At 20.5% G+C, this 57,671-nt stretch carries 45 protein-coding genes, 3 tRNA genes and 1 rRNA gene (1 of these 49 cut by a window edge); 29 read left to right on the forward strand and 20 right to left on the reverse strand.

Features of this window, described 5'->3' with window-relative positions; all coding sequences use genetic code 11:
• Positions 1-312 precede the first annotated feature (312 nt).
• The 3 genes from RJT25_RS00760 to dnaE all read left to right on the forward strand — a co-directional run bounded on the left by RJT25_RS00760 (position 313) and on the right by dnaE (position 7,087).
• Positions 313-2,829 (forward strand): POTRA domain-containing protein, encoded by a 2,517-nt coding sequence (locus RJT25_RS00760; protein ID WP_343128848.1) that lies wholly within the window; start codon positions 313-315, stop codon positions 2,827-2,829.
• Between the two features lie 185 nt (positions 2,830-3,014).
• Positions 3,015-3,449, forward strand: coding sequence for a 3-hydroxyacyl-ACP dehydratase FabZ family protein (locus tag RJT25_RS00765; protein ID WP_343126685.1), 435 nt, complete (start codon positions 3,015-3,017; stop codon positions 3,447-3,449).
• A 128-nt stretch (positions 3,450-3,577) separates the two neighbouring features.
• A complete protein-coding gene (gene dnaE / locus RJT25_RS00770) occupies positions 3,578-7,087 on the forward strand; it encodes a DNA polymerase III subunit alpha (protein ID WP_343126686.1) in 3,510 nt (1,169 codons plus the stop codon).
• A 27-nt stretch (positions 7,088-7,114) separates the two neighbouring features.
• Here dnaE and proS read toward each other — a convergent pair whose 3' ends face one another.
• Positions 7,115-8,773, reverse strand: a complete 1,659-nt coding sequence (proS, locus tag RJT25_RS00775) for a proline--tRNA ligase (RefSeq protein WP_343126687.1) — start codon at positions 8,771-8,773, stop codon at positions 7,115-7,117.
• 131 nt (positions 8,774-8,904) lie between these two features.
• Between proS and RJT25_RS00780 the strand changes: the two genes are divergently transcribed.
• Entirely contained in the window at positions 8,905-10,020 is a 1,116-nt protein-coding gene (locus RJT25_RS00780; protein WP_343126688.1) for an EscU/YscU/HrcU family type III secretion system export apparatus switch protein, read from the forward strand.
• A gap of 23 nt (positions 10,021-10,043) precedes the next feature.
• On the forward strand, positions 10,044-12,128 hold the full coding sequence (gene flhA, locus RJT25_RS00785; RefSeq protein ID WP_343126689.1) for a flagellar biosynthesis protein FlhA: 2,085 nt from the start codon (positions 10,044-10,046) through the stop codon (positions 12,126-12,128).
• Between the two features lie 44 nt (positions 12,129-12,172).
• Here the strand turns inward: flhA and argS are convergent, their stop codons facing one another.
• A complete protein-coding gene (gene argS, locus RJT25_RS00790; protein ID WP_343126690.1) occupies positions 12,173-13,888 on the reverse strand; it encodes an arginine--tRNA ligase in 1,716 nt (571 codons plus the stop codon).
• Between the two features lie 437 nt (positions 13,889-14,325).
• Here argS and RJT25_RS00795 point away from each other — a divergent pair.
• The 3 genes from RJT25_RS00795 (at position 14,326) to RJT25_RS00805 (ending at position 16,101) form a co-directional block, all read left to right on the forward strand.
• Positions 14,326-15,879, forward strand: a 16S ribosomal RNA gene (locus RJT25_RS00795).
• 58 nt (positions 15,880-15,937) lie between these two features.
• Positions 15,938-16,011, forward strand: a tRNA-Ile gene (locus RJT25_RS00800).
• A 17-nt stretch (positions 16,012-16,028) separates the two neighbouring features.
• Positions 16,029-16,101 (forward strand) — tRNA-Ala (locus tag RJT25_RS00805).
• Positions 16,102-16,116: 15 nt separating this feature from the next.
• Here the strand turns inward: RJT25_RS00805 and rnhA are convergent.
• A complete protein-coding gene (rnhA, locus tag RJT25_RS00810) occupies positions 16,117-16,596 on the reverse strand; it encodes a ribonuclease HI (RefSeq protein ID WP_343126691.1) in 480 nt (159 codons plus the stop codon).
• Positions 16,597-16,641: 45 nt separating this feature from the next.
• On the opposite strand from rnhA, the gene dnaQ reads away from it, so the two are divergent.
• The 5 genes from dnaQ to tadA all read left to right on the forward strand — a co-directional run bounded on the left by dnaQ (position 16,642) and on the right by tadA (position 19,254).
• Positions 16,642-17,349, forward strand: coding sequence for a DNA polymerase III subunit epsilon (gene dnaQ / locus RJT25_RS00815; RefSeq protein ID WP_343126692.1), 708 nt, complete (start codon positions 16,642-16,644; stop codon positions 17,347-17,349).
• A 62-nt stretch (positions 17,350-17,411) separates the two neighbouring features.
• Positions 17,412-17,485 (forward strand) — tRNA-Asp (locus RJT25_RS00820).
• 117 nt (positions 17,486-17,602) lie between these two features.
• Entirely contained in the window at positions 17,603-18,169 is a 567-nt protein-coding gene (locus RJT25_RS00825; protein ID WP_343126693.1) for a nucleotide exchange factor GrpE, read from the forward strand.
• Between the two features lie 80 nt (positions 18,170-18,249).
• Positions 18,250-18,720 (forward strand): SsrA-binding protein SmpB, encoded by a 471-nt coding sequence (gene smpB, locus RJT25_RS00830; RefSeq protein ID WP_343126694.1) that lies wholly within the window; start codon positions 18,250-18,252, stop codon positions 18,718-18,720.
• Between the two features lie 45 nt (positions 18,721-18,765).
• On the forward strand, positions 18,766-19,254 hold the full coding sequence (tadA, locus tag RJT25_RS00835; RefSeq protein WP_343126695.1) for a tRNA adenosine(34) deaminase TadA: 489 nt from the start codon (positions 18,766-18,768) through the stop codon (positions 19,252-19,254).
• Here tadA and acpS read toward each other — a convergent pair.
• The 5 genes from acpS to lepA all read right to left on the reverse strand — a co-directional run bounded on the left by acpS (position 19,232) and on the right by lepA (position 23,941).
• Positions 19,232-19,600, reverse strand: a complete 369-nt coding sequence (gene acpS, locus RJT25_RS00840; RefSeq protein ID WP_343126696.1) for a holo-ACP synthase — start codon at positions 19,598-19,600, stop codon at positions 19,232-19,234. The genes tadA and acpS overlap by 23 nt on opposite strands.
• Before the next feature lie 17 nt (positions 19,601-19,617).
• Entirely contained in the window at positions 19,618-20,469 is an 852-nt protein-coding gene (gene era, locus RJT25_RS00845) for a GTPase Era (RefSeq protein ID WP_343126697.1), read from the reverse strand.
• A gap of 2 nt (positions 20,470-20,471) precedes the next feature.
• Entirely contained in the window at positions 20,472-21,152 is a 681-nt protein-coding gene (rnc, locus tag RJT25_RS00850; protein ID WP_343126698.1) for a ribonuclease III, read from the reverse strand.
• 94 nt (positions 21,153-21,246) lie between these two features.
• Positions 21,247-22,134: a signal peptidase I gene (gene lepB / locus RJT25_RS00855; protein ID WP_343126699.1), complete on the reverse strand. Its 888-nt coding sequence runs from the start codon at positions 22,132-22,134 to the stop codon at positions 21,247-21,249.
• A 10-nt stretch (positions 22,135-22,144) separates the two neighbouring features.
• Positions 22,145-23,941 (reverse strand): translation elongation factor 4, encoded by a 1,797-nt coding sequence (gene lepA / locus RJT25_RS00860; protein WP_343126700.1) that lies wholly within the window; start codon positions 23,939-23,941, stop codon positions 22,145-22,147.
• A 207-nt stretch (positions 23,942-24,148) separates the two neighbouring features.
• Here lepA and mnmA point away from each other — a divergent pair, with 207 nt between their 5' ends.
• The 6 genes from mnmA to lipA all read left to right on the forward strand — a co-directional run bounded on the left by mnmA (position 24,149) and on the right by lipA (position 30,606).
• The gene (gene mnmA, locus RJT25_RS00865) at positions 24,149-25,258 is read left to right on the forward strand and encodes a tRNA 2-thiouridine(34) synthase MnmA (RefSeq protein ID WP_343126701.1); all 1,110 of its coding nucleotides are present in this window, start codon (positions 24,149-24,151) and stop codon (positions 25,256-25,258) included.
• Between the two features lie 46 nt (positions 25,259-25,304).
• On the forward strand, positions 25,305-26,081 hold the full coding sequence (locus tag RJT25_RS00870) for an enoyl-ACP reductase FabI (protein WP_343126702.1): 777 nt from the start codon (positions 25,305-25,307) through the stop codon (positions 26,079-26,081).
• 172 nt (positions 26,082-26,253) lie between these two features.
• Entirely contained in the window at positions 26,254-28,203 is a 1,950-nt protein-coding gene (locus RJT25_RS00875) for an exoribonuclease II (RefSeq protein WP_343126703.1), read from the forward strand.
• A gap of 49 nt (positions 28,204-28,252) precedes the next feature.
• Entirely contained in the window at positions 28,253-28,900 is a 648-nt protein-coding gene (locus tag RJT25_RS00880; RefSeq protein WP_343126704.1) for a MarC family protein, read from the forward strand.
• A gap of 45 nt (positions 28,901-28,945) precedes the next feature.
• Positions 28,946-29,569: a lipoyl(octanoyl) transferase LipB gene (lipB, locus tag RJT25_RS00885; RefSeq protein WP_343126705.1), complete on the forward strand. Its 624-nt coding sequence runs from the start codon at positions 28,946-28,948 to the stop codon at positions 29,567-29,569.
• 140 nt (positions 29,570-29,709) lie between these two features.
• Positions 29,710-30,606, forward strand: a complete 897-nt coding sequence (gene lipA / locus RJT25_RS00890) for a lipoyl synthase (RefSeq protein WP_343126706.1) — start codon at positions 29,710-29,712, stop codon at positions 30,604-30,606.
• Between the two features lie 143 nt (positions 30,607-30,749).
• On the opposite strand, the gene sppA is transcribed toward lipA, so the two are convergent.
• The 3 genes from sppA to RJT25_RS00905 form a co-directional block, all read right to left on the reverse strand.
• Positions 30,750-32,615, reverse strand: a complete 1,866-nt coding sequence (gene sppA, locus RJT25_RS00895) for a signal peptide peptidase SppA (protein ID WP_343126707.1) — start codon at positions 32,613-32,615, stop codon at positions 30,750-30,752.
• 144 nt (positions 32,616-32,759) lie between these two features.
• A complete protein-coding gene (gene yciA / locus RJT25_RS00900; protein ID WP_343126708.1) occupies positions 32,760-33,176 on the reverse strand; it encodes an acyl-CoA thioester hydrolase YciA in 417 nt (138 codons plus the stop codon).
• Between the two features lie 86 nt (positions 33,177-33,262).
• Positions 33,263-34,012 (reverse strand): YciC family protein, encoded by a 750-nt coding sequence (locus tag RJT25_RS00905; RefSeq protein WP_343126709.1) that lies wholly within the window; start codon positions 34,010-34,012, stop codon positions 33,263-33,265.
• Between the two features lie 235 nt (positions 34,013-34,247).
• On the opposite strand from RJT25_RS00905, the gene RJT25_RS00910 reads away from it, so the two are divergent.
• Entirely contained in the window at positions 34,248-35,003 is a 756-nt protein-coding gene (locus RJT25_RS00910) for a pseudouridine synthase (RefSeq protein ID WP_343126710.1), read from the forward strand.
• A 78-nt stretch (positions 35,004-35,081) separates the two neighbouring features.
• Here RJT25_RS00910 and RJT25_RS00915 read toward each other — a convergent pair whose 3' ends face one another.
• Positions 35,082-35,855, reverse strand: a complete 774-nt coding sequence (locus RJT25_RS00915; RefSeq protein ID WP_343126711.1) for an inositol monophosphatase family protein — start codon at positions 35,853-35,855, stop codon at positions 35,082-35,084.
• Positions 35,856-36,042: 187 nt separating this feature from the next.
• Here RJT25_RS00915 and rlmN point away from each other — a divergent pair, with 187 nt between their 5' ends.
• From rlmN to glyA, 3 genes are all read left to right on the forward strand, one after another.
• Positions 36,043-37,134: a 23S rRNA (adenine(2503)-C(2))-methyltransferase RlmN gene (gene rlmN, locus RJT25_RS00920; protein WP_343126353.1), complete on the forward strand. Its 1,092-nt coding sequence runs from the start codon at positions 36,043-36,045 to the stop codon at positions 37,132-37,134.
• 145 nt (positions 37,135-37,279) lie between these two features.
• A complete protein-coding gene (gene hisS / locus RJT25_RS00925) occupies positions 37,280-38,557 on the forward strand; it encodes a histidine--tRNA ligase (protein WP_343126354.1) in 1,278 nt (425 codons plus the stop codon).
• A gap of 81 nt (positions 38,558-38,638) precedes the next feature.
• Positions 38,639-39,889 carry a serine hydroxymethyltransferase gene (glyA, locus tag RJT25_RS00930; RefSeq protein WP_343126355.1) on the forward strand — a complete coding sequence of 417 codons (1,251 nt, stop codon included), beginning with the start codon at positions 38,639-38,641 and terminating at the stop codon, positions 39,887-39,889.
• Positions 39,890-40,158: 269 nt separating this feature from the next.
• Here glyA and RJT25_RS00935 read toward each other — a convergent pair whose 3' ends face one another.
• Positions 40,159-42,189, reverse strand: a complete 2,031-nt coding sequence (locus tag RJT25_RS00935) for a DEAD/DEAH box helicase (protein WP_343128828.1) — start codon at positions 42,187-42,189, stop codon at positions 40,159-40,161.
• 165 nt (positions 42,190-42,354) lie between these two features.
• On the opposite strand from RJT25_RS00935, the gene gap reads away from it, so the two are divergent.
• Positions 42,355-43,356 (forward strand): type I glyceraldehyde-3-phosphate dehydrogenase, encoded by a 1,002-nt coding sequence (gene gap / locus RJT25_RS00940; RefSeq protein WP_343126357.1) that lies wholly within the window; start codon positions 42,355-42,357, stop codon positions 43,354-43,356.
• Between the two features lie 86 nt (positions 43,357-43,442).
• Here the strand turns inward: gap and RJT25_RS00945 are convergent, their stop codons facing one another.
• Positions 43,443-43,967 carry a flavodoxin gene (locus RJT25_RS00945; RefSeq protein WP_343126358.1) on the reverse strand — a complete coding sequence of 175 codons (525 nt, stop codon included), beginning with the start codon at positions 43,965-43,967 and terminating at the stop codon, positions 43,443-43,445.
• Positions 43,968-44,306: 339 nt separating this feature from the next.
• Between RJT25_RS00945 and RJT25_RS00950 the strand changes: the two genes are divergently transcribed.
• From RJT25_RS00950 to RJT25_RS00965, 4 genes are all read left to right on the forward strand, one after another.
• Positions 44,307-47,117, forward strand: a complete 2,811-nt coding sequence (locus RJT25_RS00950; protein ID WP_343128829.1) for a 2-oxoglutarate dehydrogenase E1 component — start codon at positions 44,307-44,309, stop codon at positions 47,115-47,117.
• Between the two features lie 10 nt (positions 47,118-47,127).
• Entirely contained in the window at positions 47,128-48,369 is a 1,242-nt protein-coding gene (gene sucB / locus RJT25_RS00955; protein WP_343126360.1) for a dihydrolipoyllysine-residue succinyltransferase, read from the forward strand.
• Positions 48,370-48,477: 108 nt separating this feature from the next.
• Positions 48,478-49,170, forward strand: coding sequence for a 2,3-diphosphoglycerate-dependent phosphoglycerate mutase (gene gpmA, locus RJT25_RS00960; RefSeq protein WP_343126361.1), 693 nt, complete (start codon positions 48,478-48,480; stop codon positions 49,168-49,170).
• 87 nt (positions 49,171-49,257) lie between these two features.
• The gene (locus RJT25_RS00965; protein WP_343126362.1) at positions 49,258-50,166 is read left to right on the forward strand and encodes an ATP-dependent 6-phosphofructokinase; all 909 of its coding nucleotides are present in this window, start codon (positions 49,258-49,260) and stop codon (positions 50,164-50,166) included.
• Positions 50,167-50,390: 224 nt separating this feature from the next.
• Here RJT25_RS00965 and tpiA read toward each other — a convergent pair whose 3' ends face one another.
• The 6 genes from tpiA to serS all read right to left on the reverse strand — a co-directional run bounded on the left by tpiA (position 50,391) and on the right by serS (position 57,225).
• Positions 50,391-51,155: a triose-phosphate isomerase gene (gene tpiA / locus RJT25_RS00970; protein ID WP_343126363.1), complete on the reverse strand. Its 765-nt coding sequence runs from the start codon at positions 51,153-51,155 to the stop codon at positions 50,391-50,393.
• A gap of 63 nt (positions 51,156-51,218) precedes the next feature.
• A complete protein-coding gene (locus RJT25_RS00975; RefSeq protein WP_343126364.1) occupies positions 51,219-51,515 on the reverse strand; it encodes an integration host factor subunit beta in 297 nt (98 codons plus the stop codon).
• Positions 51,516-51,560: 45 nt separating this feature from the next.
• Positions 51,561-53,237 (reverse strand): 30S ribosomal protein S1, encoded by a 1,677-nt coding sequence (gene rpsA / locus RJT25_RS00980; protein ID WP_343126365.1) that lies wholly within the window; start codon positions 53,235-53,237, stop codon positions 51,561-51,563.
• Between the two features lie 166 nt (positions 53,238-53,403).
• Positions 53,404-54,702, reverse strand: a complete 1,299-nt coding sequence (gene aroA, locus RJT25_RS00985) for a 3-phosphoshikimate 1-carboxyvinyltransferase (RefSeq protein WP_343126366.1) — start codon at positions 54,700-54,702, stop codon at positions 53,404-53,406.
• A 41-nt stretch (positions 54,703-54,743) separates the two neighbouring features.
• Positions 54,744-55,829, reverse strand: coding sequence for a 3-phosphoserine/phosphohydroxythreonine transaminase (serC, locus tag RJT25_RS00990; protein WP_343126367.1), 1,086 nt, complete (start codon positions 55,827-55,829; stop codon positions 54,744-54,746).
• 103 nt (positions 55,830-55,932) lie between these two features.
• Entirely contained in the window at positions 55,933-57,225 is a 1,293-nt protein-coding gene (serS, locus tag RJT25_RS00995; RefSeq protein ID WP_343126368.1) for a serine--tRNA ligase, read from the reverse strand.
• Positions 57,226-57,578: 353 nt separating this feature from the next.
• Between serS and trxB the strand changes: the two genes are divergently transcribed.
• Positions 57,579-57,671, forward strand: partial view of a thioredoxin-disulfide reductase gene (gene trxB, locus RJT25_RS01000; RefSeq protein WP_343126369.1) — the start only. 867 nt of this gene lie beyond the right edge of the window; the window shows 93 of its 960 coding nt (coding positions 1-93); it begins with the start codon at positions 57,579-57,581; the stop codon falls past the right edge of the window.

A 57,671-nucleotide genomic window follows, 5' to 3' on the forward strand; every position in this document is an offset into this window, starting at 1 on the left:
ATGATGATTTTTGAAGTATTTAAAGAATATTAAGAATATTACATAAATTATTTTTAATGAAATTTTTAGTAATAGAATGTTTATAATTTGAGTGTTATTTGTATAATACATCTTGAGTAAAATTTATGACTAGAATAAAATATTATTATTTAAATTAAATAAAAAAATTTAATTTTTTAAATTTTTTAATATTATATTTTTATATAAAATATAATATTTTTTATGTATGCGATTGATTTTAAAAAAAAATATTTTATTTATAATTGTATTAAATTTCCATTCATTAGTATAATAAGGATAGATAGTATAAATATGTTATTTAAAAAATTTAGTTTGGTATGCTTATTATTTTTTTCTTTAGCTGAAGCTTCTCAATTTCAGTCTAATATAGATTATAATGTTCCAAATTTTTCAAAAAATTTTCAAATATCTATATCAAAAAAGATGAATGATTATCCAATTTCGTCAAATATTTTAAAAAGAAAATTTTTTCCAAATTCAAAAAATATTTTAAATGAGAAAAAAAAAATATTATCAAAAAATTTTCAATCTAAAATAATTTCTAAAAATTTGGATACAAAAATTCAATTAATTAAAAAAATTACTTTTTTAGGAAATAATTTTTTTTCTAATCAATCTCTTTTAGATATGATGAAAAATTTTGATATTTTAGAAAGTAAAATTTTTTCTTATTCACAAGTACAAAAATTTATTAAACATATAAAAGATATTTATTATCAAAATGGGTTTTTAAACTGTTGTGTTGAAATTGTAGGTGTCCCAGTTTCAAGTGATCGAGTACAAGTTAATGTAATGATTAAAGAAGGAAAAATTTCTCGTATTTCTAGTTTAGAGATTTCAGGAAATACTCATTTTTCTACTACGCAAATTAAAGAAATTTTGTTAAAAAATAAACCATTTTGGTTATTTAATTTTTTTTCTAAATCTATTTACGCGCCTAATAAATTTAAAAAACATTTAGATAATTTATTAAAGTTATACCATATGCATGGTTATTTAGATTGCCAAATTTTTCCTGTATATTCAGTGAGCCCTAAAAATTTATTTTTGACTGATATTCAAGTTAGAATTCAAGAAGGTGCTTTATATGAATATGGTAAAATGGAAATTTTAGGTATAAAAGATCCTTTTTTTTTAAAAAATTTAAAAAAAATTTTAAAAAAATTTCAACAAAAGTATAATTCATCATATAATTTAAAAAATATTTGTGTTCTCAAAAAAAAACTTAAAAATCTTTTTTTAAAATTTGGATATGCTAAAGTTTTTTTAAAAACTAAAATTTTAAAAGACATAAATTATAAAAAAATAAATTTTTATTTTTATTTAAAAAAAGATAAACAATATTTTCTTAATAAAATTTTTTTTCATGGTGCTACATACTCACAAGAAATTTTTTTACGTAAAATTTTACAAAAATATATAAATCGTTACTATGATTTTAGTCTTTTGAAAAAATGTTGCTTGAATTTTTTAAAGACTGGATTTTTTGAAAGTGTTTCTATTAAACATGTTCCTATTTTTAAAAATTCTAATAAAATTAATGTATTTTTTATATTAAAAGAAGAGAATAGAAGAAATTGTGATTTTTCTTCTGAATATAATTTTCAAGAAGGATTAAAATTACATTTATTAGGATGGAAAAAAAATATTTTTGGTACTGGTTGGAAATTAAAAGGAAATATTTGGAAAGGTCCAGATTCTATAAAAGGTGATATGAATATTTCTGCTCCTTCAATATTTTTTAAAAATTATTTATTACAATATCATATATTTTATCATACTTTAAAAAATCAATATTTTTTATCTTCTAATATTTTACAAAATGATGTAGGTAGTGAAATACAACTTAGAACTAAAAAACGTAATCATAAACAAATGTTATTATCTTTAGGATATATTAATACTAAAAATTTTAATTTAAATTTAAATATTCCTACTGTAAAATTACGAGGTTCTTTTTATACTGATGTTATACAAAAATATTTTAATACACATAATTATGTAAAAAATTTTTTTGTACGTACTGCATTTGATTATAATACATTATTTCCTACAGTGTGTCCTGAAACTGGTAATCTTTTTAGATTTTTTGGGCAATTTAATTTACCGGCTTCTACAGAGTTATATCATAATTTTGCAATTAATCTTGAAAAATATATTCCTATATTGGATAAAAATAATATTATATTACATGGTTGTGCAAATTTTAAATTTGGAATTAATTTTTTAAAAGATTTATTTAAAGTTGAACCTGAAATTATACCAGAAGAAGAAAAAGAAGAAATTGTTCAAAATATTGAACCAGAAATTACTACAACAGTAATTCCTGAAGTTACAGAACCAGAAAATGCTGAATTTACTATGATAGTAAAAGATTTAACGACTCCATCAATAGATACTACAACTGTTGTTCCTGAAGTCTTAAATTCTGATATTATATCTAGTTCAGAATCTGAAGATAAATCTTTAGAAGTTCAAAAAAATAAAATTCAACCGGTATTATTTTTGGATTTTTTAACTCAAATTAAAGCAGAAATTTTATTTCCGCATTTAAGATTTCCTATTCCGTTATTTCGAAATTTTCAATTTTCTATATTTACAGAATGTACTTCAAATTGGAATCTTGAAACTACATATGATATGCAAATTGTAAAAGATGGAACTTATCATCAATTGAATCCACATAGTATGACTGTTATGGCTGGTTTTTTTACACGTTGGTTTTCACCTTTAGGTCCTATAAAATTTACTTTTTCTAAATCTGTGTTTCATTATGTCAATGAAAATTCTATAAATGAAGATATATAGTTTTGTTATAATGTTTTCAAATAATATATAAATTTATAGAAATAAATAAAAAATTCACGAATATTTTTCATATGAATTTATTTTATAAAATTTTTAAGAAAAATAATTCATATACTTTTTAAAAGTTGGATAAAAAAATCATATGAATAATTCGTGATTTTATTTTTTTTAAAAAGTGATAAAAAATGTATAATTATTTTATTAAAGATATTTTAAAATATTTGCCACATCGGCATCCATTTTTGTTAGTGGATCAAATATTAGAATATTCTTCTAATTTTTCTTTAGTAGCTGTTAGTAATATGTCTAAAAATGATTTTTTAGGGCATTTTCCAAAAAAAATAATATATCCTGGTTTTTTACTTTTGGAGTTAGTAGCTCAGTCCTGTGGATTATTACTATCTATAAGTAATCCTAAAATTTCGAAAGATATTTTTTATTGTTTAGGTAGTGTAATTTCAGCAAAATTTAAGCAAATGGTAATACCCGAAGCTCAATTAATTATCAAAATTTTTTTAAAAAATTTTAATTTTACAGCATATAAATTTTATGGATCTATTTTTGTAAAGAAAAAATTAGTGTTTACAACTACGTTAATTTTAGTTCAAAAGAAATTTTAATTTTTAAAAAAAATATTTTTTGTAAATATATAAATTAAAAAAATTTTTAATTTCAGAATGTTTAAGTATTTTAATATATAATTTAGGGGAATTTATTTTTTAAATATTAAAGTATTATTAGGAAAATTATGAAAAAAGTAAATTTCGTACATTTACGTACACATAGTGATTATTCTATGATAGATGGATTATCAAAACCTGAAGTATTAGTACAACGTGCTGTTTCTTTAAAAATGGTTGCTTTAGGATTAACAGATATTAATAATTTATATGGTGTAATAAAATTTTATCATTTTGCGCGTCTATCAGGTATTAAACCTATTATTGGAGTAGATTTTACATTTCTTTCTAATATTATAAAAAATTATTTTTTTAGAATGACTTTATTAGCCGCTAATCAAGTTGGTTATCAAAATATTATTATCTTGTTATCAAAATCTTATCAAAAAGGATATCAAGAAAATTTGGGTCCTGTTATTACTTTTAAAAATTTAAAAAAATATCGGGAAGGAATTATTATATTATCAGGGGGTATTGAAGGAGATATAGCTAAATGTATTTTATATAATGATTTAAAATTAATAAAAAAAAATTTTCAATATTTTAAAAAGTATTTTGATAATTCTTATTTTTTAGAAATTTCTAGAATTAAGAATTTTCGTGAAGAAGAATATTTAGAAAAAATTAAATATATTTCAAAAAAATTTAATATTCCTTTAGTGGTAACGAATCCAGTATCTTTTTTAAAAAAAAAAGATTATAAAGTACATAAAATACGTATTGCGATTTATCAACGTAAAATTATTTCTGATTCTAAATTTTCTTATACATATACTAAAGAACAATTTTTAAAAAGTGAAAAAGAGATATGTGATTTATTTAAAGATTTTCCAGATGCTTTACGAAATAGTGTTGAAATTTCAAAACGTTGTAATGTGATTATACTTACCGGAAAATATTTTTTACCTGTTTTTGACACTGGTAGTATGAATATATTACAATTTTTTTTACAAAAAATTTCTGAAGGATTAGAAAAAAGATTACAAGAAATATTTCCTGTTGTATCTGTGCGCCAAAAATTGCGTATCCCATATGATATAAGATTATCATATGAAGTTTCTGTTATTAAAAAAATGGGATTTATTAGTTATTTTTTAATTGTTATGGAATTTATTCTTTGGGCAAAAAATAATGATATTCCAGTTGGCCCAGGTAGGGGATCTGGATCTGGTTCTTTAGTTGCTTATGTTTTACAAATTACTGAATTAGATCCTTTAAAATTTGATTTATTATTTGAAAGATTTTTAAATCCTGATCGAGTTTCTTTACCTGATTTTGATATTGATTTTTGTATGGAAAAAAGAGATTTAGTTATTGAACATGTTTCTGAAAAATATGGTAGAAACTCAGTAGCTCAAATTATTACTTTTGGAACCATGGCGGCTAAAGCTGTAATACGTGATGTGGGTCGTGTATTAGGTTATCCTTACGGTTTTATTAATAAGATTTCTAAATTAGTTCCTTTAGATCCAGGTATGACTTTAAGAAAAGCGTTCAGAAAACAGAAAGAATTAGAAAGATTATATAAAGAAGATTTAAATGTTAAAACATTAATTGATTTAGCTAAAAAATTAGAAGGCGTAGTACGGAATGTCGGTAAACATGCAGGAGGAGTAGTTATTTCTCCTACAAAAATTTCTGATTTTGCTCCATTATATTGTGATTCGAATGGAAAAAATCAAGTAACGCAATTTGATAAAAATGATATTGAATATGTAGGATTAGTAAAATTTGATTTTTTAGGATTAAAAACTTTAACGATTATTAATTCTTGTATTAAGATGGTTAATGAAAAAAATATTCGTTTAAAAAAAAAAACAATTAATATTAATAAAATTAGTTTATCTGATATAAAAAGTTTTAATTTATTAAAAAAAGCAGATACAATTGCTGTTTTTCAATTAGAATCTAAAGGTATGCAGGATTTAATTAGAAGATTAAAACCTGATTCTTTTGAAGATTTAATTGCTTTGGTAGCATTGTTTCGGCCGGGTCCGTTACAATCAGGAATGGTAGATAATTTTATAAATCGTAAACAAGGTTGTGAAAAAATAGCATATCCGGATAAAAAATGGCAACATATTTTATTAAAACCTATTTTAGAATCTACATATGGCATTATTTTATATCAAGAACAAGTAATGAAAATAGCTCAAATTTTATCTAATTATACTCCGGGTCAAGCTGATATTTTACGTAGAGCAATGGGGAAAAAAGATCCTAAAGAAATGTCTGCTCAAAGAAATTCCTTTGAAATAGGAGCGAAAAAAAATGGAATTTGTACTATTTTAGCTAATAAAATTTTTAATTTATTAGAAAAATTTGCTGCATATGGTTTTAATAAATCTCATTCTGCTACTTATGCTTTTTTATCATATCAAACATTATGGTTAAAATCTAATTATCCTGCAGAGTTTTTCGCGTCCGCTTTAAATATGGATTTATCAAATACAATTAAAATTGTAATATTAATAAAGGATATTCAAAAAAGGAATTTAAAAATTATTCCTCCAGATATTAATATGAGTTGTTGGAATTTTTTTGTAGATAAAAACAATAATATTGTTTATGGTTTAGGAGCTATTAAAGGTTTAGGGAAATCTTCTATAGACATTATTCAAAAAGAAAGAAAAAATGGAAAAAAACCTTTTAAAAATTTTTTAGATTTATGTATTCGTACTGTTTCGAAAAATTTTACTCGTCGAGTTTTTGAAAGATTAATAATGTCTGGTGCTTGCGATAGTTTTAAAATTTGTAGATTTGAGTTATTTTATAAAATAGAATATTTTATGAAAGTAGCTAAACAATATATTTTATTTCGTACTTCTAAGCAAAGAAATTTATTTGGTTCTCAACATTCTTTAAAAAATATTTTTTGTTTGCAGGATTCTCAGATTTTTTCAAAAAATAAGATAAAAAATTTGATAAATATGGAATATTATTATTTATGGGAAAAAGAAACTTTAGGATTTTATTTAACTGGACATCCTATTTCTATTTTTTTAAAAGAATTAATGATTTATACTAAAAATGTATTTTTAAAAGATTGTATAGAAAAAAAAAATAAAAAATATATTACTGTGGCAGGAATTATAGAATCTATTAAAATAAATTATTCTTTAAAAAAAAAAAAAATTTATTCTTTAGTTATTGATGACTCTTTTAATACTTTAGATGTTGTATTATTTGACATCCCTTTTAATATTTCAAAAAATGTATTAAAAAGAGACGTCATTATTTTAGTAACGGGTATTTTAAATTTTGATATTTTTAAAAATTGTTATCGAATTATAGCAAAAAATATAATAGATTTAGAAACTTTTCGTAATCAAAATATAAGAAAAATTTTTATTAGTATAAAATTTAATATTTTAAATATTCAAGATATATTAAATTTTTTATTAAAATTATTTCAAGATAATAATTTAGGTAATATTTCTGTAAATTTTATATTTGTAAAAAATTTTTCATATACACATCCATTATTTTCTACTTCTTGGAAATTATTTTTAACTAATACTTTAATGCGTAATTTATTTGAATTTTCTCGGTTAGGTTATTTAGAAATTCAATATTAATTAATATTTTTTAAAATATTTTTTTGTTTATATATTTAATGATTTTTGAGTTTTTTTAAAATTTTTTAAAATATTTTTAATTAATACTAATGTTTTAGTATTTTTTTTTCTAGAATAAAATTCTATTTGTTTATTTATAATAGTTTTTTTACTAATAATTAAAATGTTAGGAATACCTAATAATTCTAAATCTTTTAAAATAAATCCAATTCTTTCAGGGCGATTATCAAATAAAATTTCAATACCTTGTAAAGATAAATTTTTATATAATAAATTAGCAAGTTTTTTAATTTTAGGGTTATTGCGCATATTAATTGGTGCAATAGCTACCTGGAAAGGAGAAATTTTTTCAGGCCAAATTATGCCTTTTTTATCATGATTTTGTTCTATAATTGCAGAAATAATTCTATTTATTCCAATTCCATAGCACCCCATATGTAAAAAATCTTTTTTTTTTTTCGTAATAGAAAAATTTATAATTTTTGAGTATTTCGTACCTAATTGAAAAATATGTCCAATTTCAATACTTTTTTGTATTTTTACATCTTTAATATTATAAGATATTTCATTTCTTTTATTAGTCTGATTTAATTTTAATATTTGATTATATTTTATTTGTGTATTCCAAAAAATATTTGTTTTTTTAATATTTGGTTTTTTTTTAAATAAAATAAAATATTTTAGTTTTTTAACTTTTATATCTCCAATTAAAAATATTTTTAATTTTTTCGTATTTTTTAAAATGAAATTTATATTATATTTTTTTTTTTTTCTTTTAAATAAACAAATAGGTTTTTTTAATTCTGAAATGTTTTTTAATTTTTCAAAATTTAAAGTATGTTTTTTTTTTAATAATATTATAGAATATAAAAAACAAGAATTTTCATGAGTTTTTAAATATAAAATTTGTATGGATTTATTAAAAATTTTTTTTTTAGATAATATATTAGCAGGAAAAGTTACATTTTGAATTTCTGAAATGTTTTTAAAAATTTTAGCGTATTGTGATTTTTCTGGATATACTATAGTATCTTCTCCAGTTTTAGAAAAGGCATGAAATTCATGTGATACAAATCCTCCCATAATTTTAGATGTTGTAGGTACTATTTTAAATTTTAATTTAAATTCTTTAAAAATTTCGATATATATTTTTAATAATTTTTGATATGTTTTTTCCAAAGATTTTAAAGTATTATGAAAAGAATATGCATCTTTCATTAAAAATTCTATTGTTCGAATAATTCCAAAACGCGGCCTTATTTCATCTCGAAATTTTTTTTGGATTTGATAAACAATTAAGGGTAATTGTTTAAAAGAATGAATTTCATTTTTTAAGATTTTAGTAACTATTTCTTCATGTGTAGGACTAAGAATAAATTTTTTTCCTCTTCGATTAGAAAATTTTAATAATTCTTTACCATATAATTTAGTACGTCCACTTGCATCCCATAATTTTTGAGGATTTAAAACCGGTAAACATATTTCTAACGCATTAATTTTATTCATTTTTTTTGTAATAATATTAATGATATTTTGTATTACACGTTGCCCTGTGGGAAGCCAAGCATAAATTCCTGAAGATAATTTTCTAATCATTCCTGATCTTAACATTAGTTGATGACTAATAGTATCAGTATGTTTTGTGTAATTATGTAACGTAGAAAGTAAATATTTTTTTGTTTTCATTTTTTTTCTCAATATTTTTATATTATAAAAATTTTGTATTTTTTTTTAAAAAAAAAATTTTAAAAAAAGAAATATTTTATATAATATATTATATATTATTTTCAATTTTATTTAATTATTAGAGAAATTATATGAATACTGAAAATACAGAAGAAAAAACTGAAAGTCCTACACCACATAAAATTAAAAAAGCAGAAAAATTTGGTAATACACAAAATTCCTATGAAATAAATTTTTTTTTAATTTTATTTAGTAATATAATATTTTTGTGGTTTTGGAAATTTAATTTTTATAATTTTGTAATATGTTTTTTACGATTTTGTTTTTCTTTTCAAATTCTTCATTTATATAATAAAAGTTTTTATTTAATTTTTTATATGTATTGTAAAAAAATTATATTTTTTTTTTTATTTTTTTATATTAATATTTTTTTAATTTGTTTAATGGTTCCTTGGATAATTTATAAAAAAAAAAAATTATTTTTTCCTATTTTTTTTCAAACGAATTTTTTAAATAATTGTTTTAATATACAAAAAATATTTTCTTTAAACACTTTTGTTGTTTCTTTAAAATATTTTTTACAAATTTTTTTTATTATAATTTTTTCTTTTAATAATTTTATTAAATATTATCCTAATATATATATATGGTTTTCTTATTCTTTTAAAAAAAATGTTTCTTTGGGAAGTAATTTTATTTTTTTTTGCAGTATAATAAATATTTTTATTTATTGTTTTTTTGTGATTATTGATTTCTTTTGGAAAAAATTTGAATATGTAAAATCTTTAAATATGACAAAAAAAGAAATTAAAGATGAATTTAAAGAGTTAGAAAGTAATCAATTAATGAAATCTTATATTCGTCGTACTTCATTATCTAATTCGAAAAATTTTTTATTAAATGAATTTATAAAATCTGACATATTAATTTGTGAATCTTTAAATTATGCTATTTCTTTTCAATATAACATAAATACTATGCAAGCACCTCGGGTTATTAGTAAAGGAAAAGGTTATTCTATTCTTCATATGAAAAAATATGCAAAATTATATAAAATTCCTATTTTAGAATCAAATATGTCTTTAAAATCTTTATATGATAGTACTTCTATAGGATATAATATTCCTGTCACTTTTTTTAAAATTATAGCAGAAATTTTTGCTTGGATTTTACAATTTAAAAAATGGAAAAAAAAAGGAGGAAAGTTTCCTGAATTACCAAAAAATTTTATTTTGTTAAAAGAATAAAAAATTCCTGGAGAATAAAAATTATGAAATTTTTAAATTTTTTTTTATTTTTTTTAAAAGAAAAAAAAAAAAATTTTTTAAAATCTTTATTAGTACCTGTTTTAATTTTAATTTTATTACTAATGTTAATTGTTCCTTTACCTTCGTTTTTATTAGATATTTTTTTCACTTTTAATATTACTTTAGCTATTATGATATTAAGTTCTACTATGTTTATACGAAGTACGTTAGAATTTTCTACATTTCCCATAATTTTATTATTTTCTACATTGTTACGTTTAGCTTTAAATATTTCTTCAACACGTATTATTTTATTAAAAGGTCATTTAGGTTTTTTTTCTGCTGGTCATGTAATCGAAGCTTTTGGAAATTTTATAGTAGGTGGTAATTTTATCATAGGAATTGTTGTTTTTATTATTTTAGTTGTAATAAATTTTATTGTTATTACTAAAGGAGCCAGTCGAATTGCTGAAGTAGGTGCGCGTTTTACTTTAGATGCTATGCCTGGGAAACAAATGGCCATTGATTCTGATTTAAATTCTGGATTGATTAAAGAAGTAGAAGCTAAAAAAAGAAGATTGAAAATTGAAAAAGAATCTGATTTTTATGGATCTATGGATGGAGCTAGTAAATTTGTTCGTGGAGATGCTATTGCTGGAATATTTATTATGATTGTTAATCTTTTGGGGGGATTATTTGTAGGTATTTGGCAGCATAAAATGATGTTTTCAGAAGCAGCAAGACGTTATTGTTTATTAACTATCGGAGATGGATTAGTAGCTCAAATACCAGCGTTAATTATTTCTACAGCATCAGCTATTATTGTAACGCGCGTTAGTACTGAAGATACTTATGTAGGGGAGCAAATTATAGATCAAATTTTTCATAGTCCTCAAATAATATTCTTTAGTGGTTTAATATTAGGTGTATTAGGATTAATACCTGGAATGCCTAATTTTATTTTTTTAATTTTTACTATTGGATTATTCTTTTTGTCTTTTTTTTTTTATAGAAAAAATTTTATATTAAAAAATTTTCAAAAAAAAAAAAAAAATATTATACAAAAAAATAAAAAAACTTTAGTTACTTGGAAAGATGTCCATTTTGAAGAATCAATTGTTATAGAATTAAGTTATAATTTAAATTCTTTAATACAAGTTTTAGGGATTGATAATTTGTTAGAAAATTTAACTAAGTTAAGAAAAAATTTTGCGCAAGAAATAGGATTTTTACCACCATTTTTTTATGTTTTTATTAATCATGATTTACCTTTAAATTTTTATAGAATTTTAATAAAAGGAGTTGAAATAGCTTCTGGAAATATTTTTTTAGATAAGTTATTGGCAATTAATACAGGAAAAGCTCAGGGTTCTTTAATAGGAAAAAAAGTTTTTGATCCTGTTTTTAATTTTCCTGCATTTTGGATTGCTCAAAAATTTAAAGAAGAAGCTATTTTAAAGAATTTTATGATAGTAAAAAATTCTATGATAATTATTACTCATTTAAATCATATTATAAAAAATTTTTTTCATGAAATTTTAGGATTTCAAGAAACTCAAGAATTATTAGATTATGTATCTAATATGACTCCTAAATTAGTATTATCGTTAGTTCCAGAATTCTTGTCTACATTAGATATTCAAAAGATTTTAAAAAATTTATTAAAAGAAAAAATTTCTATTAAAGATATTAAAACTATTTTAGAAACTTTATTAGAATACGCGCCGTCTTTAAAAAAAGATTTAGACATGTTAACTAGTATGGTTCGCATTGCTTTAAGAAAATCAATTACTCAAAAATATTTTTCACAATTTGGAGATATTAAAGTTTTAGGATTACATTTTAAATTAGAAAAATTATTATTAGAAAACATTGAAAAAAATAATTATATTATTGAACCTAATTTAGCTAATAATTTAATTAAAAATACTAAAATAGCTATTAAAAAACAAAAAAAAAATAATGATCCAATAGTATTGATTGTAAATCATTCATTACGTCTTTTTATTTCTAGAATTTTTTTAAAAAGTATTCCAGAAATAGTTGTTTTATCATATTTTGAAATTTCAGAAGAACGAAATATTATTATTACATATGTAATTAGTTAATTTTTTAAATGATAATTTTTAAAACAAAATAAAAAAAATTTATATTACATTTCATTTACTATAGAAATTCCTAATAGTTGAAGTCCTTTTTTTAATATTTTTGCTGTTAAAAAAATAATTTTAATGCGACTCATTTTAATTTTTTTTATTTTTTCAGAAATAATAGGGCATTTTTCATAAAAACAAGAAAAATTTTCGGATAATGTAAATAAATATTTACATAATAAATGAGGAGTTCCTAATTTTTCTATTTGTAAAAGAATATCATTAAATTTTAATATTTGTAAAATTATTTTTTTTTCATAAATATTGTTTATAATAATAAGATTTTTTTTTTTAAATTTTAAATTTTTAATTTTTTTAAAAATAGATTGAATTCTAGTATATGCATATTGAATATATAATGATGTATTTCCTTTTAAAGTTAATATTTTGTTCCAATTAAAAATGTAATTTTTTTTTCTATTTTTAGATATTTCAAAATATTTAAGAGCTCCAATTCCAATTTTTTTAGATATTTTTCTTATTTTTTTTTGGGTCCAATTTTTATTTTTTTCTTGGAGAATTTTTTGAGTTCTTATAATAGATTCTTGAATTAATTTATATAATGTAATTGTTTTTCCTTCTCTAGTTTTAAAAGGAGTTTTATTTTTTGATAATATCATACCAAATTTATGATGTTCTAAACATAAGTTTGGTGAAATATATTTAGCTTTTTTAGCAATATTCCAGATATTTTTTAAATGTTGAGTTTGTCGTATATCTGTATAATAAATAATTTTATCTATTTTTAAAATTTGACTACGATATTTTAAACATGCTAAATCAGTTGTAGCATATAAATAAGCGCCATTTTTTTTTTGTAAAATTACCCCCATTTTTTTTCCTATACGGTTTTTAGAGGATTTTAAAATAGAAATTATTGTTCCATTTTTTTTAATTGTGATTTTTTTTTTTTTTAAATCTTTTAACATATGAGGAATCATATGATAATAAAAACTTTCTCCAAAAATGTGTTTTTTTTTTAATTTTATTTTTAAAATTTTATATATTTTTTGATTTTGTATAATAGTTTTCTTACGTAATTTTTTCCAAATTTTAAGGTATTTAGGATGCTTATTTTGTAATTTGATAACGCATTCTATAGTTTTTTTAGAAAAATTTTTATTAGATAAAAATTTTTTTTGAGATTCTTTATAAATTTTTTTAAGATTATCAAATTTTGTAATAGAATTTTCCATAATATAGGTAATAATCATTCCTATTTGAGTTCCACTATCTCCAATATGATTCATTTTTATAATGTGATGTCCTAAAAATTTTAATATTCTTGAAGTAACATCTCCTAATACAGTAGAACGTAAATGTCCTACATGCATTTCTTTAGCTATATTAGGAGAAGAAAAATCTATAATAATTTTTTTTTTAGTAATTTTAGGAATTTTAAATGTGCATATATGAAAAATTTTATTAATTTTTAAACAAATCCATTCATTTTTTAAAGTAATATTTATAAAACCTGGTTTTGTAATTGTTAAATTTTGATAAAAAGAAGTTTGTAACATTTTTTTAATAATTTTTTTTGCTAGTTTTAAAACATTTTTTTTTAAAATTTTAGCGAGTGATATAATTCCATTAATCTGATAATCAAAATTTTTATTTTGAGAGTTTTTTTGAATATTAGGGTTAAAATTAGATTTTGCACCTAACTGAATACATATTTCGTATACATTTTTTTCTAATTGAGATAATATTGTCATCTGTTTCTCTTTTTTATTTAATTTTAAAAAATAAAAATATAAAATTTTTTTTATAAAATGTTAAAAAATTTTTTCAAAAAAAAATATTATAAATCTTTTAGAATATATATTAAAGAAAATTTATCTTAAGATATAAAAAATTTAAATATTTTATAGGTCCTTTATTATTTTTTAAAAAAATTATTTTTACTAGATTAATTTTTAAAATATTTTTAAATTTTTAAAGATAATTGTATAATTTGTATATAGAATATTTTTTTAAAAAAAATATATTGACATTTATTAAAAAAGATATATTATAGATTTTGTAAACAAAATGTTCTTTAAAAAATAATCGAAAAATTTATGTGGACATAAAAATTATTAAATGTTCAAAATAGAATTAAAAGAATATTAATTATTAATTAAAAATTAATGTTTTTAAAGTTAGTGTTATTCAATTGAAGAGTTTGATCATGGCTCAGATTGAACGCTGGCGGCAAGCTTAACACATGCAAGTCGTGCGGCATCGTGAAATTTTTTTTTTAAAATTTTGACGGCGAGCGGCGAACGGGTGAGTAATATCTGGGGATCTACCTAAATGAGGGGGATAACCATTGGAAACGGTGGCTAATACCGCATAAAGTTTTAGAACCAAAGTGGGGGACTTTTAAAAAGCCTCACGCATTTAGATGAACCCAGATGAGATTAGCTAGATGGTAAGATAATAGCTTACCATGGCGACGATCTCTAGCTGGTCTGAGAGGATGGCCAGCCACACTGGAACTGAGATACGGTCCAGACTCTTACGGGAGGCAGCAGTGGGGAATATTGCACAATGGGCGAAAGCCTGATGCAGCTATGCCGCGTGTATGAAGAAGGCCTTCGGGTTGTAAAGTACTTTCAGTAGGGAAGAAATTATTTAGATTAATACTTTAAATAATTGACGTTACTTACAAAAGAAGCACCGGCTAACTCCGTGCCAGCAGCCGCGGTAATACGGAGGGTGCGAGCGTTAATCAGAATTACTGGGCGTAAAGAGCTCGTAGGCGGTATTTTAAGTCAGATGTGAAATCCCTGGGCTTAACCTAGGAACTGCATTTGAAACTGAAATACTAGAGTTTCGTAGAGGGAGGTAGAATTCTAGGTGTAGCGGTGAAATGCGTAGATATCTGGAGGAATACCAGTGGCGAAAGCGGCCTCCTGGACGAAAACTGACGCTGAGGTGCGAAAGCGTGGGGAGCAAACAGGATTAGATACCCTGGTAGTCCATGCTGTAAACGATGTCGACTTGGAGGTTGTTTCCTTAGAGAAGTGGCTTCCGAAGCTAACGCGTTAAGTCGACCGCCTGGGGAGTACGGCCGCAAGGCTAAAACTCAAATGAATTGACGGGGGCCCGCACAAGCGGTGGAGCATGTGGTTTAATTCGATGCAACGCGAAAAACCTTACCTGGTCTTGACATCCATAAAATTTTATAGAAATATAGAAGTGCCTTCGGGAATTATGAGACAGGTGCTGCATGGCTGTCGTCAGCTCGTGTTGTGAAATGTTGGGTTAAGTCCCGCAACGAGCGCAACCCTTATCTTTTGTTGCCAGCGGTTCGGCCGGGAACTCAGAAGAGACTGCCGGTTATAAACCGGAGGAAGGTGGGGACGACGTCAAGTCATCATGGCCCTTACGACCAGGGCTACACACGTGCTACAATGGTATATACAAAGAGAAGCAACTCTGCAAAGATAAGCAAACCTCATAAAGTATATCGTAGTCCGGACTGGAGTCTGCAACTCGACTCCACGAAGTCGGAATCGCTAGTAATCGTGGATCAGAATGCCACGGTGAATACGTTCCCGGGCCTTGTACACACCGCCCGTCACACCATGGGAGTGGGTTGCAAAAGAAGCAGGTATCCTAACCGTTTTATTGGAAGGCGCTTACCACTTTGTGATTCATGACTGGGGTGAAGTCGTAACAAGGTAACCGTAGGGGAACCTGCGGTTGGATCACCTCCTTAAAAATTAAAACATTTAATTTTTTATTATATGTTCACATAATTTTTTGATTATTTATAAAGGCTTGTAGCTCAGCTGGTTAGAGCACACCCCTGATAAGGGTGAGGTCGGTGGTTCAAGTCCACTCAGGCCTACTAATTTTTTCATTTTAGGGGCTATAGCTCAGCTGGGAGAGCGCCTGCCTTGCACGCAGGAGGTCAGCGGTTCAATCCCGCTTAGCTCCAAATATATGTTATATTTTATATTTTAATTTTTAAATTTTTTTGATATTGATAATCAAAACATTTTGGTTTTTTTAATATTTTTTTTGAAATTTTATCGCATAAATTTTGCATTGTGTTTTCTATATGTCCTTTAGTCCATATCCATTTAATTTCATGAGAATATAAAGAATTTTTTAATCTAATCCACAAATCTTTATTTTTTATATTTTTTTTATTTTTTTTTTTCCAATTATTTTTTTTCCATTTTTTATACCATATTAAAATTCCTTTTTTTAAATATTGACTATCTGTAATAATAGTGACTTTACAAGATATTTTTAATGCTTCAAATCCATAAATTGCTGCCATTAATTCCATTCGATTATTAGTTGTTAAATAAAAACTTTTATAAATTTTTTTATAATATTTTAAATATTTAATAATTACACAAAATCCTCCAGGACCTGGATTTTTAGAGCAAGCACCATCTGTAAACATTAGGATTTTTTTTTTCATAATTTTAAATTACTCCTGTATAAAAAAATTAATATAGGTGATAATATGTTAGAACGTATAGTATTTTTAGATACTGAAACTACAGGAATGAATAAAACTGGGATTCTTTATCAGAATCATAAAATTATTGAAATTGGTGCAATAGAAATGATAAATAGAAAATTTACTGGAAAAAATTTACATTTTTATTTACAACCCAATCGTTTAGTAGATAACGAAGCGTATAAAATTCATGGAATTTCAAATAAATTTTTAATGAACAAACCTGTTTTTTTTGAAGTTTCTAAAAAAATTTTAAAATTTTTAAAAAATAGTATGCTTGTTGTACATAATGCAATTTTTGATATTAGTTTTCTAGATTATGAATTTAGTTGTGTTTCAACAAATATCCCTAAGATTCATACTTTTTGTAATATTTTTGATACTTTAGTTTTTTCTAGAAAATTGTTTCCTGGAAAAAAAAATACTTTAGATGCATTATGTCAAAGATATCAAATAAATAATAAAAATCGTTTATTACATGGTGCTTTATTAGATGCTAAATTATTAGCTCAAGTATATTTATCAATGACTAGTAAACAAGAAACTTTTTGTTTTAAAGAAAAAAAATATCTAAAAATACAAAAAAAATTGAAAGATATTTCAAACGACATATGTGTGTCTAGTATTATTTATGCTACTAAAATTGAAGAAAAAAATCATTTCAATTATTTAAAAGATATACTTAAAAATTCAAAAAAAAATTTTTGGTAAAATTATTATAATTTTTCTTGACGAATTTATCAAATAATTATAAAATATTTTTATAATAAATAGGTGCGGTAGTTCAGTTGGTTAGAATATCGGCCTGTCACGCCGGAGGTCACGGGTTCGAGTCCCGTTCGCACCGAAAATTTAGTTTAAATATTTTAATTTTAAAAATATTTCTAAAATATAAAAAAAATTTATTTTTAGCAGTAATAAATTTTTTTTAAAAAAAATTATTTTAAAATTAAGGAAATTTAATATGAAATTAGATAAAGAAAAAAAAAAAGATATTTTAATACAGAAAGAATCATTAAAAGAAAATAATTTTGATAAATTTAAAAATTCTTTTTTAAATTCTAAAATTTTTAAAAAATTTAAAAAATATGAAAAAAAAAATATTAAAAAAAAAATTGAATATGATTCTAAATTATTAAATTTTAATCAAATTATGCAAAAAAATATTAGTAAAATTTATAGTTCTTCTTTAGAAAAAAATTTTTTAGAAATTTTTCCTATCATAGATTGTTTAGAGTCTTCTTTAATGGCTATTAAAAATTCTGATCTAAAAGAAAAAAATTTTAAAAAAATGTTAAAAAATATATATAATAAATTTTTATTATTTTTTAAAGAATATAATATTACTGTTATTGATAAAAATAATATTCCTTTTAATCCGTTAATACATCAAGCTATGTCGTTGGATTTTTCAACTAACTATCCTGATAATTATGTAGCAAAGATTATACAAAAAGGTTATTTATTAAACATTAAATTATTAAGACCTGCTTTAGTTTCAGTTTCACAAATGTCTTCTATAAAAAAATAATATTAAAAATTTTTGAGATTTTTTATTATTGAAATATTATAAATTTTATGTATAAGTTTTTTATTTAAAAGAAAAATTTTATGAAAAAAATAATTAATAAAAAAAAAAGTTTTTTTAATAAAAAAGCTTCATATAATTTTTTCTTAATTAAAGAAATTATAGCCGGATTATCTTTAAAAGGATGGGAAGTTAAATCTATACGTTTGGGACGTATTAATTTAACAGGTAGTTATATTGGTATTATTAAAAATGAAATTTATTTAATAGGTGCAAATTTTCAACCTATAAAAACTACAAATTTTTTTTCTTATCAGGATCCATATCGAAAAAGAAAATTATTATTAAAAAGACGAGAAATAAATATTTTATCTATGCATGTTCAAAAATTGAGAAATACTATAATTCCTTTAAAATTATTTTGGAAAAAAGAATTTTGTAAATTATTAATTAGTATTGCTCAAGGAAAAAATTTATTTGATAAAAGATTACAAAAAAAAGAACGAGTATGGAAATTAGAAAAATCTTTTTTAAAAAAACGTTTTTATAATTAATTAATAAAAATTTTAAATATTTATTTTTAAAAAATAAAATATATTATGTTAATACAAGAAGAAAAATGGATGCAATTTGCAATTTCTATGGCAAAAATAGGAGAAAAAAAAGGCGAAGTTCCTATTGGGGCTATTTTAGTCTATAAAAATAAAATTATTAGTCAAAGTTGGAATTCATGTATTAGTAATAATGATGCTAGCGCTCATGCTGAAATTTTAGTAATAAAAAACGGAGGAAAATTTTTAAAAAATTATAGATTATTAAATACTTCTTTGTATGTAACACATGAACCTTGTTTAATGTGTTCTTCAGCTATATTTCATGCTAGAATTAAAAAAATTGTATATGGATCATATAGTTTTAATAAAGAATCTTTAACAAATTTTTTATTTTTTTTTAAAAAAAAAATTAAGCATCATATAAAGGAAATTATTTCCGGAGTTTTATTATATGAATGCTCAATGTTATTAAAAAATTTTTTTAAAAATATAAGAAAAAATAAAAAACATTTTAAGCTTCTAAAATTACAATAGATTGAGCATATTTTTGAGTATCTGTAATACTTAAATGTATTTTATATTTTTTTGAAAAAAAATTTTTATTTAATATTTTTATTGTTGGTTTTCCATATGATGTATGAGAAATTTCTAAATTTTTTAAACTTTTAATATTTTTTATTCCAATTCCTAATGCTTTTAAAAAAGCTTCTTTTGCAGTAAATATTTTAGCTAAAAAATATGAATTTTTTTTATTTTTTAAAAAATTTTGAAGTTCTTTTTGAGATAAAATTTTTAAAGGAATTTTCATATCATATTTTTGAATTAATATTTGTATTCTATAAATTTCTATACTATCGATTCCTATGCCTATAATTTTCATATTTTAATTTCAATGTTTTAAAATGTTGATTTTTCTAAAATAATTATGATTATTAAATAAATTTTTTTTTTAAACATTTTTTCTAAAATGTATTTTGTAGATTTACGATAAAATTTTATTTTTTTTCCGTTTTTTCCTATTAAAATTTTTTTATAACGTAAATTTTTTACTTTAATAAAAATTTTAATAAAATATGCTTTATCTTTATATTTACGAATGAGTGGCGGTAATATTTTTATATTATATGGAATCTCTTGATGTAAACATTTTAGTAAAGATTTTCTTAGGATTTCTTTAATTAAAAACTTTTTAGTACATGTAGTTTTTTTTTTTAATAAATATATATGTTTTTTTTTAGGTATTTTTTTTTTTATTTCAGATATTAATTTTTTTAAAAAAAAATCTTTTTTAGCTGATAAAAGAAAAATTTTGTTGAATATATTTTTTTGAGAAATTTTTTTAATAAATGGTAATAATAATTTTTTATTTTTTATTAAATCAATTTTATTAATAATAATAAAATATTGGACATTTTTTTTTATAATCCATTCTAATATTTTTTGATCTGTTAATGTCCATTTTAATGCTTGAATTACAAATAAAATTAAACAAGATTTATTTGTAATATCATCTTTTAATATTTTTTTTTTAAAAAAAATTTTTTTTTGAGTATCAAATCCTGGGGAATCGATAAAAATGTATTGATATATTTTTTTTGTTAAAATTCCTACAATATTTTTTTGTGTTGTATTAATTTTATGTGATGTAATAGAAATTTTTTGGTTGATTAATTTATTAAATAATGTAGATTTTCCTACGTTTGTTCGACCAATTATTGTAATGATTCCGCAATACTGATTCTCTATCATATTTATTCTATCTCTAATTTGTTTAATGCATGTTGTGCTGCATCTTGTTCGGCTTTTCTGCGGCTTACGCCTATTCCAATTAAAGGATTTTTTAATCCTTTAATTTCACAGGAAATTGTAAAAATTTGATTATGAGCTTCTCCATATACATGACTAATATAATATAATGGTAATGGTAAATGTTTAGATTGTAAATATTCTTGTAATTTTGTTTTTGGATCTTTTTGAATACTATATAAACTAATTTTTTTGAATCGTTTATGATACCATTTTAAAACAATTTTTTCTGTAATATTTATATTACTATCTAAAAAAATACTAGCAATAATAGCTTCCATAGTATTAGCTAGAATTGATTCTCTTTTAAATCCTCCACTTTTTTTTTCGCCTTGTCCTAATTGCAAGAAACCTCCTAAAGAAAATTCACTAGCAATTTCTGCTAAAGTATTTCCTTTAACTAATGTAGCTCGTATTCTGCTCATTCCACCTTCATTAATATTAGGAAAATAATGATATAAAGCTTTTGCTATGATAAAACTTAAAATGGAATCCCCTAAAAATTCTAATCTTTCATTATGCTGGATACTTGCGCTTCTATGAGTTAAAGCATGAAAAAGTAAATTTTTGTTTATAAAATGATAACCTAAAAATTTTTGTAATGTATCAAGCATAATAGTGTTCATAAAGCACCAATATAAAAAATGAAAATAATTATACATCTATTAATGATGTTGTTTTAATTTTTTTGGTAATTTGGTTAATTTTTATATATATTTTTTATTTTATAGTTTTTAAAATTCTAATTTGATTTAATTTATTAATTTTTAAATATTTTTTAAAATTAAAGTTAAAAAATATTTTTTTTACACGACCCAAAATATCTTTTTTAGATACTAACCCCCAAATTCGACTATCATTACTATTATCTCTATTGTCTCCCATTACAAAATATTTATTTTTTGGTATAGTCCAAGTCCATTGTTTATTTTTTATATATTTTTTAAGAATTTTTAAAGGCACTTTAATTCCAGATGTAATTGTAATAATTTTTTCTGTATTATCAATTTTTTCATTAATATATTGTTTAAAGAATGTATGATAATTTTTTTTTTTCATTATTTTTAAATTTTTTTTTTTTGTATATTTAATTTCATGTTTAATATTTTTATTAAAATTATTTTTTTTAGTATGTGAAATAATTTTTATTTTTTTTGTATAAGGATTATATTGAATGATATCATTAGGTATTCCTATAATACGTTTCGTATATAAAATTTTTTTATTTTGAGGATATTTAAAGACTATTACATCATTTCTTTGAGGTTCATAAAAATTTATTAAAATGTTTTCTGTAATTGGATTTTTAAAATTATATTTAAATTTTTCTACATATACTAAATCTCCAGGAATCATAATTGGACTCATAGAATTAGAAGGTATTAAAAAAAATTCATAGAAAAAAATTCTAATAATAAAAAAAAACATTACAAATGGACTAATTGTACTAATTTTTTGTAAATTTTTAAAATAATAAAAAAATTTATTATTTTTATTATATATATAATTATTTTTTTTTAAAAAAGGTAAAATTAAATATTGTATAAACCAAAAGAAAAATGTATTTATAATATAAAAATTCATAATAATAATTAAAAATTTACGCATATTTTATATCCTATTTATTTTTATGCATTTGTAAAGTAGAAAAAAATACTTCTTGAGGAATATTAACATTTCCAATTTTTTTCATTCTATTTTTTCCTTTTTTTTGTTGTTGTAATAATTTTTTTTTTCGACTAATATCACCTCCATAACATTTTGATAATACATTTTTTCTTAATTGTTGAACAGTAGCACGCGCAATAATATGATTTTCAATAGATGCTTGAATTGGAATGTTAAATTGTTGTCGTGGCATTAATCTTTTTATATTTTCAATAATTTTTTTTGAATTTTGTATTGCATTTTTTTTGTGTTGTATGGTAGTTAAAGCATCAATTTTAAGATTATTAATTAAAATATCTATTTTTACTAAATTACTTTTTTGAAATTTTTCAAATTTATATTCTAAAGAAGCATAACCACTAGAAACAATTTTTAATTGATCAAAAAAATTTAAAATAATTTCCGCTAATGGTATTATATATGATATAGACACTTGTGTATCATGATAAAAAATTTTTTTTTGTATTCCTCTTTTTTGAATACAAATTTTAATAATTTTTCCTACATATTTAATAGGAGTTAAGATATCACATAACGCTATAGGTTCTCGAATTTCTTTAATTGTATTAAAAGGTGGAAATTTAGAAGGATTATCTAATAAAATAATTTTTTTGTTCTTAAGCATGATTTCATATATTACAGTAGGCGCAGTTGAAATTATTTTAATATTATATTCACGTTCTAAACGTGATTGTATAATTTCTAAATGTAGTAATCCTAAAAAACCACAACGAAAACCAAATCCTAAAATTTCAGAATTTTCAGGTTCTGTAAATAAAGACATATCATTTAATTTTAGTTTGTTTAAAGCGTCACGAAATAAAATGTATTTTTTAGGATTTAAAGGGAATAATCCTGCATAAATTTTTGGAGTAATTTTTTTAAATTTAGGTAATAAGGATTTTGCAGGATTTTTATAAGATGTAATAGTTTCACCTACTAAACTAGTATCTATTTTTTTACTTCCAAAAATTATCCAACCTACTTCTCCATTATGTAAACATTTTTTATAAATACGTTTAGGTGTAAATATTCCTAAATTTTCTATTGTATAAATTTTTTTAGTTCTTAAAATAATTATTTTTTCTTTTTTTGTAAGATTCCCATTTTTAATTCTAATAATAGATACAATACCAAAATATTTATCAAACCAAGAATCTATAATTAAAGCTTGTAATGGAGCATTATTTTGTCCTAATGGTTTAGGGATAAATTTAATAATTTTTTCTAATAATGTAGTTATTCCTTTTCCTGTTTTTGCTGAACATAAAACAAAATTATTAATTGGTATTTTAATAATGTTTTTGATATCTTGTAAAATTTTTTGAGGATTTGAATTAGGTAAATCAATTTTATTTAATACAGGTAAAATTTTTAATTTTAACTTTTGTGCTTGATAACAATGTGCTATTGTCTGAGCTTCTATACCTTGTGTAGCATCAATTACTAAAATTACTCCTTCACAAGCTGATAAAGAGCGAGAAACTTCATGTGAAAAGTTAACATGTCCAGGTGTATCTATAAAATTTAAAAAAAAAACTTCATTTTTTTTATTTATATATTTTAAAGTAACAGTTTGCGCTTTTATTGTGATTCCTCGTTCTCGTTCTAAATCCATAGAATCTAATACTTGATTAAACATTTCTCTTGGTGTTAATCCTTTACATTTTTGTATTAAACGATCAGATAAAGTTGTTTTTCCATGATCTATATGAGCAATAATAGAAAAATTTCGTATATTTTTCATGTTATATTTTTTTCCATTATGATAAAATAATAATTATAAATATATCGTATTTTTAAAAAATTTTATATTTAATTTTTTTATAAAAAATATTTTTTCTATTTTTAAATTTTTTTTAAAATATAAAATTTTTTATAAATAGTATGAAATTTTTTATTTTTCAAAATTTTATATGTTTAAATAATAAAAATTCTAGAGAAATCTTTTAATATGACAAAAAAAGTTATTGTAGCAATGTCTGGAGGCGTAGATTCTTCAGTATCTGCATGGTTATTACTTCAAAAAGGATATCATGTAGAAGGTTTATTTATGAAAAATTGGGAAGAAGATGATAAACATGGTTATTGTTCTTCTGCAAAAGATTTAAAAGATGCTCAAAACGTATGTAAAAAATTAGGAATTTTTTTGCATATAATAAATTTTTCATATGAATATTGGAAATATGTTTTTTTAAAATTCTTAAAATTTTATCAAGAAGGAAAAACACCTAATCCTGATATTTTATGTAATCAAATAATAAAATTTAAATATTTTTATAATTTTTCTTTTGAAATGTTATCTGCAGATTATATTGCTACAGGACATTATGCTCGATGTATTAAAAAAAATGATCAATATTATTTATATCGAGCTAAAGATTTAAAAAAAGATCAAAGTTATTTTTTGTATACTTTAAATTCTAAAAAACTTTCTAAAATTTTGTTTCCAGTAGGTAATTTTAAAAAATCTTTTATACGAAAAATTGCATTTAATATTTCATTAAAAGTTTTTAATAAAAAAGATTCTATGGGTATTTGTTTTATTTCTCCAAAAAAATTCTCTTTATTCTTAAAAAAATATTTGTTTGAAAAATCCGGTAAAATTCAAACAATGTCTAAACAAAATATTGGAATACATAAAGGTTTATTTTATTATACGTTAGGTCAAAGAAAAGGATTAAAAATTGGAGGTTTAAAAAATAATTTAGGATTTCCTTGGTATGTAGTTCAAAAAGATATTGTAAATAATGTTTTAACTGTAGTACAAGGATCAGGTAATCCTTATTTATTATCTGTAGGATGTTTTATTAAAAAAATATTTTGGATTAATATTTTTAAAAAAAAAAAAAATTTTTTTTGTACTGTAAAAATTAGATCACAGCAATCTCCAGTATTATGTCGAGTTTTTATATTAAAAAAAAAAAAAATAAAAATTTTTTTTAATTCACCTTTATTAGCTGTAGTTCCTGGTCAATCATCAGTTTTATATCATGTAAATTGTTGTTTAGGAGGCGGAATCATAGATACTTGTATTCCTTATATACATAAAAAAAAATTTTAAAATTTTTTATTTTAATTTTTAGCAGATATTTTAGGATTTTTAAAATATGGGATTTTTAATAGGAAAAAAAATTTTAATTGTAGGAATTTCAAATAAATTTTCATTATCTTGGGGTATTGCAAAACAAATGCACAAATATGGAGCTGAATTAGCATTTACATATTCTAAAAAAAAAAAAAAAACAAAAATTAAAAATTTGGTAAAAGAAGTAAATTCAAATAAAATATTTTTTTGTGATATTCGAATAAAAAATAGTATAAAAAATTTATTTAAAAATTTATATTTTTTTTGGAAAAAATTTGATGGAATAGTACATTCCATTGCTTTTTCGCCTCTTATTTCAAATATTCAAAAAAAAAATATAGAAAATATTACATGTAATGATTTTTTATCTACACATGAAATTTGTTCATTCAGTTTATTAGCTTTAATTAAAGAATCAAAAAATTTTTTAAATTTTAATTCATCTATTTTAACTCTATCTTATATTGGGTCTTCACGTTATATATCAGGATATATGTTATTAAATTCAGCAAAAGCTTCATTAGAATCTAATATTAAATATTTAGCATATTCATTAGGTAAAAATAATATTAGAGTGAATGTTATTTCTTCTGGTCCGATTATGACAGTTTCTTCTAGAAAAATATATAATTTTTCTAAAATTTTAAAAATTTCAAAAAAATTTTCTCCTTTAAAAAGAAATGTTACATTAAAAGAAATTGGAAATACTGCTTCTTTTTTATGTTCAAATTTATCTTCAGGTATTACTGGTCAAATTATTTATGTAGACGCAGGATTTAATATTTCAGGTATTATTTAAAATTTAAAATAAAAATTTTTTTTTAATAATTTTAATTTTTAAATAAATATTTTTTAGAAAATAAAAAGTTTTTAATATTTTTAATTATTATTATTATTTTAAAAATATTATTTTAAAATATTTAAAATCATATTATAAAATTTTTTTATTATAAATAGGATTTTGTTATATTATGGCTTTTCAAAATAATTTAGTATTAATGAAATTAAAAAAAAAAATGATTTTAAAAAATTCTAAAATTGAAGGAATTGTTAAAAGTACTTCAAAAAATTATGGATTTTTAGAAACTAATATTCATAAAAAAATTTATATATCTTCAATTCATATGAAAAATTTAATGCATGGAGATCGGATTAAAGGATATGTTAATTTTGAAAAAAAACGTGAAATGTTTTATCCAGAAATATTAATTGAACCTTATTTAACTAAATTTATAGGTTTTTTACAAAAAAAAAAAAAAAAATATTTTATAAAATCAATTTACCCATATGTACGAAATATTATTTTTTGTAATTCTATTGATTTAAATTTACATCCGTGTCATGAAGGAGATTGGGTAGTTGCTAAACTAGTTGAACATCGTTTTAAAAAAAATAATAGATTTTATGCAATAATTTTAAAATTTATTATAAAAAAAACCCATCCTTTAATTCCTTGGTATGTTATTTTAGAGCGATATAATTTACAAAAAAAATCTCCTAATATGTATTCTCAAAAAATTTTAGAAATAAAGACATATCAAAAAAATCGTCAAGATTTAACGAATTTAGATTTTATAACTATTGATAATAAATATACAAAAGATATTGATGATGCAATTTTTATAGAAGAGAAAAATTCACAAAATTTAATTTTAACTGTAGCAATTTCTGATCCTACTGAATATATTTTTCAGCATACTCCATTAGATAAAATTGCGAATCAACGGAGTTTTACACATTATTTACCTGGTTTCAATATTCCTATGTTACCTAGAAATTTATCTGAAGATTTATGTTCTCTAAAACCATTTTTAAAACGTCCTGCATTAGTATGCCGTGTTTTAATTAATATAGATGGTAGTATTTCTTTTAAAAATATTAGCTTTTTTTTAGCTTGGATTAAATCTAAAAGTAAATTATCTTATGAAAATGTTTCAAATTGGTTAGAAAAAAAAGGAACTTGGAATCCTGAAAATAAAAAAATTATGACTCAAATTTTGTTATTGAAGAAAGTTTATGACATTAGACGTATTTGGCGTAATAAGTTTGCTTTTATTTTTCCTGATAAACCTGAATTTCGTTTTCATTTTTCAGATACTTGGAAAATTTTAAATATTTCTTTAGAATTTAGACGAATTGCACATTATATGATTGAAGAAGTGATGATTACAGTTAATCTTTGTGCTGCAGAATTTTTAAGTAAAAAATTAGGATTTGGTTTATATAATGTTCATCTTGGTTTCGATGAATATAATGCAATTAATGTTTGTAAATTTTTACAAGAATATAAAATTTATTATAATCCTACAGAAATTATGACATTAAAAGGATTTTGTCAAATGAGACGTGATTTAAAAAAAATTTCTAATACATATATTCAATATCGATTATATAAATTTCAAACTTTTAGTGAAATAAGTTTAACTCCTAAACCTCATTATATTTTAGGATTTCCAGTATATGCAACTTGGACTTCTCCTATTAGAAAATATAGTGATATTATAAATCATCGATTATTAAAATCTATTATTAAAGGTGAGAAAAATATTTTAAAACCAGATACGTCAATAATTACTCAAATTTCATCTCAAAAAAGAAAAAAACGTTTAGCGAATCGTGAATTAGAAGCGTGGTTATATGTAAATTTTTTTAATTCTTATAATTATAAAAAAAAGATTTTTCAGGCTAACATTGTAAATATTTTTAAAAATGGAATACAAGCTCAATTATTAAAAAATGGAGCTTTCGTTATAATACCTTCTTGTTATATTTATCATTTACAAAAAAAATTATTTTTTTTTCCCGAACGGGGTATGATATATTTAAAAAATAAAATTTATTATCGTGTTTCTGATAATGTTAAAGTATATATTGTAAAAATCGTTAAAGAAACTAAAAAAATTATTGCTAGTATAATATAATCTTTTTTATAAAAATTTTTTATTTTAAAAATTTTATAGGACTTTAAATATGCATGAATTATTTTTTCAATTATTAATTTATTATAAATTATTTATCAAATTATTAACTTTTGTACATCCTGTAAGTATAATTTTTATTTTTATTAGTTTAACAAATTATTTACCTTATAAAGAAATTAAAAGAATAAACTTAATTAGTAACATTACAGTATTTTTTATTTTATTTTGTTTTTTATTTTTTGGATATAAAATTTTAGACATTTTTCATATTTCAATTTTCTCATTACAAATTTCTAGTGGAATTTTAATGTTTTTTATTTCATTGTTAATGTTACAAGAAGTTTTTTTAAATATTACTCCGACATTTTTTTCAGATTCTAAAAATTTTTATTCTGATGTTATATATCATGTTTCTTTTGTACCCTTATCATTTCCATTAATTGTAAATCCTGGAGTTATTAGTACTATTATTTTATGGAGTTTAAAACATTCAAAATGGTATAATTATTTTGGAGGTTTTTTGATAATTTTTTTATTTGTTTATATATATAGAATTTTATTTAAAATTTCTTTGCAAATTATAAAATTTTTTAATGATACTAGTTTTATAATTTTAAAACGTATTATGGGAATAATTTTATTAACTTGGAGTATAGAACTAATTATTTCTGGTATTAAAGCAAGTTTTTATTATTAAAATAATTAATTATATTAAAAAAATAATTTTAAAAAAGTAAAAAATATGTCTATTATTATTCGAGATTTTGGTATTTGTGATTGGAATTTAATTAATTTTTCAATGAACATGTTTACAAATTTAAGAAATATTAAAACGAAAGATGAATTATGGTTATTAGAATATTTTCCTGTTTTTACTCGAGGAATTTCAGAAAAAAGTAAATTTTTATCTTATATAAATCAAATACCAGTTTTTTTAACTAATCGAGGAGGAAAAATGACATATCATGGACCAGGTCAATTAATTATATATTTTTTAATAGATTTACGTCGTAGATCTATGAAAATATTAGTTTTTATTAAGAAAATTTTATCTATAATTAAAGAAACTTTACAAGAATTTTTCATTTTTACATATGAAAAAAAAAAATTTCCTGGTTTATACATAGATAATCAAAAAATATCTTCTTTAGGATTACGAGTAGTACATGGATGTATTATGCATGGTTTTTCTATTAATGTAAAAATGAATTTATTACCTTTTACATTTATTAATGTTTGTGGTATAAAATCAATGAAAGTAATAGACATGTTTTATTATAATTCCAAAGTAACTTTACTAAAAGTTAAACAAAAAATTTTAAAAAAAATTTTTAAAATTTTTTCAAATATTTATTGTTTAACATAAAATTTTTGATTTTTTTAAAAAAAAAATATTATAATCATTTAAAAAATTTTACTATATATTTTTATTTATAAATGATTTAAAAAATAAAGTAAAAATTTTTTAATATTTAATAAATGTTTTCATAAAAAAATAAAGTACTTATGGTGAGTCAAATATTAAAAAAAAAATTAAAAAAACCTTATTGGTTAAAAATTAATTTCCCTACTGATAGTAAAAATTTTTGTAACATTAAAAATATTTTAAGAAAAAATAACTTAAATACTGTATGTGAAGAAGCTCATTGTCCTAATATTTTCGAATGTTTTCATTCTGGAACTGCTACTTTTATGATTTTAGGATCAATTTGTACACGTAAATGTCCTTTTTGTGCTGTTTCTAAAGGTCGAGCTAATTTTGTTGATTTAGATGAACCTAAAAAATTAGCTTTAGTAATTTCTAAATTAAATTTAAAACATGTAGTTATTACTTCAGTAACTCGTGATGATTTAAGAGATAAAGGTGTCATGCATTTTTGTCGATGTATTCAAGAAATTCGTAAAAAAAACAACGTTACAATTGAAATTTTAGTACCTGATTTTCGAGGAGTTTTAAAAATTGTTTTAAAACGTTTTAAAAAAAATTTGCCTGATGTATTTAATCATAATATAGAAAATGTACCTCGTTTATATTCTAAAATTCGTCCGGGTGCTAATTATCAAGATTCTTTAAAATTATTATATAATTTTCATAAAAAATTTCCTACTGTATATATAAAATCTGGTTTAATGGTAGGTTTAGGGGAAAACTTAAAAGAAATTTTAGAAGTTTTAAAAGATTTACGTTCTGTAGGTGTGTCTATGTTAACTATTGGGCAATATTTACAACCTAGTAAATATCATCTACCAGTTAAAAAATATTTTACTCCTTCAGAATTTAAAAAATTAAAATCTATTGCTATTTCATTAGGATTTTCTAATGTTTTTAGTGGAGTTTTTGTTCGTTCTTCTTATCATGCAGAAACTCAAACTAAGAATATTAATTTAAGAATTAAAAAATAATTTTTTTTAATTACTAGTTTTTATAAAAAATATATTACATTTTATAATAATTTTATTTCTTTTAAAAAAATTTTCATATGTTAATATTTTTTAAATACCAATAAAAAATTATAAAATTTTTGTTGGTATTTAAAATTTTTTACTTACATTTTAAATTTACAATTAATACATAAGGCTAAATTTTTTTTTTCAAAAAAAATATAATTAAAAAAATCTGAAATTATATTAAATTTTAAGATAATTTTTTGTATATGACGAGGAATTAGAATATGTGAAATATTAGTAAAAAAAATTTTTATTGTATCAAAAAATTTATTTTTTAAAATATTAAAAATATTTTCATGTTGAATAGGCCAATCTATTTCATAATTTTTTAAATTAGATAATTCGGCAGCTTTTTTTAAAGCAGTATCAAAATCTCCTAATTGATCAATTAATCCAATTTTTTTAGCTATTAAACCTGTCCAAATTTGACCTTGTGCAATTTGATGTATTTGTAGATTTTTTTTATTTCTTGATTTAGCGACTAATTTAATAAATTCATTATATCCTCGTTTTATATTAAAATTAATAAATTTTTTTGATTCTGATGTTAAATTTCGAAAATGATTTGAATCATATGATTTTTTAATAGAAACATAAGATTGAGATATTCCAAATTTTTTTAAGGTTTTTTCAAAAGTATTAATAATTGAAAATATTCCTATTGAACCTGTTAATGTTGTAGGATGTGCAATTAAATAATCTCCAGCCATAGACATCCAATAGCCTCCTGAAGCAGTAATATCACCCATAGAAATAATAATTGGTTTTTTAAGTTTTCGTATACTTAATAATTTTTTACGTAAAATTTCTGAAAAAAAAGCACTACCGCCAGGACTATTAATTCGTAAAATAATAGCTTTAATAGTAGGATTATTTTTAATATATTCTATTCTTTTAATAATTTCTGAGATTTTCATAGAATTTTTATTATGAATATTATTTTCAATTTCACCTATTGCAAAAATAATAGCAATTTTATTATAATTTTTTTTTTTTTCTTGATGTGAAATAATATAATTTTTTAAGTTAATTTGATTATATGTATTATTTTTTTTATCTTTTCCAAAAATTTTTATAAATTTTTTATTTAAATTTTTATAAGAATATACATGATCTATTAAATTATTTCTTTTAGCAATTTTTGTGAGATTACAATTAAATTTTTTTAATATTTTTAAATAAGTAGAAGTATTAGGAAATAATAATTTTTTTTTAATTTTTCTGTTTTTAATAATAGTTAAAATAAATTTTTTCCAAATATAGTTCATCCAAAATAAATCATTTTTTTTACTAATTTTTGAAGGAGTATTTCGAATATAAGGTTCTACAGCAGTTTTATGACGTCCAATTCTAAAAATATGTGTATGTATTCTAAAAAATTTTAAAAATTTTTTAAAATATAATTTTTTTATTGAAATTCCTTGAAATGTGACTGAACCATGTGGTAATAAAATAATTTCGTTAGAAAAACTAGCTAAATAATATTGATTTTGGTCATAATTTTTACTAATAGAAAAAATTGGTTTACCAGAACTTTTAAAATTTTTTAAAATTTTACCTAAATATTCAATAGAAGTTCTATTTCCAGAAAATTTTTTATTAAAATCTAAAATAATTCCAGATATTTTTGGATCATTTTTAGCTTGTTTAATTTTTTGTATAATTTCATAAACAGAATTAGAAGAAAAATTAAAAATTTTTTTTTGAAAAAACTTTTTAATTTTATTATGACTTAATTTTATCGGTGTATATTCTTCTTGTAATGGATTATGTAATTCAATTTTTAAAACAACTTTTTTTTTAAGATTAATTTTTTGTAAATTATTGTACGGAATATTATATAAAAAAATAATAATACTACTTAACAAGATTAAAAAAATACTATTAAAAAATATTTTTTTTATTATATTAAAAAATTTATGTATAAATTTTAAATATTTAATTATTACAGAATAAAATTGCATTTACCTAAGTTTTCCTATATTAACTATTTTTGAAATTTTCTTATAATATTTTTTAAAATATAAAATTTTAAAAAATATTTTAAGAAGTAAAAAAAAATTTTTAAAAAATTTTTAAAATTTTTGAAAAAAAAATTTATGATTATTTTATAAAATTGTCATATTAGGTAATATTCTTGGTTTTCCAAATTTATCAATTGCTACATATATAAAAGTAGCATATGAAGTACAATATGATTTTCCAAAAATTTTAGGAAGTAATTTTTTAATCCATAGTTCAACATATATTTTCATAGAAGAATTACCAATACTCTTACAAAGAGCATAACAAGTAACTAAATCTCCTTTTGAAATTGGTTTTAAAAAATTCATATTTTTTACTTTTACAGTTACAACTTTCCCTAAAGAAATTTCTTTTGCTAAAATTGCTCCCCCTAAATCCATTTGAGACATAATCCATCCTCCAAAAATATCACCATTAGAATTCATATGAATTGGCATAACAATTGTTTTTAAAACTAAGTTTTTTAATAATGGTATTTGAAATTTTTTTTTAGGGTGCATTTGGTTTTCCCTATTTAATAAAATATAAATTTAAAATTTTTTTATATATTTTTTATAAAAAATATTTTTTATATATTTAATATTTTTTATATTTTATTTTGATTTAAAAAAATATAAAAATAAAAAATATATGTATAAACTGTTATTGTAAGTAAATTGATTATAATTTGTAAAATAAAAAAATTTATATATGTAGAAAAAAAACAAAATGTTGCAAAAATAATAATTAGTAATAATTTACATAATAACCAGGTAAATATAGGAAAAAAAATTTTAGAAATATGTTTCCATGAAATTTTTAAACTTTTTTTTATAGTTTCATAAATAGAAGTATTATCTACTAAAAATATGATAGGTGAAATAAATAATAAAATACTTAATATTATTCCTGATAATGTAAAAAAAATAAATCCAATTTCTATTATACTAGCTGTAACAAACATTAATAATAGTAATGGAGGCATAAATTTAAAAGATTTTTTTAAAATTTTTATAACATCAAATATTTCTTCTAAATTATGATATTGAAACATATACATAATAGACGCACATAAAATAGTATTATTTATTAAGATTGAAGACATCTTTATAAAAGATAAATTAAATAAAATTTTTTGTTGATGTAACGTGAAATAAGGTGTTCTTTTAATAATTGCGAAAGAATCGAAAAAGTTTGTTCCATATACTCTTGATAAATTATATGAATTTGGTCCTAAAATAAAATGTATCATTATTGTTAAAAAAGAACAAAATATAGATATTATTAATAAATTTAAAAAATTACGTTTTAAAAAATCAGAAGTCTCATATACAAGTATATTTTTTAAAAAACACATTTTTATTTCCTTTTAAAGAATTATTATAAAAATATTATTATTATTAATTTTTTAAAATATTTTTTTAAAAAAAATATTAATTTTTTAAATAAATCTTAAAAAATTTTTAAATACATTTAAATAATTTTGAAAACATTTTTTATGAATATTTTTAAAAATATTTTAATTATCATATATAATTATTTATATTTATATAGTATATCTCTTTAAAATTTTTTATGAAGGTAATATAATTTTGAAAACTGAAAAAATTCAAAAAATTTTATCTGATTTAGGATTTGGATCACGTCGTTATATAGAAACTCAAATTTCCTTAGGAACAATATATATTAATAATCAGATAGTGATACGTGGATCTAGATTTAATAGATCAGAAATTAAAAAAATAAAATTTCAAGGTAAAAAAATACAAAAACTAAAAATTGAAAAAAAAAATACTATACAGATCTTAAAATATTATAAACCAACTGGAGAAATATGTACTTCTTTTGATATTTTTAATAGACCTACTGTTTTTAAAAATTTACCTAATAAAAAAAATATTCGTTGGATTATGATTGGAAGATTAGATTATAATACTTCTGGATTATTATTATTTACAAATTCAGGAAAAATAGCATATCGTTTAATGCATCCTAAATATGAAATTGAACGAGAATATTTAGTATATGTATATGGAAATATTACTATAGAAAAAATTAATATATTAAAAAAAGGGATTTTTTTAGAAAATGTTTTTTGTTTTTTTAAAAAAATTATTGATTTAGGGGGTTCAAAAAAAAAAAGATGGTTTAAAATAGTTTTATCTAAAGGTTATACTCATGAAGTACGACGATTATGGTTTTCTATAAATATTTTAGTATTACAATTAAAGCGTATTAGATTTGGAAATCTAAAATTATGTACAAATTTATTAAAGTATAAATTTTTATTCTGTAAAAAATTTGAAATTAAAAGAATATGTAATTTAATAAAAATATTAAAAAAATAATTTTTTTTAAAAAAATATATTTAAACAAATTTTTTAAAAGCATATATTACAAATTAGTAAAATATGCATTTATTTTTTTTAAAAAATTTTTTGTAATATTAAACGTAAAAAATTATTATTACCTGCTAATATATTTTTTTTGAAAATATCATTAGAATTTTCAAAAAAATTGTTTATTAATGCACCAGACTCTAAAATTTGTAGTTCTCCAGCTATAAAATTTGATAATTTTATATTAAAACCGACAAAAAAATCAAATTTTCCAGATGCTAAATATGCTAAATCTAAAGATAAACAACCTGTTTGTCTAATATAATTTTCTTTTTTGAAAAATTTTTGAAATAAAAAAAAATTTTTTTTTGTAAAATTTTCTTTAGAATTTAAAAAATAAATATGAATTATACTATGTAAAAAAATATTATGAGTACTACATCGTATTCTATATCCATTTAATTGAGCTCCTTTTCCTTTAATAGCAGTAAACAAATCATTTTTTATTGGATCATAAATAACTGAAATTTTTTTTACATTGTTTTCAATAATTACAATAGATATACAAAAATGTGGTATTTTATGTAAAAAGTTTATTTTTCCATCTAATGTATTAATAATCCATTTTTTTTTTTTTTCTGTTTTAAAATTATTATATAAAGTATTTTTAAGAATGAGATCATTAGGATAAACTTTTAAAATAACTTCTGAAATTATATTAAAAGAAATATTTTGAATATTTTTTAAATATTTTTTAGTTTCTATAGACTTTCCAAAAATATTATTTTTATCATAATTTTGAGCGATAAAATTACCACCTTTTCTAATTGCTCGAATAGCTATATTTAGTATCGGATGCATATTTGTTTAATCCATAAAATATTTAAGATATATTTTTGTAAAAAAAATATTATATAATATATAATATTTTTTTTTGATAAAAAGATATAAAAAATTAATATTTATAAAATTTTTTATATTCTAACAGGAATTTAAAATTTTTAATAATAATTCAAAATTATTATGTTTTTATTTTTTAGGAAGTATTATGTTAATAAATAAATTATGTAAAGAAAAAAAATTAAAAAAAATTAATTTATTAAGTTTAAATATTACAAAAATGGAAAATTTTTGTATTTTTTTAGGAGAAAAAAAATTTAGAGCGTCGCAAATTATGTATTGGATTTATCAAAAGTTTTATAAAAATTTTGATAAAATGACGAATTTAAGTAAAATATTTATTAAAAAATTGAAAAAATATGCATTTGTAAAAACACCTCTTTTAAAATTTCAAGAAATTTCAAAAGATGGTACGATTAAATTAGGATTTGAATTAAATAAAAAAATTATAGAAACTATATATATTCCAGAAAAAAAAAGAATAACTTTATGTATTTCTTCTCAAATAGGATGTCCTTTAAAATGTAATTTTTGTGCTACCGGAAAATTAGGATTTTTTCGAAATTTATTAGTAGAAGAAATTATAGGTCAAGTTTGGTATGTAATGCGGCAATCATATAAAAAAAAAAAATTATATAAAAAAATTACTAATATCGTCATGATGGGAATGGGAGAGCCATTATTAAATTTTCACAATATTCAAATAGTTTTAGATATTTTATTACATAAAAATTGTAGTAATTTTTCTAAACATAAAATTACTGTATCGACTGCAGGTATAGTACCAGCTTTAATAAAAATGAAAAAAAAACTTGATATTTCTTTAGCAATTTCTTTACATGCTTCAAACAATGAAATACGTAATTCTTTAATGCCGATAAATTATAAATATAATATTCAAGAATTAATTTTTGCTGTTAAAAATTATTTAAAAATTTCTAAAGCAAACCGTAGTCGCGTTACAATTGAATATGTTATGTTAAAAGATATTAATGATCAAAAAAAACATGCAAAAGAATTAATAAAATTATTAAAAAATTTGTCTTGTAAAATTAATTTAATTCCGTGGAATCCAATTCCTAATTCTTTATATGTTTCTAGTCCTATGGAAAATATTATAAATTTTTCAAAAATTTTAATGCAAAAAGGTTTTGTTACTTTAATCCGTAAAAATAGAGGTATGGATATTAATGCAGCATGTGGACAATTATCAGGTCAAAAAAAATTAAAAAATTTTTAAATTAATTTTTTATTAAATATATATTTAAAAAATAAAAAAATAATAAAATATAATATTTTTAAAATATTAAATATTTTAAGTTTAGTATTTTTTTTATAGAAAATATACAAGAAATTTTTATTTACATGATTTTTAAGGGAATATAATGAAATATCGATATCAATCTATTCGAGGTATGCACGATTTTTTTTTAGAAGAAATGCAATATTTAAATTATTTAGAAGTAAACCTTAAAAATATTTTAAATTCTTATAGTTTTTCAGAAATACGTTTTCCAATTCTTGAAACTTCTGAAATTTTTGAAAAAATTATTGGTAATAATACAGAAATTGTTCAAAAAGAAATGTATAATTTTTTAGATCGAAAAAAAAAAAAAATTTCATTAAGACCTGAAGGAACAGCAAGTTGTATCCGAGCTTGCATTCAACACAATTTGTTTCAGAATAATGTCATACAAAAATTATGGTATTTAGGGCCTATGTTTCGTTATGAAAGACCTCAGAAAGGCAGATTTCGTCAATTTCATCAATTAGGAATTGAAAATTTTGGTATTTCAAATATAATTTCAGATCTTGAATTATTAAAAATAAATATTAATATTTGGAAATTTTTTAATATTTTTGATAAAGTAACATTAGAAATTAATTCAATAGGATCTTTAAAAATTCGTCAAAAATACGCATTAGAATTAAAAAAATTTTTAAAAAATTATGAACATACTTTTTCTATATCAGAAAAAAAATTATTATTTTTTAATCCTATTCGTTTATTAGATAGTAAATGTAAAAATGTTCAAAATTTAATTACTAAAGGTCCATGTTTAACTGATTTTTTAGAAAAAAAATCTAAAAATAGATTTAAAAAATTATGTTTTTTTTTAGATCATAATAATATTCCATATATAATTAATCTAAATTTAGTACGAGGATTAGATTATTATAATGATACAGTTTTTGAATGGAAAACTCGGTTTTTAGGTTCCCAAAATACTATTTGTGCTGGAGGGAGGTATGATAATTTAGTTTCTATATTAGGAGGACCTAAAATTCCTTCAATAGGATGCGCTATTGGAATGGAAAGATTATTATTATTATGTAAAACAAATGTTAAATATTTTATTTCTGATATTTCAAAGATTTATTTAAGTATATTTTGTAATAATCCTGTATATAATTTTTTTATTTTAAAAATTGCAGAAAAATTGCGTTATTTATGGCCTTTTTTAAAAATTAATTCAGATTTTTCAAATTTTAAATTTTCAAAAATTATTAAAACTACAATATTAAAAAAAATAAAATTTTTGTTAATTATAGAAGAAAAAAAATTTTTTTATAATAAAATTATTATTAAAAATTTATTTACAAAAATACAATATAGTGTGAAATTAAATCGTATTTTTAAGAAACCATGTTTATTTATATAAAAAATTTCTTTAAATAATAAATGTAATATAATATTTTTTATATTAAATAAATTTAATATTATTTAAATCATCGAGTCTCTAATGGAAAATTCTACTAAAATATTATTTGATTCTAAAATTGAAAATTTAATATTACAAGAAAAAAAAAGACAACAAAATACAATTAATTTGATAGCATCTGAAAATTATACTAGTAAAACTGTTATGGAAGCACAAGGATCATGTTTAACAAATAAATATGCTGAAGGATATATTTCTAAAAGATTTTATAATGGTTGTATTATAATAGATAAAATTGAAGAAATAGCTATTCAAAGAGCTAAAAAATTATTTTCAGTTGAATATGCTAATGTACAACCACATTCAGGATCTCAAGCTAATGCTGCTATTTTCTTAGCTCTTTTAAAACCTGGAGATATTATTTTAGGTATGAAATTGACTCATGGAGGACATTTAACTCATGGTTCTAAAGTAAATTTTTCTGGAAAAATTTATAAATCTATTTTTTATGGTGTTAATAAAAAAGGAAAAATTGATTATGTAGAATTAAAAAAATTAGCTCAATTGTATAAACCAAAGTTAATTATTGGAGGTTTTTCTTCATATTCTAGAATTTGTAATTGGAAAAAAATAAGAAAAATAGCAGATTCTGTTAATGCATATTTTTTAGCCGATATTTCTCATGTTGTTGGTTTAATTATAGCTGGTTTATATCCTAGTCCTTTTAAATATGCACATATTGTAAGTACGACTACTCATAAAACTTTAGGTGGACCTCGAGGAGGATTAATTTTAGTACGTAAAGGTTCTGAAAAATTATATCAAAAATTAAATTCCTCTGTTTTTCCTGGTATTCAAGGGGGACCTTTAATGCATGTAATAGCTGCAAAAGCAATAGCATTTAAAGAAGCTTTAAGTAAAAATTTTTTAAAACTTCAAAAAAACATTTTAAAAAATGCTAAATATATGACAAAAATATTTTTTAAAGAAAATTTTAAAATTGTATCTCAAAAAACAGAAAATCATTTATTTGTATTAAATTTATTTAATAAAAATATTACAGGTCAATATGCAAGTAATATTTTAGAATCTGCAAATATTATTGTAAATAAAAATATTATTCCAAATGATTCTCAAAATCCTTTTATTACTTCTGGAATTCGTATTGGAACAGTAGCACTTTCTAAAAGAAATTTTTCAAAAGAAGAAGTAATTAAAATTTCATATTTAATTTGTGATATTTTAAATAATCCAAAAAATTTTGATTTACATAAAAAAATTAAATGTCAAGTAATAAATTTATGTCAAAAACATCCTATTTATATTGAATAATATTTTTAAAAAAAAATGTAATATTAATAAAAATATAAAAAACCATGTATTGTCATTTTTTGTTTTTTAAAATTTTTATTAAATAACATGGCAATACATTGGATTTTTTTTATGAAAATTATTATATATTAAAAATATTTTTTACGTTTTATTTAATATAATAGTTAAAATATAAGAATTTTTTTATATTATTTACATATTTTTATATTTTCATTAAAATGATGATTTTAAAATAAAAAATATTTAAAAATAAATAAAATTAAAAATTTTTATTTTTTTTGTGATATATATAATTTTTTTAACCACTGATAATACCAAAAAATACGATCTTCATCTTTTTTAAAATTTCTATAAAAATAAATTTTTTCTTTAGTAATTTTCCATTTTTTAGGTTTTTTTAAAATTTCTGTTGATAACCATATAGTATTTAGATTGGAATTTTTTAAAAAAATTATATAACTTTTTTTAACACGAGAATAAATTTTTTTAATATTTAATAAAGAACTTAAAATTCGTATTTTTTCTAAGAAAAATAAATTTTTGGCGAAAATAGGTAAAACACCATATAAATTAATAATGTTATTTTTAATTTTTTTTAATTTTTTTAATGTAGTAATTTTTGAAATTTTATAATAATAAAATAATCTAATATCTATATTTTTTATATAATTTTTTGGAAATATTGCTGAAATACTGAAATCTATTTCAACAGTATGAAAAAAATTTAAATTAAAAATATTATCATTTTTAAGGTTTTTAATAGCTTTATATAATAATTTTTTATATAAATTTAAACCAAAACTTTGAATATGACCACTTTGATTTTTTCCTAAGATTTCTCCTACTCCTCTTATTTCAGCATCTTTTGTAGATAATAATAAGCCTTCTCCTATTTTTTTAGAGGATTTTAAAGCTTGAAGTCTTTTTTTAGCGTTTTTTGTAATTTTTGTTTTTGATTTAATAAAAAACCAAGCATATGCTTGCTTGTAAGATCTACCTACACGACCACGTAATTGATGTAATTGTGAAATTCCAAATTTATCTGCATTTTCTATTATGATAGTATTGACATTAGAAATATCAATTCCAGTATCAATAATCGTTGTACAAATTAAAATATCAAATTTATATAAAATAAAATCATGGATAATTTTTTTTAAATTTTTACCGGACATTTGACCATGACCAATATTTATTCTAGCTTCTGGAATAATCTTTTTTAATTTTTTTGCTTTTTTTGTAATCTTTTTAACACTATTATATAAATAATAAATTTGTTCTTGTTTTTTTATTGCTTTTAAAATAATTTTTCGAATTAAAAAAATATCATATTTTAAAATAAAAGTTTTAATAGGTACTCTATTTTTTGGGGGATTTTTTAAAATAGATAAATCTCGTAATCCTAATTTAGAAAATTGTAATGTTCTCGGAATAGGAGTTGCAGTTAAAGTTAAAATATCAATATTTATATATATTTTTTTAATTATTTCTTTATGAGATACTCCAAAACGGTGTTCTTCATCAATAATTAATAATCCTAAATTTTTCCAAATAATTTTTTGAGATAATATTTTATGTGTACCAATTAAAATATTAATTTTTTTAGTTTTTAATTGGTCAATTATACAATTTACATCTTTTTTTTTTGTAAAACGAGTTAAAATTTTAATTTTATAAGTGTATTTAGAAAATCTTTTTTTAAAATTATAAAAATGTTGTTGAGCTAGTAAAGTAGTAGGCACTAAAATTGCAACTTGTTTCATATTATCTAAAGCGATAAAAGCGGCTCTCATAGCAATTTCAGTTTTTCCGAATCCAACATCACCACATATTAAACGATCCATAGCTTTTTTTTTAGACATATCTAATAAAACTTCTTGCATAACTTTTTTTTGATCTGATGTTTCTTTATATGGAAAATCTTGACAAAATTTTTTATAATGAAAAGAATTTTTTTTAAAAGAAAATCCAATTTGAAAATTTCTTTTTGAATATACATTTAATAATTGTGATGCTATTTGATATATTTTTTTAAAAGATTTTTTTTTTTCTGTATTCCAAATATCATTTCCTAAAGTATGTAGTATAATTTTAGAATTAATAGATTCTGGATAAATATTGATTAAATACAAAGATGTAATAGGTACATATAATTTAGTTTTTTTTGCATACATAATTATTATAAATTCCATTTCTTGATTTTTATTTTTAATTAAATGAATTCCTTGATAACGTCCTATTCCATAATTTAAATGTATAATTGTTTGATTTTTTTTAAAAATTTTTATGTTAGTATTCATTTTTTGTTCTTCTTAAAAAAAAAATAAAAAATATTATGTAAATTTTTTAAAATAATAAATAATTTTTAATTTTTATGTTAAAATTTATAAAGTATAAATATTATTTTTTTTAAAAAAAATATTAAATTTTTGAATATATATGATTTTAAATACTTAGGATATTTTATGGAAATAAAAATTGCAATAAATGGTTTTGGTAGAATAGGTCGTATGATTTTTAGATTATCTCAAAAATTTTCTAATATAAAAATTGTTGCGATTAATGATATTTTAAATATTGAATATATTAAATATTTAATAAAATACGATTCTACACATGGAAGATTTAATAAATCTATACAAATTTTAAAAAATTCTTTAAAAATTAATAATCAAAAAATTAAAATTTTTTCAGAAAAAAATCCTCAAAATTTACCTTGGAAAAAATTAAATGTAGATGTTGTAATAGAATCTACAGGAATATTTTTAACAAAAAAATTGTCAATGTTACATTTACAAGCAGGAGCTAAAAAAGTTATTTTAACCGGTCCACCTAAAGATAATGTTCCTATGTTTGTGCGTGGAGTAAATTTTCATGAATATAATGGTGAAAAAATAGTTTCTAATGCTTCTTGTACCACTAATTGTTTAGCTCCTTTAAGTAAAATTTTAAATGAAGAATTTGAAATTATAGAAGGTTTAATGACTACCGTGCATGCTACTACTGCAACACAAAAAACAGTGGATGGAGCTACTTTAAAAGATTGGCGTGGTGGTCGAAGTGCTCTGCAAAATATTATTCCTTCTTCTACTGGTGCTGCTCAAGCTGTAGGAAAAATTTTACCTATTTTAAATAATAAAATTACTGGAATCGCATTTCGTGTACCTGTAGCAAATGTTTCTGTAGTAGATTTTACAGTACGTTTAAAAAAATCAATTTCTTATCAAAATATTTGTGAAATTATAAAAGAAGCTTCTGAAACATATATGGAAGATGTAATAGGATATACTGAAGATGATGTAGTATCTAGTGATTTTAATGGTTCTTTTTTAACTTCTATTTTTGATGCTAAAGCAGGAATTTCAATTAATAAAAATTTTTTTAAATTAATTTCTTGGTATGATAATGAAATTGGATATTCTAGTAAAGTTTTAGATTTAGTAAATTGGATTATGACATTTGAATAAAATTTATATTTTTTTTATATTTTTTAAAAATTTTTATATAATGACAGTATTAAAAAATTTTTCATGCTGTCATTATTATGATTATATCAAAAATAATTATTATTTTTAATATCTAGTAATACTTGTTGAATCCAATTTTTTATCCGTATTTTAGTTAATTCTGGTTGATGATCAAAATCTAATAGTAATCCACAAAAATGAGTATTGTTTATTTGTGCTCTAGATTTTTCAAAATTATATTGTGATGTTGGCCATTTTCCTACAAAAAATACATTTTTTTTTTTAAGAAAAGAATATAAAATTCCTATAGCATCACAAAAATATTCACTATAATCGATTTGATCTCCACAACCAAACAATGCAACAATTTTATTTTTTAAAGAAATTTTTTTTAAAATATTTAAATATTCATCCCAATCACTTTGTACTTCTCCATAATACCATGTAGATATACCTAAAAATAAAATTTGATAATTTTTTAATTTTTTTATAGAATGTTGCGAAATATCAAATATAAAAGATTTTTTTATTTTTAATTTTTTTCCAATAAGATAAGCAGATTTTTCAGTATTACCAGTATCACTACCATAAAAAATACCAATTTTTTTCATTTTTTTTACACTTTAATATAAATATATAAAAATATCATACATGATATTTTTTTAAAAATATATATTTTTTAAAAAAAAATAAATAATAAAGAAAATATTTTTTTATATACTTTTCGTTATAATATTTTTTAAAAAAAAATTATAATAAATTTTTTAATTAAAAAATATTTTTAAAACGTTAAACATAAATATTATAAAAAATTTTAATTTTAAAAACTTTATAAAAAATAAAAATTTTTATATTAATTTTAAATATTTAGTTTAAAATTTTTATATAATGTTAATCTACAAATATTTTAAAAATTATAAATATTCATTAATATATAATTTAGGTTATTTATGAAAAAAAATAATATTTTTCAAGAAAATTGGTTATATAGTGATAATCAAAATTTTTTAGAATCATTATATAATTTATTTTTTATTAATTCTAATAATATTCATCAATATATAGATAAAAATTTTGAAAAAAAAATTTTTGAATTATTAAATTCAACTTCTTTTTTTTCTCAATCTGAAAATGCTAAAAAATTTCTTACTTCTTCAATTTTTAAAAAAAAAAATGAAAATTTTATAAAATATCCTAAAAAAAAAATTATTTCAGAAAATTTTTTGAAATTTTTTGAGAATATAAAAAAATACGGTCATTATCATTCTAATCTCAATCCTTTAGATATTAAAACAAAAAATACTATTCCTGAATTAAATTTGTCTTATTACAAATTATATAAAAAAGATTTAAAAATTTTAATTTCAGAAAATTTTTTACATTTTAAAAAAAAAAAAAATACTTTTCAAGATATATATTATTTTTTTAAAAAAAAATATTGTAAAAATATTGGTTATGAATTTAAACATTTAAAAGATAAAAAAGAAATTATTTGGTTAGAAAAATACATTGAAGAAAAATTTTTAAAATATTCTTTTAACAAATCAGAAAAAAAAAAAATATTAAAAAATTTAATATTTGCTGAAACATTTGAAAAATTTATTCATCAAAAATTTCCTGGTAGTAAAAGATTTTCTTTAGAAGGATGTGAAATTTTAATTCCTTTATTAAAAAAAATTTTTAAAGATTCTTTTAAGTATAATATTCAAAAAATATTTTTAGGTATGACACATCGTGGCCGATTAAACGTAATGCATAATATTTTTAAAGAAAATTTAACAAATATTTTTAAAAAATTTTTTGGAAATTTAGAAAATACTGAAATTACAGGTGATGTAAAATATCATTTAGGAATAAAAAAAAAAATTTTTAATCAATGTTCTAATATTGAATTATTTTTGTTACCTAATCCTTCTCATTTAGAAATTATTACTCCTGTGGTGTTAGGAAGTTGTAGAGCAGCTATTAATTTTTTAAATTTAAAAAATAATAATAATACTGTATTACCAATTATTATTCATGGAGATTCTGCTTTTACAGGTCAAGGTGTAGTACAAGAAACTTTAAACATGTCTCAAGTATTAGGGTATACTGTTTCTGGAAGTATACATATTATCATTAATAATCAAATTGGGTTTACGACTTCTAATATCAATTTATTACGATCAAGTTTTTATTGTACAGATATAGCTAAAATGATTGATTCTCCTATTTTTCACGTTAATGCAAATGATCCTAAATCAGTAATTTTTGTAATTACATTAGCATTAAAATTTCGTATGATTTTTAAAAAAGATGTTTTTATTGATTTAGTATGTTATCGTCGTTTAGGGCATAATGAAGCAGAAGATCCTAATGTTACACAACCATTAATGTATTCTCAAATTAAAAAATTAAAATCTATAATGGAAATTTGGAAAAAAAAATTAATTTTTGAAAATATTAAATATGAAATACACTTTAAAAAATTTTTAAATGATTATAAAAAAAAATTAAATCAAGCTTTTTTAGAAGCTCAATCTAAAAATAATAATAAAAATTTAGAAATATATAATATGATACAAAAAAAAAAAAAAAAATCATATAGATTTTCTAAAATATCATTCCAAAAATTAGGATTAAAAATTTTTACTATTCCTAAAGATTTTATATTGCATCCTCAAGTAAAAAAAATTTTTTTACAACGTATTTCTATGATTTACGAAAAAAACAAATTTGATTGGGGAGCAGCAGAAAATTTAGCATATGCAACATTATTAAAATTAGGAATTTCCTGTAGAATTACAGGGCAAGATGTAAGTCGAGGAACCTTTTCACATCGTCATGCTTTATTACATTGCCAAAAAAATAATACAATATATATTCCTTTAAAGAATAATTTAAAATCTTCTGTATTTTTTGAAATTTGGGATTCTGTTTTATCAGAAGAAGCAGCTTTAGCATTTGAATATGGATATTCTATACAACCTTATAAATTTTTAACTGTTTGGGAAGCTCAATTTGGAGATTTTTGTAATGGAGCTCAAATTGTAATAGATCAATTTATTGCTTCAGGATTTCAAAAATGGGGAAACGAATCTTCATTAATTTTATTGTTACCACATGGATATGATGGACAAGGGCCTGAGCATTCTTCGGCACGTATTGAACGTTTTTTACAATTATGTGCTCAAAAAAATATGAAAATTTGTATTCCAACGACTGCTTCTCAAATGTATCATTTATTATGTGAATATGGAATTAGTAATTCTAAAAGACCATTAATTATTTTTACACCCAAATCTCTATTAAGAAATTATTATACTTTCTCTACATTAGAAGATTTTTTAAAAAAAAAATTTTCTAAAATTTTATATAAAAAATTTCTTTATAAAAATATTTTGATTACAAGAATTATTTTTTGTGCTGGAAAAATTTATTATGAATTAAAAAAAAAACATTTATCTTTAAAATTTACAAATATTTTATTAATACGTTTAGAGCAACTTTATCCTTTTCCAACAAAAAAAATTAAAAAAATCTTAAAGAAATGTACTTCTTTAAAAGAATGTATTTGGTGTCAAGAGGAACCTGAAAATCAAGGTTGTTGGACATATTTTTTTTATTCTTTTCATAAATATTTACATTTTTTTTTAAAAAAAATTGTTTTATATTATATAGGACGTTCAAAATTTGCTTCTACTTCGGAAGGCTCTTATAATTTACATTTAATTAAACAAAAAAAAATTATAGAAAAAGCTTTTGCAACAATTTTGAAATAGGATAAATTTTATGAAAAATATACAATTTTTAGCTCCTGAATTACCAGAATCTGTTAGTACAGCTATTATTTTAAAGTGGAATAAAAAATGTGGAGAAAAAGTTAAAATAGATGAAATTTTAGTTGAAATTGAAACTGATAAAATTATTTTAGAAGTAGTAGCTCCAGTTTCAGGAATATTAATAAAAAAATTTTTTTCTCAAGGAGATGTAATACAATCTAAAATAATTTTAGGTATAATACAGAAATTTCCTAAATCTATTGCTAAAAATGAAGATAATTTTTTAAATTTTTCTCATAAAAAAATTAAAAGAAAAAAAAATATAAAAAAAAATAAATTAATTTCTTCTTTGCATTTATCTCCTTTTCAAAGACGTTTACAAAAAATTGAATTATTTTCTGAGGAAAATAACAAAAATGATAATATTAATTTTAAAGAAAAAAATGAAAATACACAATCTTTTAAAATAAATAATAAGAGTCATATTCCTATAAAAAAAATAAATATTTTAGAAAATAATAAAAATGATAATATATTTAAAAAATCAGAAAAAAAAAATATTAAAAAAATTTCAATGAGCCCTATTCGTCAAAAAATTGCAGAAAGATTATTATTTACTCAAAAAAATACTGTTATGTTAACTACATTTAATGAGGTTAATATGACATCTATTATTAAAATACGTACTGAATATTTTAAATTTTTTAAAAAAAAATATAATATTCGTTTAGGTTATATGTCGTTTTTTGTTCAAGCTGTAACAGAAGCATTAAAAAAATTTCCTATTATAAATTCATCGAAAGAAGACAATAATATTATTTATTATAAATTTTATAATATTAGTATTGCTGTATCTACATCTAGAGGTCTTTTAACACCAGTTTTAAAAAATACTCAAAATATGAATATGGTAGATATTGAGAAAAAAATTAAATATTTTTCAAAAATTGGAGAAAAAGGAACATTAAAATTAGAAGATTTACAAAATGGAACTTTTACTATTACAAATGGAGGAATTTTTGGTTCTCTATTATCAACTCCAATTATTAATCCTCCTCAATCTGCTATTTTAGGGATGCATAATATTTTAAAACGACCTATTGTATTACAAGATCAAATTTTAATTCAACCTATGATGTATTTATCTTTAACATATGATCATCAAATAATTGATGGGCAACAAGCAATACAATTTTTAAAATATGTCATTGAAATTTTAGAAAATTTTTCAAGAATTAATTTAAATATATAGTTTTTTATAAAATTTTTTTTTAATGTATTAGAAAAATTTTTTATGTATAGTATTTTCGTATAATATAAAATTATAGAATTATTTTTTATAAAAGGAAAAAAAAAAAAAATGAAAAAAAACATAATAGTTTTAATTCGACATGGAGAAAGTAAATGGAATCAATTGAATCAATTTACTGGTTGGCAAGATGTAGACTTATCTAAAAATGGTAAAAAAGAAGCATATTTAGCTGCACAAAAAATTTTTCAAAAAAAAATTTTTTTTGAAATTTCTTATACTTCAGTATTAAAACGAGCTATTCATACTTTATGGATTATTTTAAAATATCTTAATCAATCATGGATTCCTATTCAAAATCATTGGAAACTTAATGAAAGGAATTATGGTGCATTAGAAGGATTAAATAAAGAAAATATATTAAAAAAATATGGTGATAAGCAAATACAGTTATGGAGAAGAAGTTTTAAAAGTTTACCTCCTAAATTAACGCAAGAAGATTTACGTTATCCAGGATATGATAAAAAGTATTTTTTTTTAAAAAAAAAACAATTACCTTTGTCAGAAAGTTTAGAAATGACTTTAAAAAGAGTACAGCAATGTTGGAAAGATTTTATTTTTCCTGAATTAAAAAAAAAAAAAAATATTTTAATAGTAGCTCATGGAAATTCTTTAAGAGCTTTAATAAAATATTTAAATAATATGACTGATGTTGAAATTTTAAATTTTGAGATTCCAACAGGAAAACCTATTATATATGAATTTTCAAATAATTTTATTCCTTTAAAATATTCTTACCTTTAATTATTTTTATTTTTTCTAAATTTTTTAAAATTTTTTTTTTAAAAATAGAAAATTTAATATTTTAAATTATGGAAATATATTTTTATTATGTTTAAAAAAATTGGTATTTTAACTAGTGGAGGTGATTCTCCGGGTATGAATGCAGTAATTAGAACTGTTGTACATACTTCTATTTTAAAAAAAATCGAAATAATTGGTATTTATAATGGATATGCAGGATTATTAAAAAATAATTTTATTATTTTGAACAAAAAAATTGTAACAAGAATTATGACACAAGGAGGAACTATTTTAGGTTCTTCTCGATTTCCTGAATTTAAAAAAAAAAAAATTCGTATAAAAGCATTAAAGAATATAAAAAAAAAAAAAATAGAAGCATTAATAATAATTGGAGGTAATGGATCATATAAAGGTATAAAATATTTGACCGAAATGGGTCTTCCTTGTTTAGGTATTCCTGGAACTATAGATAATGATGTAATAGGCACTGACTATACGATTGGATATCATACAGCATTACAAAATATTGTAGATGCTATAGATAAAATAAAAGATACAGCATATTCTCATCAAAGAATTATGATAATTGAAGTTATGGGACGTTATTGTGGGGATTTAGCTGTATCTGCGTCTATTGCATGTAATTGCGATTTTGTAATTCTACCTACCATTAATTTTAAAAAAAAAAAATTATTAAAAAAAATTTTAAAAAATTTAAAAAATGGTCAAAAAAGTTTTATTATAATTATTACGGAATATATTTGTAATATTTCATTATTAGCTCAATATATTCAAATTAATACTAATAAAGAAACTAGAGCAGTTATATTGGGGCATATACAAAGAGGAGGAATTCCTATTGCATATGATCGTATTTTAGCCGCACGTATGGCAATTTATGCTATGAAAATTTTATTTCAAGGAATATCAGGTGTTTGTATAGGGATTAAAAATAATCAAATTATACATCAAAATATTAAAGATTTTATAAAATAAAAAATTATAATTATTTTTAAAATTATTTTTTATAAAATTTTTTTATATTTATTATTTAAATATTTTTAATTTTTTTTAAAAAAAATATTATTAATAATTAAAATATTATTTTTCTTCTAAAAAATTTTTTAGAAGAGAAATAATATTAGAATTTTCTTTAAATTTTTATAAATATAAAAATAAAAAACTTTTTTCAAAATTTTATTTTATTTTATTTAAATTTTTTACATATTAGAAATTTCAATAATTTTTATAAATTCTTCTAATTGTAATGATGCTCCTCCAATTAAAAATCCATCAATATCTTTTTGATATATTAAAGTTTTTGCATTATTTTTTGTAACAGAACCTCCATATTGTATAAAGAAATTCTTTAAAACTTGATTTGATTTACTTTTAATATAATTTCTTATAAAATGACAAATAATTTGTACTTCCTTAGGGGATGCTGAATGATTAGAACCAATAGCCCAAATAGGTTCATAAGCAATAATTGTATTATTAAAAGCGCTTTCACCGCATAATTTAAAAATTATGTCAATTTGTTTTTTACAAACTTCTTTAGTTTGATTTAAAATTTTTTCTTTTTTTGTTTCTCCAATACATAAAATAGGTATTAAATTTTCTTCTTTTAAAATTTTAAATTTTTTTGCAATAATTTCATTATTTTCTTGATGATATAGTCGTCTTTCAGAATGCCCTACTATTACATATGAAATCCCTATATCTTTTAACATAATTGGAGAAATTTCTCCTGTAAAAGGTCCTGAAAAATGAATATCTACATTTTGAGCACCTAAAAAAAAATTTTGTTGATTATCTAATAATGTTTGTTGTATAAAATTAGCATATAAAATAGGAGGAGAAATAATTACAGTACAAATATTATAATATTTAATTAAAAATTGGTTTAATGTATGTAAAATATTTTGAATAAATTTTTTACTACCATTTAATTTCCAATTTCCCATAATTATGGGTTTAATCATTTTTTTAAAATTCCTTATATAATGTTTCTTAAAAAAAATTTTTAAAACATAAAAAACAAAAAATTATTTCATTTTTTGATATGCAATATTAATACGTTCACGTAATTGTTTTCCTGGTTTAAAATGAGGTACATATTTTCCTTTTAAATTAACTTTTTCCCCAGTTTTAGGATTTCTTCCGATACGCGCATATCGATAATGTAAAGAAAAACTCCCAAAACCTCTAATTTCAATTCTTTTTCCAGTTTCTAAAGATTGAGACATATATTCTAAAATATTTTTTACAATTTTTTCAATATTTTTAGATAAAATATATGTTTTTTGTATTGATATACGTTCAAATAATTCAGACTTTGTCATTATAAAATTTTCCAATTTATAAAAAATATATTTTTTTTAAAAAAATTATTCTGTATTATGAGCTTCTTTAAATGCTATAGTCATAACGTTTGAAACATCATTTTTAGAATTATTTGTAATATTTTTTAAAACTTTTTCTTTAATAATTTTATTTTTTTTTAAAAGTAAAGATAAATGAATAATTCTATTTTTTCGATCAAATCCTATAAGTTTAGTTTGAATAGTATCTCCAATTTTATATTTTTCTTGTTTATTTAAAATTAAAAAAGCTGACATATCTAAAATTTTTATATGTCCTTCAAGATTTTTTTCTAAATTAATTATTATAATTTTTTCTGTAATTTTTAAAATAATTCCATTAATAATTGTATTTTTTTTATTTTTTAATAAAAAAATATTAAATGGATCTTCTTTTAATTGTTTAATACCTAAAGAAATTCTTTCTCTTTCAGAATCGACTTGTAGAACAATAGCATAAATTTCATCACCTTTTTTATATTTTTTAATAATAGAATCATTAATTTTTCCCCAAGAAATATCTGATAAATGTACTAGACCATCGATTCCACCTTCTAATCCTATAAAAATTCCAAAATCTGTAATAGATTTAATTCTTCCGGAAACTTTGTGTCCTTTTTTATATTTTTCTGAAAATTCTTTCCAAGGATTTTTTTTGCATTGCTTAATTCCTAAAGAGATTCTTCGTCTTTCTTCATCAATATCTAATACTGTTACTTGTACTTTTTCTTGGGTTTTCACTACTTTAGAAGGATGAATATTTTTATTAGTCCAATCCATTTCAGAAACATGTACTAACCCTTCAACTCCTTCTTCTAATTCTACAAAACAACCGTAATCAGTTAAATTTGTTACTTTTCCATTTACTTTTAATCCTAAAGGATATTTTTTTGAAAGATTAATCCAAGGATCAATACCTAATTGTTTTAATCCTAAAGAAACACGTGTTTTTTCTTTATCAAATTTTAATACTTTAATTTGAATATCATCACCTATATTTACAATTTCACTAGGATGTTTAACGCGTTTCCAAGCCATATCTGTAATATGTAATAAACCATCAACACCACCTAAGTCAATAAATGCGCCATAATCAGTTAAATTTTTTACAATACCTTTAATAATCATACCTTCTTGTAAATTTTTTAATAGCTCTAAACGTTCTATACTATTTTCGCATTCTATAACAGCACGTCTTGAGACTACTACATTATTTCTTTTTTGATCTAATTTAATAACTCGAAATTCTAATTCTTTACCTTCTAAATGATGAGTTTCTCTTATAGGACGAATATCTACTAAAGAACCAGGTAAAAAAGCTCTAATATCATTTAATTCAACTGTAAAACCTCCTTTGACTTTTCCATTAATCACACCTAATACTATAGATTTTTTTTCATATGCATCTTCTAAACATAACCATGATTCGTGTCTTTTAGCTTTATCTCGAGATAATGCTGTTTCCCCGAAACCATCTTCAATAGCATCTAAAGAAACATCTACAACATCTCCAATTTTAATTTCTAAGTGACCTTGAGTATTTTTAAATTGTTCAATAGGAATCCAAGATTCTGATTTTAAACCAGCGTCGACTAAAACAGTATCTTTTTCTATAGATAAAATTACTCCAGGAATAATAGAACCAGGACGAGTTTGAATATTTTTTAAAGATTTCTTAAATAATTGATCAAAAGAAAGTGTCATAATATATACTTTTAAATTTTTTAATATTTTTCTAAATAATATCCATATTATTTTAGAGGATGAAATAATGTTATAAGAATCCTTCTTATAAAAATTTTTCTAAAATTTTTGAAATAATAATAGATTAACATATTAAAAAATGAATTTTAAATTTTTTTATTTTTTTTTATAAAATTTTTTTCTTTTGATATAAAGTAGAAAATTTTTTAAAAAATTTTGGAAAAGTTTTATTTACACATTGAGGATTCAAGATGATAATTTTGATTTCTGCTAATGCAATTAATGAAAAACACATGGCAATTCGATGATCGTTATAAGTTTCAATTTCGGAAGAAAAAATTTTCTTTGGACGTGATATATATAAAAAATCTTTTCCTTCAATTACTTTTGCTCCTATTTTTTTTAATTCTGTACTCATTGCTTTTAATCTATCTGTTTCTTTTACTCGCCAATTATATATGTTTAAAATTTTAACAGGAGTATCTGTAAATACCCCTAAAATAGCTATTGTCATTGCTGCATCTGGCATATCATTTAAATCTATTGTTATTCCAGTTAAAAAATTACGTGTACAAATTATTGAGTTATTTTCCCATCGAATATTTGCTCCCATTTTTTTTAAAACTTTATAAAAATTTTTGTCTCCTTGAATACTATTTTTAGGGAGTCCATGAACAGTAACAGTTCCCCCTTTAATAGCAGCTGCAGCTAAAAAATATGTAGCAGAAGTAGCATCTCCTTCTATAAAGTATTTTTTAGGAGTTTTGTATATTTGATTTCCAGAAATTTGAAAATGTATATAATTTTTTAAAATTTTAATTTTAACACCAAATTTTTTAATTAATTTTATTGTTAAATCAATATATGGTTTAGAAACTAAATTTCCTTTAATAAAAATATTTGTTTCTTTAGGAGCTAAAGGAGCCATAAGTAATAATGAACTTAAAAATTGACTTGAAATTGTTCCGTTTACTTTAATTATTCCACCAATAAAATTTCCTGTAATTTGAATAGGAGGATAATTAATATTTTTTAAATATTGAATATTCACACCTCCTTGGCGTAATGCATCTACTAAATGATTAATAGGTCTTTTTTGCATTTGTAAATCGCCAGTTAGAATAATATTTTTATTATTTAAAGATAAAATAGCAGTTAAAGGCCTCATGGCAGTTCCCGCATTTCCTAAATATAAAATTTTATTTTTTTGTTTTATAAATTTTTTTAAAGAACCAGAAATTTGACATTCAGTATTTTGTTTAGTTAATTTATAAACAATACCTAATTTTTTTAATGCAGATAACATGTATTTAACATCATCACTATATAAAATATTTTTTAGAATTGTAGTACCTGAAGATAAAGCCGATAATAATAAAACACGATTAGAAATACTTTTAGAACCAGGTAAAAATATTTCACCAGAAACAAAATTTATAGGAGGTAAACATAATTTTTTTTTCATAATTTTATTACCTTATATTTTATTTTTTTTAAAAAATATTTTTAACCAAATTTTTTTTCAAAATATTTCATAAATTTTATTAATGAAATAATACCTTTTTTAGGCATAGAATTATAAATAGATGCTCTAATACCTCCATGTATAAAATGTCCTTTTAATCCATATAAACCTTTTTTTTCGGCTTTTTTTAGAAAAATAATTGTTAAAGTATTAATTTTTAAAAAAAAAGTTATATTCATTAATGAACGATTTTGAATATTGACTAAATTATAATAAAATTCAGTAGAATCAATATATTCATATAACATTTTAGATTTTAAAATATTTTTTTTTTCAATTTTTAGAATTCCTCCTTTTTTTTTTAACCATTTAAACATTAAACCAGCAACATACCAACAAAAGATGGGAGGCGTATTAAACATAGATTTTGTTTTAGATAAAATTTTATAATTTAAGATCGAAGGTATTTTTTGTTTAGTTTTTAAAACTAAATCTTTTCTAATAATTATTATTGTTAAACCAGCTGGACCTATATTTTTTTGTGCACTAGCATAAATCATACCATATTTTTTAATATTAATTTTTTTAGATAAAATTGTTGAAGAAAAATCTCCAATTATTATTTTATTTGAAAATATAGGTTCTTCGAAAATACTAATTCCTTCAATAGTTTCATTTGGACAATAATGTATATATTTACTATCTAAATGAATTTTCCAATCTTTCATAGGTTTTAAACTTTGATAATTTTTATTATTTAAATATTTTATATTAATTACTTTAGGATGACAAAATTTTTTAGCTTCTAAAAAAGAAGCATAAGACCAAAAACCACTATTTATATAATCAGCTTTTTCATATTTTTTTAATAAATTTAAAGGAATAGCAGAAAATTGACCTCTAGCACCTCCTTGACTAAATAAAATATTGTATTCTTGTGGAATATTTAATAAATCTCTTAAATCTTTTTCTACTATTTCAGCATAATTAATAAAATATTTACTTCGATGACTAATTTCTAAAATTGAAAAATTATTATTTTTGTAATTTTGAAAATTTTTTTGAAGTTTTAATAAAATTTCTTTAGGAAGAACTGATGGTCCTGGATTAAAATTATAAATTTTCATAAAATATTCGCTATTTAAAATTTATTTAATTTTTTAAAAATAATAAATATCGGCATTTTTATTAAGATGCCGATAAACATTTTTTTTAAAATTTCTATTAATATTATTCTAAAAATGTCATGCCGTGCATATATGGAGTTTGTAAAATTTTAGGTACTTTAATACGTCCATTAGAACATTGATAATTTTCTAAAATAGCTGCTAAAGTTCTTCCTAGTGCTAATCCGGAACCATTTAAAGTATGTAAAAAAATATTTTTTTTAAATTTTTTATCATAATAACGTGAATTAATTCTTCTAGTTTGAAAATCTCCCATTAAAGAACAAGAAGAAATTTCTAAATATGTATTTTGTGATGGAAACCATACTTCTAAATCATAAGTTTTTTGTGAAGCAAATCCTAAATCTCCTGTACATAATAAAATTTTTTGGTATGGCAATTTTAATAATTTTAAAATTTTTTCAGCATGCATAGTTAAAATTTCTAATGTTTTATGAGAATTTTCAGGTTTTACAATTTGTATAATTTCTACTTTTTCAAATTGATAATTGCGTATCAAACCTCTATTTTTTTTTCCATATGCTAAATTTTCTGCTCGAAAACAAGAACTTAATGCTGTAAATTTTAATGGTAAAATATTTTCTTTTAAAATGGTATTACGTATTAAATTAGTTAACGGTACTTCAGAAGTTGGAATTAAAAAATATTTATTTTTTTTTTTTTCATTTTTTAAAAAAGTATGAAATAATTCATTTTTAAATTTTGGTAATTGTCCTGTCCCAAAAATAGATTTTTCATTTACTAAATTTGGAATATAAGTTTCAACATATCCATGTACTTTAGTATGAATATCTAACATAAATTGTCCTAATGCTCGATGTAATAAAGCAATTGAACCATTCATGACAACAAAACCTGAACCAGAAATTAACGAAGAACTACTCCAATCTAAACCTTTTAATTGTTGCCCTAAAGAGATATAATCTTTAATTAAAAAATTAAATTTTTTAGGAGATCCCCATTGATAAATTTTTTGATTATTTTTTGGAAATTTACCTATTGGAACATCATTATCAGGAATATTCGGTATATATATTAAAAAATTATAAATTTTTATTTGAATATTTTTTAATTTTTTGTTAAATTTTTGAGAAAGTTTTTTAAAAAAAATTAATTTATTTAAAATAAATTCATAATTAAAATATAAATTTTTATAATATATTAAATATTTTGATAATTTTTTTCGTTGTTCTTGTGTTTTTTCACTTAAAATTTGATATTTTTTTCTTTTTTTTTCTAATTTTTGTAATTTTTTTACATCTAAAAAAAAATTTTTGTATTCTAATTTTTTTTTAAAAAAAAAATATTTTTTTTTTAAAAGAGTATAATTTAGCATAAAAATAATGATCTTATAATATGTTTTTAAAATTATCTTATTTTTTTTTAAAATTTTTAATTTTATAAAAAAAAGATTGTATAGAAAATTTTTTTATTTTTTAATAAAAAGTATATATGAAAAAATTCAATATTATATTAAATTTTTTAAATATTATATTTTTAAAAAATTTTTAAAATATTTTATATTTTAAAAATAAAAATTTTTATAAAATAAATATTTTATTAAATAAAATAGTTTATACTTTTATTATATAAAAAGAAAAAAAATATTATATTTTTATTAATTTTTTAATTATTATTTTAAAAAATATAAAAATATATATTATATAAAAAATAAAAAGGGTTTTGTATATGAAAAAAAAAGTTTTTTTAAATGTTAAATTAATTATTATAGGATCTGGTCCTGCTGGATATACTGCTGGTTTATATGCTGCCAGAGCTAAT

Origin of the sequence: Buchnera aphidicola (Nippolachnus piri) (assembly GCF_039383305.1) — a bacterium.
In the GTDB taxonomy this organism is placed as follows: Bacteria; Pseudomonadota; Gammaproteobacteria; order Enterobacterales; family Enterobacteriaceae; genus Buchnera_F; species Buchnera_F aphidicola_AZ.

Coding starts and splice junctions, on each gene's coding strand:
- flhA (WP_343126689.1), top strand. CDS start 10,044: ATGAAATTTTTAAATTTTTTTTTATTTTTTTTAAAAGAAAAAAAAAAA.
- mnmA (WP_343126701.1), top strand. CDS start 24,149: ATGACAAAAAAAGTTATTGTAGCAATGTCTGGAGGCGTAGATTCTTCA.
- RJT25_RS00975 (WP_343126364.1), bottom strand. CDS start 51,515: ATGACAAAGTCTGAATTATTTGAACGTATATCAATACAAAAAACATAT.
- serC (WP_343126367.1), bottom strand. CDS start 55,829: ATGAAAATTTATAATTTTAATCCAGGACCATCAGTTCTTCCTAAAGAA.
- sucB (WP_343126360.1), top strand. CDS start 47,128: ATGAAAAATATACAATTTTTAGCTCCTGAATTACCAGAATCTGTTAGT.
- RJT25_RS00870 (WP_343126702.1), top strand. CDS start 25,305: ATGGGATTTTTAATAGGAAAAAAAATTTTAATTGTAGGAATTTCAAAT.
- RJT25_RS00915 (WP_343126711.1), bottom strand. CDS start 35,855: ATGCATCCGATACTAAATATAGCTATTCGAGCAATTAGAAAAGGTGGT.
- rnc (WP_343126698.1), bottom strand. CDS start 21,152: ATGAACACTATTATGCTTGATACATTACAAAAATTTTTAGGTTATCAT.
- lepA (WP_343126700.1), bottom strand. CDS start 23,941: ATGAAAAATATACGAAATTTTTCTATTATTGCTCATATAGATCATGGA.
- RJT25_RS00945 (WP_343126358.1), bottom strand. CDS start 43,967: ATGAAAAAAATTGGTATTTTTTATGGTAGTGATACTGGTAATACTGAA.
- lepB (WP_343126699.1), bottom strand. CDS start 22,134: ATGCGTAAATTTTTAATTATTATTATGAATTTTTATATTATAAATACA.
- aroA (WP_343126366.1), bottom strand. CDS start 54,702: ATGAAAAAAAAATTATGTTTACCTCCTATAAATTTTGTTTCTGGTGAA.
- smpB (WP_343126694.1), top strand. CDS start 18,250: ATGAAAAAAATAATTAATAAAAAAAAAAGTTTTTTTAATAAAAAAGCT.
- hisS (WP_343126354.1), top strand. CDS start 37,280: ATGAAATATCGATATCAATCTATTCGAGGTATGCACGATTTTTTTTTA.
- yciA (WP_343126708.1), bottom strand. CDS start 33,176: ATGCACCCTAAAAAAAAATTTCAAATACCATTATTAAAAAACTTAGTT.
- RJT25_RS00760 (WP_343128848.1), top strand. CDS start 313: ATGTTATTTAAAAAATTTAGTTTGGTATGCTTATTATTTTTTTCTTTA.
- RJT25_RS00825 (WP_343126693.1), top strand. CDS start 17,603: ATGAAATTAGATAAAGAAAAAAAAAAAGATATTTTAATACAGAAAGAA.
- RJT25_RS00935 (WP_343128828.1), bottom strand. CDS start 42,189: ATGAATACTAACATAAAAATTTTTAAAAAAAATCAAACAATTATACAT.
- rlmN (WP_343126353.1), top strand. CDS start 36,043: ATGTTAATAAATAAATTATGTAAAGAAAAAAAATTAAAAAAAATTAAT.
- RJT25_RS00780 (WP_343126688.1), top strand. CDS start 8,905: ATGAATACTGAAAATACAGAAGAAAAAACTGAAAGTCCTACACCACAT.
- acpS (WP_343126696.1), bottom strand. CDS start 19,600: ATGAAAATTATAGGCATAGGAATCGATAGTATAGAAATTTATAGAATA.
- argS (WP_343126690.1), bottom strand. CDS start 13,888: ATGACAATATTATCTCAATTAGAAAAAAATGTATACGAAATATGTATT.
- sppA (WP_343126707.1), bottom strand. CDS start 32,615: ATGCAATTTTATTCTGTAATAATTAAATATTTAAAATTTATACATAAA.
- RJT25_RS00950 (WP_343128829.1), top strand. CDS start 44,307: ATGAAAAAAAATAATATTTTTCAAGAAAATTGGTTATATAGTGATAAT.
- proS (WP_343126687.1), bottom strand. CDS start 8,773: ATGAAAACAAAAAAATATTTACTTTCTACGTTACATAATTACACAAAA.
- RJT25_RS00880 (WP_343126704.1), top strand. CDS start 28,253: ATGCATGAATTATTTTTTCAATTATTAATTTATTATAAATTATTTATC.
- serS (WP_343126368.1), bottom strand. CDS start 57,225: ATGCTAAATTATACTCTTTTAAAAAAAAAATATTTTTTTTTTAAAAAA.
- RJT25_RS00965 (WP_343126362.1), top strand. CDS start 49,258: ATGTTTAAAAAAATTGGTATTTTAACTAGTGGAGGTGATTCTCCGGGT.
- tpiA (WP_343126363.1), bottom strand. CDS start 51,155: ATGATTAAACCCATAATTATGGGAAATTGGAAATTAAATGGTAGTAAA.
- gap (WP_343126357.1), top strand. CDS start 42,355: ATGGAAATAAAAATTGCAATAAATGGTTTTGGTAGAATAGGTCGTATG.
- dnaE (WP_343126686.1), top strand. CDS start 3,578: ATGAAAAAAGTAAATTTCGTACATTTACGTACACATAGTGATTATTCT.
- dnaQ (WP_343126692.1), top strand. CDS start 16,642: ATGTTAGAACGTATAGTATTTTTAGATACTGAAACTACAGGAATGAAT.
- glyA (WP_343126355.1), top strand. CDS start 38,639: ATGGAAAATTCTACTAAAATATTATTTGATTCTAAAATTGAAAATTTA.
- tadA (WP_343126695.1), top strand. CDS start 18,766: ATGTTAATACAAGAAGAAAAATGGATGCAATTTGCAATTTCTATGGCA.
- RJT25_RS00765 (WP_343126685.1), top strand. CDS start 3,015: ATGTATAATTATTTTATTAAAGATATTTTAAAATATTTGCCACATCGG.
- gpmA (WP_343126361.1), top strand. CDS start 48,478: ATGAAAAAAAACATAATAGTTTTAATTCGACATGGAGAAAGTAAATGG.
- era (WP_343126697.1), bottom strand. CDS start 20,469: ATGATAGAGAATCAGTATTGCGGAATCATTACAATAATTGGTCGAACA.
- rnhA (WP_343126691.1), bottom strand. CDS start 16,596: ATGAAAAAAAAAATCCTAATGTTTACAGATGGTGCTTGCTCTAAAAAT.
- RJT25_RS00905 (WP_343126709.1), bottom strand. CDS start 34,012: ATGTGTTTTTTAAAAAATATACTTGTATATGAGACTTCTGATTTTTTA.
- lipA (WP_343126706.1), top strand. CDS start 29,710: ATGGTGAGTCAAATATTAAAAAAAAAATTAAAAAAACCTTATTGGTTA.
- rpsA (WP_343126365.1), bottom strand. CDS start 53,237: ATGACACTTTCTTTTGATCAATTATTTAAGAAATCTTTAAAAAATATT.
- lipB (WP_343126705.1), top strand. CDS start 28,946: ATGTCTATTATTATTCGAGATTTTGGTATTTGTGATTGGAATTTAATT.
- RJT25_RS00875 (WP_343126703.1), top strand. CDS start 26,254: ATGGCTTTTCAAAATAATTTAGTATTAATGAAATTAAAAAAAAAAATG.